The following is a 56908-nucleotide window of genomic DNA, read 5'->3' as shown; positions in this document are numbered from 1 at the left end:
AGAAGAACGGGTTCGCCACCCGCGAGCAGCTCAAGGGCGTGGGTGCCGGTACCTATGTCTCCCCGCAGGGCTGTGACCAGGACACCTCGAAGATGACCATCGCGGACAGCTACACGCTGCTGCGGGACATGGGCAGGATCTTCGACAAGGGCGACCAGGCCGAGAAACTGATCGCCGCGTCGGAGAAGAAGATCGCCGACGTCACCGCGAAGGTGAAGGGCGGGAAGCAGCCCAAGGTCCCCGAAGTCATGGTCCTCTTCTCCAACATGACCATGGGCGGCAACGACTTCAGCTCGGTCGTCGCCAAGGGCATCTACAACGACATCCTCGCCAAGGCGGGCGGCACCAACGCCTTCGAGTCGGCGTCCAAGACCTCCTTCGCCGATCTGAGCAAGGAGAAGGTGGCCGCCACCGACGTCGACGCGCTCGTCGTCATCGGCTACAACGACCCGAACCCGGCGGCCTACGCCAGGAAACTGCTGAAGGAGTTCCCCCAGTGGCCGGCCGCCAAGGACAACAAGTACGTGGCCCTGTCGGACTCGATGTACCTCGGCCCGAGCAACGACCTGGCCGTGGAGAAGATCGCCGGGATGCTGCACCCCGACAAGTTCTGAAGCCCGCCCCCGCGCCCGTCCCTGTGGCCGGCCGCCTGCGCATGTCGCTCGGGATCGTCGGACTGCTGGTCGTCCTCCTCGCCGTCATGGTGGTCGCGGTGAGCATCGGGGCGGTGAACATCCCCGTGGCCGACGTCTGGGCGGTCCTCCTGCACCACGTCACAGGGCGCGGGGCCACCGGCGACCCGGCGCTGGACCAGATCGTGTGGACCTTCAGGGCACCCCGCGTCGTCCTGGCCGCCCTGGTCGGCGCGGGCCTGGCCGTCGCGGGCGCGGTCCTGCAGACCCTGGTCTCCAACCCTCTCGCCGACCCGATCGTGCTGGGCTCCTCGTACGGGGCCTCCCTGGGCGCGGTCCTGGTCATCACGCTCGGCGGCGCCGCGCTCGGCGGTCTCGGCGGCCTCGGCGTGTCCGGCGCGGCGTTCGTCGGCGCCCTGGCCGCCGGGGCCCTGGTCTTCGCCCTCGGGCAGCGCCAGGGGCGACTGGCCCCCACCCGGCTCGTACTGGCCGGGGTCGCGGTCGGCTACGTCCTCCTGTCGATGACCAGCTTCGTCCAGCTGATGGCGACACCCACCGAACTGCGTACCGTGATGTTCTGGATGCTCGGCAGCGTCGCCGGCGCCCAGTGGGACCAACTGCCCACCGTCGCCGTGGTGGTCATCGGCAGCACCGTCCTGCTGACCTTCTTCGGGCGACGGCTCAACGCCCTGCTGGCCGGCGACGAGTCCGCCACCGCCCTCGGAGTGGACGTCAACCGGCTGCGCGCCGTCCTGCTCGTGATCAGCGCCCTGCTCACCGGCACCGTCATCGCCGTCGCGGGCGGTGTCGGCTTCGTCGGCCTGATGATCCCTCACCTGGTCCGCCTCACCACCGGCGCCGACCACCGCAGACTGCTGCCCCTGACCGCACTCCTCGGCGCCGTCTACCTCGTCGTGGTCGACCTGCTCTCCCGCACCCTCACCCGCCCCAACGAACTGCCCCTGGGCATCCTCACCGCCATGCTCGGCGCCCCCTTCTTCCTGTGGCTGCTGCGCCGGAACAAGGGCTTGGACACCGCATGAGACTGACCGTGGACCACCTCCACATCACCCTGGACCGCAGGCCGATCCTCCGGGACGTGAACCTGGAGGCCGCCGAGGGCGACATCGTCGGGCTCGTGGGCCCCAACGGCAGCGGCAAGTCCACCCTGCTGCGCTCGGTCTACCGCTCGCTGCGACCGGCCGACGGAGTGGTCAGGGTCGGCGGCGACGACGTGTGGGAGCTGTCCTCCCGTACGGCAGCGCGCCGCACGGCGGCCGTGCTCCAGGACGCCGGTACGGTGTCCGGCCTGACGGTGACCGAGATCGTCGCCCTGGGACGCACGCCCCACCACGGCCTGATGGACCGGGACGGCGCAGAGGACCACCGGGCCGTCGCCGAGGCCGTCGACCGCTGCGGCGTCGGACCCTTCGCGGACCGGGACTACGTCACTTTGTCGGGCGGCGAACGCCAGCGTGTCCTGCTGGCCCGCGCGCTGGCCCAGCAACCGCGGCTCCTGGTCCTGGACGAGCTCACCAACCACCTCGACATCCGCGCCCGGTTCGAGCTCCTGGACCTGATCCGCCGCACCGGGATCACCACCCTGGCGGCGCTGCACGACCTCGACCTGGCCGCACGGCTCTGCGACCACCTGGTCGTCCTCCACGAGGGCGCGGTGGTGGCGGCGGGCCCGGTCCTGAAGGTCCTGACACCGGACCTCCTGCGCGAGGTCTTCGGCGTACGGGCAGACACGGAGAGGCACGCGGACGGCGTCGTCCGCATCACGTACGCGGCCCAGCCGCTCGCACTCGAACGGGAGGCCCTCGAACGGGAGGCCGAGCCGGCTGACCGGTGACATGACGGATGTACCTCGCCCCGCGGCCGATGAGTGTGGGGGGTCCGCGGGGCGAGGAACTCGTGTGCCGGTCAGCAGCTGTAGTCGACCAGCTTGAACGAGGCGTAGTGGTCGGACGTGTAGTAGTCCTCCTGGTTCTCCTCGCCGGTGACGATGCGACGGGCACCGCGCGTGGACGAACCAGGCGTGATCACTGTGTACTCGTGGTAGTAGCCGGCGGACTGGCTCGCGAGGACGCCTTCCCGGTTCTGGAAGACGCTGCCGTCCTGTGAGTAGGGGTAGGGACCGCCCTGCTCGATCAGGTCCAGCGTGTCGTGTGCCTGGGATGGCAGGCCGCCGTAACAGATGTTGCCGACGGCCGCGGCGGACGTGTCCCCCGCGGTGGCGGTGGCGGTGCCGCCGCCGACGAGGAGTGCGGACAGGAGAGCGGCCGCGGCGCTGATACGAGTGATTCGTGGGGGGAATCTCATGCCCCCAATAATGACGCGCGTAGACGCTGGCATGTCAATGACAACCGCGAAGATTCTCACCGTCGGTCCGACGAGTTTTCGGGAAGTTAACCTCACGAGGCGGCGAACTGGTCGAGCAGCCCGTCCAGGGCGTTGTCGCCGAACATCAGCTCCAGGCTGCCGGCGGACTCGACGGCCGACGCCTCACTGCGGGGGAAGAGTTCCTGCTCGTACGCGGTGAGGGCCGACTCGGTGGCGCCGGGGTGGGCGGCGATCGCGCGGCCGAGCTCGGCCCCGTCGAACATGGCGAGGTTGGCGCCCTCGCCCGCGAAGGGGGACATCAGGTGCGCGGCGTCTCCCAGGAGGGTGACGCCGGCGCGGCGGTCCCAGCGATGGCCGACGGGCAGCGCGTGGATACGGCGAGGCACCGGGGGCTCGTCCGCGTCGGCGATCAGCGCACGCAGGTCTTCGTGCCAGCCGTCGAAGTGGGTGAGGATTTCCTTCTTCGCCGCCTCCGTGTCGGCGAAGTCGATGCTGTCGAGCAGGGTTTCGGCCGTTCTGAGCGCGGTGTAGACGTGCACGCTGCCGTCGGCCTCGCTGTGGGCGAGGAAGCCCTTGTGGTCGCCGAGGCAGATGAAGAACCCAGTGCCGATCAGCGCGGCGGCGGCCGGGTGGCGGGTGGCGGCCTCGTGCAGGTCGGTCTCGACGAAGGAGATCCCCGTGTAGGTGGGGAGTGCGTCGGAGACGAGCGGGCGGACGCGTGACCAGGCGCCGTCCGCGCCGACGAGCAGGTCGGTGGTGATCGTCGTGCCGTCCGCGAAGGCCACCTCGTGACGGCCGTGGTCCAGTGCCCGGGCGCCGGTGGCCCGCTTTCCCCAGCGGACGGTGTCCGCAGGAAGCGAGTCCAGCAACAGGTCGCGCAGTTGCCCGCGGTCCACTTCGGGGCGGCCGCCGGTGCCGTCGTCCTCCTCGGCCAGCCGTACCGTGCCCTGTGGGTCGACGAGACGCATCGCTTCGCCGCCGGGACGGATCAGCGTGCGGAACTCGTCGTACAGGCCGGCGGCGCGCAGTGCGGCCTGGCCGGAGTCCTCGTGGATGTCGAGCATGCCGCCCTGCGTACGGACCGTGGCCGAGGCCTCCAGATCGAAGACGACCGCCTCGATGCCGCCGACATGCAGAACCCGGGCCAGGGTGAGACCGCCGAGGCCGCCGCCGATGATCGCGATCGAGTGGTGTGGGACGGGCTGCGTGGTAGCGGATCGAGTGGTGACGGATCGAGTGGTGCCGGCGTCGGTCATGGCTGTTGTTGCTCCTTGTGCTGATCGAGGCGGGGGCCGGGTCAGTTGTCGCTGTGCGGCGCCGGCGCCGGCGCCGGTGTGGGGGTCTGGGAGATGCCGTTGACCAGCATCTGGAGGCACCAGGTCATGCGGTCCTCGGGCGAGCCGGACAGGAGGCTCTCCGCCAGTGCGTGCAGGCGGGGATGGGTTCGCGCGGGGACGTCGTGGACGGCGCGGGTCAGCGCGTCCCATTCGTCCGCGGCTTGTGCCGACTGCGAGCGGGTGGCCTGCTCGGCCGCGGTGGCGGTGGCGAACTGCAGCAGCACGTCCACACCCCAGGCGGCCTGCGTGAGTGGTACGCCGCCTTCGTCCAGCAGGGTCAGCAGCCGTTCAAGCAGCCGCAGGTAGTGCTTGCCGCTGGGGCGGGCGGTCAGGGCCGAACGCGCCAGCGCCGGATGCCTGAACAGCACGCCGGTGTACGAGGTGAGCACCGCCGCGAGCCTGTCGCGCCAGTCGCCTCCCTCGCCGGCGGGGTTCAGTTCGACCTCGCCGAGGAGTTCGTCCAGCACGGCGGCGTGCAGTTCGGCGGTGTTGGCCACGTACACGTACAGCGAGGCCGGGCCGGTGTCCAGCTCCTGCGCCAGGCGCCGCATGGTCACCTTCTCCAGCCCTTCGGCCCGCAGCAGGGAGACGGCGGTCGCGATGATCCCCGCGCGGGTCAGCGCGGGCTTGGCCGGACGTTCGCGTCGGCTGGTCGGTGTGGTCGGGCGATCTGTCACCCCATCAAGGTAACGAACATGTTCGTCGCAAACAAGTTCGCTACGAACATGTTCGTCCCATGGAAGCCTCATGCCTGAGTGCCTCGCGGGGGCACATGGATGAGCCGCGTACTAGGAAGGGTCCTGCGGGAGCCAGCCAGGGGCGTCCAGGCGTACCGGGTGAGCGCCGACCAGCGCCGCCAAGTGCGCCTCAAGACTCGCGAGTTCGGCGGTGCCGATCCGCTGCTCCCACTCGTTGCGCAACTCGTCGAAGATCGCCTCGCCCTGGCGCAGCAATTCGAAGCCGAGCGGGGTGACCTGGAGGCGTTTGCGGCGGGCGTCGAGGGGGTCCACATCGCGTGCCACGTAGCCGCGCTCCTGCAGTACCGCGATGGTCTTCGCCGCCGCCTGCTTGGAGACCGACAGGCGTCGGCCCAGTTCGGAAGCGTTGTCCGCGCCGGCGATGATGGCCTGCATGGCGAAGTCGTGGACGGGACGTACGTCCTCGTAGCCGCGACGGGCCAGTTCGGCGGTCGCGGCGTCCACCAGTGAGCGGAAGCCTCCGAGCAGGAGCAGGGCGAGATCAGCGCCGGATCGTGACATGGAAGAAGCCTAGGCCAGGGACTGCCCGGCGCGGGCGGACAGTGCGGCGGACCGCGTGGTGAGGTCGTGCGGTGAGGTGGTGCGGTGAGGTGGTGCGGTCAGGCCGTACGGGCGCGGAGGCGGCGCAGCATGCGGGGGTCCTCGAAGCCCACGGAGCGGGCGGCGGCGTCCAGCGTCGCGCCGTGACTGATGAGGTGCTGGGCGCGCTCAAGGCGGAGGGTCTGCTGATAGCGCAGAGGCGTGAGCCCGGTGGCGCGGCCGAAGAGCCGGGTGAGGGTGCGTTCGCTGACGCCGACGGCCGAGGCCAGGGCGGGGAGCGGGAGCGGCCGGTCGAAGCGGGCGTCGATGAGGTCCTGGGCCCGGTGCACGGTGTCGTCGAGATGGCTGCGGTGCCTGAGCATCGCGCTGGACTGGGATTCGTGGCCGTTGCGACGGGCGTACACGACCATGTCCCGGGCCACCTGGGCGGCGACGGCCGGGCCGTGCCGGGCCGCGACCAGGTGCAGGGCCAGATCGATGCCGCTGGCGATGCCGGCCGAGGTGATCACCCGGTCGTCGGCGGTGAACAGGACGTCCCGGACGACCGTCGCCAGGGGATGGCGCAGGGCCAGCTCGTCCTGCACGTCATGGTGGGTGGTGCAGTGGCGGCCGTCGAGCAGGCCGGCCCGGCCGAGCGCCTCCGCCCCGGCGCAGACGCTGGCCACCGTCCCGCCGCCGGCGTGGTGGTCCCGCAGAGCCCGCAGGGACGCGGCCCCGATCGAGGGGCTGTCGGCCAGCGTGCCGGCCCGCCAGCCGGGCACCACGATCAGGTCCTCGGGCCCGAGCTCGGGCCAGTCGAGCCCGGCGACCAGCGGCAGCCCCTGCGCGGTGGAGACCTGCGGCTGCTCCGCGACGTAGGACAGCCTGTACGGGTACCCGAAGTCGGCGGCCGTGGAGAAGACCTGCGCGGGGCCGGCCAGGTCCAGCAGATGGACCCCGGGCAGCAGGAAGAAGACGATGTGGCTCACGATCCGGTCATCATGCCTGATGTCCTGCCGCGGCCTCCAGCCGGTCGACCGTCGCGATGGTGGCGAAGCGTCCGGCCAGGGCGTACTCGGTGCGCCGGACGACCTCGTGGGCGGGCAGCGTACGAGGGTCGGCCAGCAGCTCGGCGACGCTCTGATCGGCGGGAGCGTCGCGGTGCGGGATGGGATTGGTCGCGGTCGCGTCGGTGACGAACGTGACCTGGTAGCCGAGGTCGCCGGCGACGCGGGTGGTGGTCTCCACGCACTGCTCGGTGCGGATGCCGCAGACGACGAGTTCGCGGACACCGTGTGCGGTGAGCAGCTGCTGCAGGTTGGTGGTGGTGAAGGCGTTGTGTGAGGTCTTGTGGATCAGCGGCTCACCCTCCGCCCGTTCCAGTTCAGCCATGAGGCGGACGTGGCCCAGGGCCGGGTCGAAGACATCGCCGCTGCCGGGCTCGCTGTGCAGTACCCACACCACGAGGTCCCCGGCCCGGCGCGCGAGCCGCACCAGCCGGTCCACCTGGTCGGCGATCTTGGGGTCGGAGATCGTCGCCCACAGCGGGTGGGCGCGGAAGGACTCCTGGACATCGATGACGATCAGTGCTCGGGTCATGTCCCGAGTCTGCGCGATACGAGCCGGGCGACGACATGCCGCATCGGGTCCGAGAGCGGACCGATCCGGTCATCGGCCGATGACTCGGCCACGGTCAGGCCTCGCACCCGTACTCCTGGTGGCGCGGCCGGCGAGGGCGCCGTACGTGGCCGAAGTGCCGCTGGACTGCGTACGCCTCTCCGTGCGACGTTCGCTCCCGTGGCGGAACCGGTTACCGGGGGGCTGGGGACATGCTGGTGACGGAGTTCAGTACCGGGGGCGTGGAAGCGCCGGAGCGCTTCGCGCTGTAGGAGGAGACCACGGCACAGTCACACATGCGCAACCGGCTGCGCAGCGACGAACAGGACCCTCGCGAGCTGCTGCCGGTGCCGGAGAAGGCCATGCGGCGACTGCTCGCCGTACCGATCGACGGGCGCATTGGCATGGGCGGGGTGTTCTGCCGTTGGCTGACCGATCTCGACGCGCGCGCCACCGAGTTCACCCCCGCGGACGTTCCCACCCTCGTCTCGGTCACCCTGGATCTGCTGGCCTCCGCGGTCACCCGCTGCCTGGAGGCCGAGACGGCGCTGAGCCCGGAGGTGCGCAGGAACGCGCTGCGGGCCCAGATCAACGCGTTCGTTGAGGACGGCACCTCGCCGGCCGCCTGGATACGCCATCGCCGTCTGGAACGCTGTCGACGCGACCTGGCCGACCCCCACCTGAACCGCCGACCGATCCAGGCCGTCGCCGCCCGCTGGGGATTCACCGACCCGACGCACTTCAGCCGCCTGTTCCGGACGGTGTACGGGATGCCGCCGCGCGACTTCAGAAGCCTGTCGTCCCAGGCGTGCGCGGATCGTCAACTCCCCTGCGCGGACTGACAAGGCCGGGCGCGGCCCTGCCCGGCATGCTGGGACCACACCCGTGGCCCACTCCGTCCGGGGGGATCGGAGGAGGGGAAGGACGGCCGCCGCCGTGGTCGGCGAAGGCGGCGGCCGTCAGCATGCGCGCACCGGATCCAGCCATCAGCCGCCGCGGTCCTCTCCCATCCGCCTTCGGCCTCGTACGAGCCGTACGCCCCACCAGGTGAGGCCGAAACCCGTTCTTGCCTCTTACCAGCCACGTTCTAGGATCTCGGACAGAGGAACCGGCTCCAACGCAGGCGACCGGTCGGCCCGGTCCGTGCGGGTCCCAGCATCAGGCCACCAGTATCAGGAGGCCTCCAGTCCCAGTTCCCAGTCCCCGGGCCCGGAGAGACCACCATGCCAACAGGGAAACCGGAGCCCGCATCACGCGATGTTCTGTGCGGGCCCCGGTCCCTCGTCCTCCCGGCCATTCGAGTTGGGGCGTACTCCCGCGCGCCCCAAGTGCCGCGAGGACGATCCCGCGCGAGGCCCTCGCGTCAGGGGACGACGCGAGGACCTCGCGCCGGCGGCCGCCGTCATCGCCGACAGAGGACGGCGGCCGCCCCACACCCCGCGTTCCCGGGTGCCTTCTTCGACTACCCGCGTTCTCAGCCGATGCACAGCCGCGTTTTGGGCACGGAGGCACTGGGGGCACCGGGGGCACCGGCGGAGTGGTCATCGAGGGCCAGGATGGTGGCGTACAGTAGAGACATCGCCGCGGGGTGGAGCAGCTCGGTAGCTCGCTGGGCTCATAACCCAGAGGTCGCAGGTTCAAATCCTGTCCCCGCTACTGATGGAAGAGGGCCCGGATCCATAGGATCCGGGCCCTCTCGCATGCCCTGCGGACGGCCGTGGCCAACTCCCCGGGCAGCTGTGCGGAACGAGGAAGCGGAGCGGGTTCATGGGTGAAGCGAGTCAGGCCGATGTCGTGCTGTCCGGATATGGCCCGGTCGGCCGAGCCTTCGTGGCACACCTGGCCCGGCAGGGAGACGAGCTCGCGCGCCGGCACGGAGTACGGCCGATGGTTCGGGCCGTCCGTGCGAGTTCCGGGCAGTGTCTGCTGGGCGGGGGCCAGCCTGTACCGCCGCGCTCGGAGTGGGGCCCGCCGGCCTCGTTGGGAGAGACGCTCGACCGGACCGGTGCCCGCGTGTTCGTCCAGGCGGTACCGTCCTCGCCCGGACTCCGGCAACAGGCCGCAGACGAGGCCGTCGAGGCACTGAGCCGAGGAGTTCACGTCGTCACGGCCACCAAGAGCCATGTGCTCGGCCACTGGCGAGAACTGGCCGAGGCTGCCCGGGCCGGCGGTGCCATGATCAGGATCTCCGGGGCGACGGGGGCCGCACTGCCGGCGGCGGACCTGTTGAGGACAGCGTTGCGCGGGATGGGCTGCGAGACGATTCGGGCCTGCCCGAACGGCACCGTCACCTTCGTCCTCGACCGCCTCGCGCAGGGCGACTCGTTGGGTGACGCGGTCCGTGAGGCACAGCGCCGGGGCATCGCGGAAACGGACCCCTCGGCCGACCTGTCCGGTGCGGACGCCGCCACGAAGGTGCGGCTGCTCGCCGCGCTGGCCTGGGGATGGGATCCGACGGCGGTACGTGTGCGGGCGCAGCCGGTGATCGAGGACACCGCCGGCAGAGCCCTGGCCGCGGTGTCCCGGGGCCGCCGGCTGCGGGCCGTCGCCGGCGCGTCCCTGGACCGGCCCCACCTCGTCGAGGTCCGGCTGGAGGAGACGGAGCCCGGCGACCCCCTCCACGCGCTCGACGGACCGGAGAAGGCTGTGGTGTTCGGCTGCCCGGACGCGGGTGACGTGGTGGTGAGCGGGGGACGTTCGAGTCCGCTGGGGGCGGCGCTCGCACTGGTGAAGGACACGATCGAGGTCACGGCTCCCCGTGTCGGATTCTTCTGACGGCTGACGGCTGACGGCTGACGGCTGACGGCTGACGGGTGTCGGGTGACGGCTGTCGGTGTCGGCACAGAGGACGGCGGCGGCCCCTGGCCGGAGTGTGTGTCAGGCGTCGTCCGGCGAAAGCGCGTACAGCCGGGGGAGGTTGACCACGATCGCCTCCTGGGTGCTGCGGGCGATGACGACCACCGCTTCGTCGGTGGGGTCCGGGTTCTCCTCGCGGTGCGGCACGAACGGCGGGACGAAGATGTAGTCGCCGGGGGAGGTACGCAGCCGTACCTCCTGCGGGCCCCCCTGCGGCTCTTCGCCCGAGTTGTCGTCGACGAAGACGAACTCGGGGTGCCCGCTCACCACATAGATCGCGGTCTCGGACTCGCCGTGGTGGTGGTCGGACGAGGCGGTCGAGGGGGCCACATGGGTCTGGCCCATCCACAGCTTCTCGGAGCCGACGGTCTTTCCGCTGACCGCCGCGAACCTGCGCATGCCACCGCTCTGCGCGGTGTCGCCGTCCAGCGAGTCGGCGCGGATGTGGTGCAGGCGGCTGCGCAGTGGTGTGACCGGGTGGTCCGGGGTGTCGGGGAGGTGAGGGTGGAATCCCTCACCGGGGGTCGTCAGCGGCTCGCTCATGGCGGCGACGCTAGAGCCGGTCCGAAAAGGATGTCAAGAGGTGTCCTTTGGCTTTCACCTGCGGCAACGTTCCCGCAATGTAGGAAACAAGCGGCCGAGGCCCCGCGCGCCGCCCACCTCTCAGGCATGATGTGCGCATGCATATTTCCGCGAAGGCGGACTACGCCATGAGGGCGCTGCTCGAACTCGCCCGCGAACCTTCCCGTCCGCTCACCTGTGAAGCCATCGCCTCCTCGCAGGAGATTCCGTTCCGGTTCCTGAAGTCCGTGGTGGGCGAGCTGCGCAGAGCGGGCCTGGTGCGCAGTCAGCGCGGCTGCGAGGGCGGTTACTGGCTCGGCAGACCCGCCGAGGACATCACCCTGCTGGACGTCACACGCGCCGTCGACGGCGAGTTGATCACTCTGCGCGGCGAGCCGCTGGCCGGACTCGACTACCCGGGCCCCGCGACAGGACTGCCCGACGTGTGGCGAGAGGTCGAGGCCGCCGCGGCGGCGGTCCTGGGCGGCGTGACGCTGACTTCGCTGCTGGGCAGGGGAGTTGTGGCGGGTGCGGCCCGGCGGGGCGCCGCGTGACGGGCGTGCCACAGCGGCCGCCGTGGGTCGAAGTGGTGGAGTACACCGACCCGTTGTGCCCCTGGGCCTGGGGATCGGAGCCCGTCTTCCGCAGGTTGCGGGCGGCGCTGGCAGGGCGGGTCCGCTGGCGGCGGGCGTACGCGATCCTCTTCGACCACGACGACGACCCGCCGCCCGACCCGGCCGCAGAGACCGCCTGGTACGCGCGTTACGTCGAGGAGATCAGCTCGCACACCCTGGCTCCCCGGGCCGTGCGGCTCAGCCGTATGCCGGCCAGTTCCTGGCCCTCCTCGCTCGTCGCCAAGGCCGCGGTGCCGCAGGGCGAAGAGGTGGCCGAGCGGGTGCTGCGGCGGCTGCGCGAGAGTGTCTTCGTGCTCGGCGAACCGGCGGACACCATCGAGTCGGCCTTGTCCGCCGTCCGGGGCGTGCCGGGCCTCGATCCGCGGCTGCTGGCGGTCGACGCCGCGTCCGAGGCGGTGCTGGAGCAGGTGCGCGTCGACCGCGTCGAGGCGCGCCGCCCGGTGGCCGAGGTGCTGTCCGTGCGGGGCGGGTCGCCGCATCCCGGCGCGGCCAAGGAGACCGCCGAGGGCGGACACCGGTACGCGCTGCCGACGCTGCTCGTCCGGGCCGCCGGGGAGTACCGCGTCGTACCGGGCCTGCGGCCCTTCGAGGAGTACGCCGCGGCCGTCGAGGAACTGGGTCCCGGGCTGTCGACGGTCCCCGACCTGCTCTCGCCGGCGGACGCGCTGGACCGCCATCGCAGCCTCACCGATCCGGAGCGGCTGCTGCTGACGGAGGGCCCGTGGCCGCCTCCGGGTGCCGTGCGGGTGGACACGGGCAACGGCCCGCTCTGGCTGCACCCGGAGGAAGCGGCGGTACACCCCGCGGTCGCCCGCTGAGCCACTTGCGGCTTCGACGGTTGCTGAGTTACTTCCGGCTTCGAAGGTTCCGACGGCTGCGGTCCTCGACTGGCAGCCGTCGGTGCGCCGCACGCCCGTTCGACGTCGTCCCGCCCAATGAGACACCAATTGGTGTCCATTGACAGTCGGTTGCGGAAGCCCCCAGGATGAGCACCATGCTCACGACGCACCCCGGTGTGGTGTGCCGCTACGTGGACCTGCGGCGCACCAGCAGCGCACTCTGTCGCTGACCCTTCGCCGCCCCCGGCCCGCAGACGCCTGACCGCTCCGTCCAGCACTGGTCTCCCAGTGTTCGACCGAGCCGTGCGCCTGCCCCCGCGCCTCCACTCCGTGCCCCGTCGCACGCCTTCCTCACCTCCTCACCTCCTGGCCCGCAACCCTCCGCGAGCCCGTCGACTCCTCCTGCCCTGAGTGCCGCGTGCCCCGAGTGCGCGCCGGCGCTTTCCCCGGCATGCCCGTCCGCGTCCGAGTCGACGCTCCGTAGGGGAGGGGGCCGGCCCTTTCGCACTCTGCTCCTTCCGCCCTGCTCTGTGCCCTGCTCCTTTCGCTCCGGCCCCGGCCGGGGCCCGCCACAGGAAGAACGAGATGCCCGCTCACCTCATCACCCGCCGCCCCGGACCGAACCGCCGTTCGTCCCAAGGGACAGGCCGCCTGCGGGCCGCAGCCCTCACCACCGCCTTCGTCGCCGTGCTCGCTCCCGTCCTGAGCGCCTGCGGCGGTGACTCGGCCGCCTCGGATGGCGGCTCCACGCTGAAGTGGACCTCCTCGTACTTCCCGACCCACTGGGATCCGGTCGTCGGGGGCAGCGGCGCGCAGTTCCGCGAACTCGCCCTCACCTACGCCTCGTTGACGCGAACCGACGAGAGCGGCAAGGCCGTGCCCGACCTCGCCAAGAGCTGGGAGTACAACGACAAGGGTGACGAGATCACCTTCCATCTGCGTTCCGGGCTGAAGTTCAGCGACGGTGAGCCGGTCGACGCCGCCGCGGTCAAGGCGGCCATCGAGCGGGCGCAGAAGCAGAAGAACTCGGCGCTCTTCGGTGACCTGACCTCCATCAAGTCGGTGGACGCCAACGGCCTGGACGCGGTCCTGCACCTCAGCCAGGTCGACTACCAGATACCCCAGCTGCTCGGTCAGCGCGTGCTCCAGGTCGCCAGCCCCAAGGCCGCGAAGAACCCCGAGAAGCTGGACCAGAACCCGGTCGGCGCGGGCCCGTTCGTCGTCACCCAGGTGATCCCGGGCACGAAGGCGCTCCTCAAGAAGAACCCGGACTACTGGGACGCGAAGAACATCCACATCGACAACGTCGAGCTGACCTCCGCCCCCGACGCCTCCACGGTCGTCTCCGGCCTGCAGACCGGCGTCTACAACTTCGCCGACCTGGACCCGAGTCAGGCGTCCGCCGCCAAGAAGGCCGGCCTGGACGTCTTCGTGCAGCCGGGCTTCAACGCCTCCAACATCAGCCTCAACGTCAACAAGGCGCCGTTCGACAACGACAAGGTCGTCGACGCCGTACGCCACGCGGTCAACCGCAAGGAGTTCGTCGACAAACTGACCTTCGGCTACGGCGAGGTGACCGACCAGCCGTTCCCGAAGGGATACGTGGCCTACGACCCGAAGTCGGAGGACGCCTACCCCTACGACCCGGCGAAGTCCAGGAAGCTCCTGGCCGACGCGGGCTACGAGCCGGGCGACATCAAGCTGAACCTGGTCATCCCGGCGGAGGACCCCCAGGCGGAGATCGTCCAGTCGCAGCTGGCGAAGGTCGGCATCAAGGTCACCATCAAGATCGACAAGAACTGGGCCACCCCCTTCTTCGCGAAGGACCTGACGTTGTCGCTGTACGGGACCACAGGGCGGGACTCGGCGGCGCAGACCCTCACCGCCCACTTCGGCCCCAACGGCCCGCTGAACCTGAGCACGCCCTACGAGCCGGACGGGTTCGAGGCCGCCATCGCCAAGGTGCGCCAGACCCCGCTGGACTCGCCGGACTACACCCAGGTGCTCCAGGGGGCGACCCGGGCGGGACTGAAGAGCAAGGCACTGGTCTTCACCTACTCCCAGCCGAACCTCATCGCCAAGAGCAAGTCGATCTCCGACCTGCCGAAGAACCCGGCCCACATCGACTGGACCGGCGTGACCATCAACGGCGGCAACTGACACCCGTCCACCACAGACCCACTACAGAGAGGGGCAACCCCATGACGACGACCGCGGTACAGGCCCCGCCTGCCCGCCGTCGCGGGGTCGTCGTGACCAGGGTGCGGCACACGCTCGGCCGCCTCCTGGTCACCCTGGCCCGGTCGGTCGCGATCTTCGTGCCCGTCTTCCTGGTCGCCACGTTCGTGACCTTCGCGCTGCGGTCGATGAGCGGACTCAGCCCGGCGCGCATCCAGCTGGGCGAGGAGGCGACCCCCGAGGCGATCCAGCGGGTCGAGGCCCAGTGGGGCCTGGACCGGCCCTTCCTGGTCCAGTACTGGGACTGGTTCACCGGCGTCCTGCACGGGCAGCTCGGCACCAGCTGGACCAACGGCGCCGACATCTCCACGCTCATCGGCCTGGGCCTGGGAGTGAGCCTGTCCGTCGCCACGTTCGCCCTCATCATCGGCATCGTCCTCGGCTTCGCACTGGGCGCGCTCGCGGCGCTGCGGCGCACCACCTGGATCGACCGCGCGATCACGGGCTTCGTCACCGTGATCTCGGTGATGCCCGCGTTCGTCGTCGGCATCGTGCTGGTCGCGGTCTTCGCCGTGGGACTCGATCTGTTCCCCTCCGCCGGCTACATCCCGGCGGAACAGGGGTTCGGTCCGTGGCTCGCGCACATCACGCTCCCGGCGATCGCGCTCAGCTTCGACGTCGTCGCGGACGTGGCCCGCCAGCTCCGCGGCAGCCTCGTCGCGGCCTTCCGGGAGAACTACGTGACAGGCGCGGTGGTACGCGGCCTGAGTCCTCGTCGGATCTTCTACGGCCATGTGCTCCGCAACGGCATCGGGCCGGCCCTGGCCACCCTGGGCCTGAAGTTCCCCGCCCTGGTCGGCGCCTCCGTCGTGACCGAGTGGATCTTCGGCCTGCAAGGGTTCGGCAGGTTCGCCAACGACTCCGCCCAGGCCGGCGACGTACCGGCCGTGCAGGGCGTCCTCGTGGTGTCGATCGTCCTCGTCGTCCTCTTCAACCTGATCGTCAACCTGGTGCTGGCACGTGTCACGCCGGCATCCCAACGGGGGGTATGACCATGGTGCGCCGCGTCCTCACCCTGACATCCGGCCGGATCGCCCTGGTGATCCTCACCGTGATCGCACTCCTTGCGGTCCTCGGTCCGCTGCTCGCCCCGCAGAACCCCCTGGCCACCAGCGACAACACACTCGCGGCGGCTTCGGGATCCCACTGGCTGGGCACCGACTACCTCGGCCGTGACGTGTTCAGCCGCCTCCTGGACGGCTCCCGCGTCAGCGTGCTCGGCTCCCTCGAAGTCGCCCTGATGGCACTGGTCGTCGGCGCGATCCCGGGCATCCTGTCGGTCTACCTCGGCCGGACCTTCGAATGGATCACCCTGCGTCTCGCCGACACGCTGGTCGCCCTGCCGTTCCTGCTGTTCGCGGTCGCCGTGATCGCGCTGCTCGGCAACGGCATCACCCAGGCCATGCTCGTCACGGGAGCCCTGGTCTCTCCGCTCTTCTACCGGGTCTCCCGCGCCGCGACCCTGGCCGTGGCCCGCTCCCCGTACGTGGAGGCCGCACTCGTCTCCGGCGCCTCGGTCGGCTGGGTCGTACGCCGCCACGTCTGGGTCAAGGTGCTCCCGCCGATCGCCGTCGCGCTCGCCCAGACCATCGGCGTCGGCTTCATCATCGTCTCCAGCCTGACGTTCCTCGGGATCGGCATCCAGCCCCCGGCGCCCACCTGGGGCGGCCTGCTCGCCTCCGACCTCGGCTACCTCAGCTACCAGCCGTGGGCGCCCCTCGCCCCCGCACTGCTGATCATGATCACCGTCTGGGCGAGCAACCTGCTCGCCGACGCGATCCGCGACGTCTCCGGCGAAGCGGGCCGAGCCTTCGTCAACAACCGCAAGGCCCGGGCCAACCGGCTCGATGGGCCCGAGCCCGTATCCACCGGAGGTGTGTGATGACGACGCTGTCCGAGAAGGCCGCTCCCGGCACCGCCCTGAAGCCCGCCCTGAAGACCGCGACACCACGCGAGCCCGTCGCGCCGGCCGCACCGGTGCTCACCGTGCGCGACGTGCGCATCAGCGACCGGGTCACCGACCGCGAGATCGTCCACGGCGTGAGTTTCGAGCTCACCCCCGGGAAAACCGTCGGTATCGTCGGCGAGTCGGGCAGCGGCAAGACCCTCACCTGCCGCGCCACGCTGGGCATCCTGCCCCCGCACTTCGAGGTCTCCGCCGGCTCGATCGAGATCGCGGGCACCGACATCGCGGACCTGACCCCTCAGCAGTGGACGGCGCTGCGCGGCGCCACGATCAGCGCGGTCTTCCAGGACCCGGCGTCCTACCTCAACCCGTCGATCCGGGTGGGCGCGCAGATCGCCGAGGTCATCCGGGTCAAGAAGGGCGTGAAGCGGCGCGAGGCACGCCACCGTGCCGTCGAACTGCTCCAGGCGGTGCAACTGCGCGATCCGGAGCTGGTCTACGGCCAGTACACGCACGAGCTGTCGGGCGGCATGCTCCAGCGCGTCCTGATCGCGGCCGCGATCGCCGCCGACCCGCGGATCCTCATCGCCGACGAGGCGACGACCGCGCTCGACGTCACGGTCCAGGCCGAGATCCTCGACCTGCTCGCCGAACTCCGCGAACACGCCGGCCTGGCCCTGGTGATCGTCTCCCACGACCTGGCCGTCGTCGCCCAGCTGTGCGACGAGGTCCTCGTCATGCGCGACGGCGAGGTGGTGGAACAGGGCACGACGCGCGAGGTGCTCCACCACCCGCGCCACGAGTACACCCGACTGCTCATCGCCGAGCACGAGAGCTACGGCCTGGACAGGTTCCTCACGCCGCAGGAGACATCGTGACCACCGAACACGCGCGGCAGCAGCCCGCCGCCACCCCGACGGACGAGAGCGCGGTCCTGGAGGTCACCGGCCTCGACGTGCACTACGGACCGCGCAGGCGCCGCCGCCGCGCCCTGCACGACGTCTCGCTGAGCGTCGCGCCCGGCGAGACCGTGGGCATCATCGGCGAGACGGGATCGGGCAAGTCCACCTTCGCCCGCACCGTTCTCGGCCTCGTGCGGCCCTCGGCGGGCCGGATCGTCATCGGCGGCGAGGACGTCGGCGCGTACGGCACCCGCCAGTGGCGCCGCCTGCGCCGCCGAGGCGTCGTCCAGTACGTTTTCCAGGACCCCCTGCGCAGCCTCGACCCCGACCTCACCGTCGAGGAGTCGCTGAGCGAGCCGCTGCTCATCCAGGGCGTCCCGCGTCAGGAGGCGGCCGACCGGGTCCGTACGTTCCTCGCCCGCGTGCAGCTCTCCGAGGACCTGCTCGACCGGCTGCCGGGCGAGCTGTCGGGTGGTCAGCGCCAGCGTGTCTCGGTGGCCCGGGCGCTGGTCACCGAGCCGAAGCTGGTCATCCTCGACGAGCCGGTCAGCGCGCTCGACTCCGCCAACCGCGTCCAGATCCTGCAGATCCTCAAGGACCTGCGTGCCGCGGGCACGGCCCTCGTCTTCATCTCCCACGACCTGGGGTCCGTCGCCGGGGTCGCCGACCGCATCGCGGTGCTCTACCAGGGCGAACTCGTCGAGGTCGGAGCCGCCCGCGACGTCATCACCGACCCCCGGCACGTCTACACCCGCCTGCTCGTCGGCTCCGCGCCCACGTTGCGGACGGCGTCGGCCGACAGGGCCGAACGCGACCGCCTGCGCGCGCTGCTGCACGCGTGAGCACGGCACCCGACTACCTGACCGACCGCCTGGCTTCTGAAACCCTCATTCCTGATCAGTCACTCCTGATCCCTCGAACCACCGAACCACCGAGAGGACTTCGTATGTCCCGCACGATCCACCTCGCACTGCACCCCTATGGTGTCGGCGGCCCCGGCCAGCACGGTCTCTGGAAGGACCCGCGGGTCGCGAAGAACGCCAGCATCGACATCAACTACTACATCGCGCAGGCCAAGGCGGCCGAACACGCCCTGTTCGACGCCCTGTTCGTGGTCGACAGCCAGTTCATCAACTCCACCTACCCGGCGCACTACCTCAACCGGCTCGAACCGCTGACCCTGCTGTCCGCGGTCGCCACCCACACCCGGCACATCGGCCTGGTCGGCACGGCCAGTTCGACGTACAACTCGCCGTTCAACCTCGCCCGCCGGTTCGCCTCCCTCGACCACATCAGCGGAGGCCGGGCCGGCTGGAACGTGGTGACCAGCTTCGACACCGGCACCTCCAGGAACTACGGGCTCGACGAACACCTCGACTACGCCACCCGCTACGGCAGGGCGCTGGAGTTCGTCGAGGTCGCCCGCGGCCTGTGGGACTCCTACGAGGACGACGCGTTCCCGGCCGACGTCGAGCGCGGCGTCTTCCTGGACCCCGCCAAGCTGCACGAACTGAACCACGAGGGCGAGCACTTCAAGATCGCCGGCCCGCTCAACCTCTCCCGCTCACCGCAGGGCCAGCCGGTGATCTTCCAGGCCGGGGTCTCCGAGGAGGGCCGCGATCTCGCCGCGCGGGTCGCCGAGGGCATCTACGCGCCGGGCGGCTCACTGCAGCAGGCGCAGGAGTACTACGCCGACATCAAGAAGCGCACCGCCTCGTACGGCCGCGACCCCGAGCACATCAAGATCTTCATCCATGGTGGCCCCGTCGTCGCCACCACCGACGAGGCGGCCAGGCGCCGGGAGCGGGAGATCTTCGAGGAGGACAACGACTTCGACGGCAACCTCGCGCTGCTGGGCCGTTCCTTCGGCGCGTACGACTTCAGCGGGCACGATCTGGACGCACCGTTCCCGGACGTGGCGCACCTCGCCGAGAAGGGAGGCCGTACCGGCGCGGCCAAGCTGATCGAACGGGCCAAGGCGGAGAAGTTGACCCTGCGTCAAGTGGCCGAGTCGGTCAGCGAGTTCCGCCGCTCCCCGTTCGTCGGGGCGCCGGTGACCGTCGCCGACACCATCGAGAAGTGGTTCGACGCCGGCACCCTCGACGGCATCAACCTCGCCTTCCGCAACAACGACGACCTGGAACTCTTCGTCGACGGCGTCGTGCCGATCCTCCAGAAGCGCGGCCTTTTCCGCACCGAGTACGCGGCCGACACCCTGCGCGGCAACCTCGGCCTGCCGGTCCCCGCCAACCGCAACACCCGCGAGCGCGGTGTCGTGGACCACTGAGGGCCGCCACATGAGCCAACTGCCGATGACGGAGCGCCCGTAACGACCTCGGCACCGCCCGACCCTTGAGAGGCGATCACCTCATGACCACCCGGACACCGCGCTTCAGACTCGGCTTCCTCACCCACGTCCAGGGACGAGGCGACGACCTGGCCCAGACCTACCGCAACGCACAGGAACTCTTCGTCGTCGCGGACGAACTCGGCTTCGACGTCGGCTGGGTCGCCCAGCATCATGTCTCCCTCAGCGGTGGCGGCCTCTCCTCACCCTGGACCTTCCTCGCCCACGCCGCCGCGCGGACCACCCGCATCCGGCTCGGCACGGCCATCACGGTCCTGCCGCTTGAGGACCCCGTCCGCCTCGCCGAGGACGTCGCCGTCGTCGACACACTCAGCGGCGGCCGTGTCGAGATCGGCGTCGGCAGCGGATACAGCGAAGTGGAGTACGCCGCGTTCGGCCAGGACCCCGCCCGCAAGCGCGAGTTGACCACCGAGAACCTCACCGTGCTGCGCCGCGCCCTGGCCAACGACGAGGTGCGTACACCCGGTTTCCGCATCCAGCCCACGGCCGGGGACTTCACCGACCGCGTCTGGCAGGGCGTCTTCAGCGAGCCCGGCGCACGGCACGCCGCGGCCGGCGGCTCGAACCTGCTGCTCAACCGTGCGGCGTACGGGTTCGACGCGCCCACCGACGAGATACAGCGGCCCTGGGCCGACGCGTTCCTCGGCGCGTGGGACCAGCCGCGCCGCCCACGGATCGGGCTGTCCCGGTTCCTGTTCCCGGCGAAGGACCGGCGCACGGCACTCCAACACATCGGCGACGACGTCCACCGGGCGGCCCTGCGCATGGCGCAGAGCGGCGCCTTCCCCAGGGGCCTGGCCCCGGACGAGGCGTTGCGCCGCTTCCACTGCTTCTACGGCTCGACCGAGGAGATCGTCGCGGAGCTCGGGCAGGAGAAGGTCCTGCCTCTGGCGACCGACCTGATCGCACAGTTCAACCCCGCGGTCCCCGACCACGACACCGCCGTACGAGCCCTCGAACTCATCGCCACCGAGGTGGCACCCGCCCTGGGCTGGCAGCCCGCGACCGACCCAGTACCCGCAGGAGTCTGAGATGACCGAGTACACCGACCACCACGCCCCCGCCGGCCTGCGCACCCGCGGCACCGTCATCGTGGTACCCGGCAGGGGGGAGACCCGGGAGACCTACACCCGCCTGGGCAGCCGACTGGCCGCCGACGCCTACCGCGTCCGCGTCATCGACGCCCCGGACTTCGACGCCGCCGACCTGGCCGATCAACTGGACGCCCTGGGCGTCGAATTGGCGGCGGCCGGTGAGGGGACGGCAGGTGAGGACGGTGTCGCTCGCCCGGTCGTGCTGCTCGGCGCGGACACCGGGGCCCTCGCGGTCGCCGCGCTCCTCGGCCGGGCGGACGCCCCCGCCGCCGGACGGCCCGACGCCGTCGTACTCGCCGGGCTTCCCGGCCACGCCACCACCGCGGCCGGCACCTGGGACGACGAACTCGACGTACGCACGTCCTGCCCCACCCACCGGGGCAGGCTCACCGACGACACCCGGGTACGGCGAGGCTCGCTCAACGAGGCGGTGCCGGACGCCCTCCTCTCGGCGGCCCACGACAGCGAGGCCGACGTCCCGGCGCTGATCCTCGTCGGCGACGCCGATCCTCTCGCGGACCACGACGCACTCGTCCGCACGGCCAAGTCCCTGCCCCGTGCCCGCCTGTCGGTCGTCCGGGGTGCCCACCACGACGTTCTGAACGACCTCCAGCACCGTTCGGTGGCGGCCGAGATCGTCACCTTCCTGGAGACGCTGCGCAACGACCTGGTGCCGCTGATCGCCGTGGAGACCAGCACCTGGTGAGCGACGCCGCCACCGGGCGGAACACCTCGGCCCACCTGCTCCGTCCGAACTCTGAATCCCACCGCCCACCGTCCGCCTCTCCCGAAAGGTCCCCTCATGGCCGCGATTCTGTCCGTCTCCGGTAGCCCTTCGGCCACCTCACGCACCGCGCGACTTCTGCGGCATCTGGACGACCGGCTCCGGGAACAGGGCCACGACGTCATCTCCCTCGATGTGCGCACCCTGCCCGCCGAGGCGTTGCTCGGTGCCGACTTCCGGCACCCGGCGGTCGTCGAGGCCACGGCACTGTTCGAGCAGGTGGACGGAGTGGTCATCGGTACTCCTGTCTACAAGGCTGCCTACTCGGGGCTGCTGAAGTCGCTGCTCGACCTGCTCCCGCAGTACGCGCTGACCGGCAAGACGGTGCTGCCGCTCGCCACCGGCGGCAGCACGGCCCACGTTCTGGCCATCGACTACGCACTGCGCCCGGTCCTGAGTTCCATGGGGGCCGCGCACATCGTCCAGGGCTGGTTCACGCTCGACAAGGACATCACCGCGGGGGACGACGGCACCCTGACCGTCGCGCCGGGCGCCGCGGAGGCACTGGCGCAGGTCACGGACCAGTTCTCCGCGGCACTGGGGGGCCGCACCACGGGCCGCACGACGGTGCTGGCGCCGGTCGGCTGAGATTCGAGCCCTGCGGATGATCCTTTTACGTTACCTTTGCCATTCGGGAACCTCTGTGGTCGCGGGAGCCGTTCATCCGGCGGACCGCGAAGAGGCGTGAGAAATGATCACGACCTGACAGGGAACAGCAGAAGCCGAGGTGGCAGTAGTGGCGATGTGGGACCGGCTCAAGGACCAGGCCAAGAATCTCCAGCAGTCCCAGAGCGGCAGGGGAGGGAGCGGGCAGGGACACGCCCCAGCGGGGCAGGGACATGCTCCCGGCGGGCAGGGGCAGCGCGGTGGCCACGCGCCCGGCTCGTCCTCCGGCGGCTCCAAGGCTCAGCTGGTCGGGCTGTTCAAGTCCCAGCTCGCGTCGGTCAAGACCGAGCTCAAGAGCGGCGCGTACCGGGACGCCAGCATGGCCATGTGCGCGCTGGTGGCCGCGGCCGACGGACAGGTCGAGCCGGCCGAGCGGCAGCGCGTGGAGGAGCTGATCGTCTCGAACGAGGTGCTGCAGAACTTCCCGGCGGAGCAGCTTCGCCAGCGCTTCAACCAACACGTGGACCGGCTCATCGCCAACTTCGAACACGGCAAGGCCGAAGCCCTGAAGGAGATCGCCAAGGCGGCCAAGAAGCCGGCGGAAGCCCGCGCGGTCGTCCAGACGGGCATGGTGGTCGCGGGCGCCGACGGACAGTTCGAGGCGTCCGAGCAGTACGCCATTCGTGAAGCCTGCACCGTTCTCGGCCTGTCGCCCACGGAGTTCGGTGTCTGACGTCGCCCGGACGTCGCCCAGGGAGTTCGGCGTCTGAACAGATGCCGTCACCGCCGCCGTCGGCTCCGCCGCCCCGCGGAGCCGACGGCCCCGCTGCCCCCGCGGAACCGGCGAGTCCGTGCCGCGTACCAGCAGCCACCTGCTCCGCGCCTCTGGTCCTCGCGGTGAACTGGCCGGTATACAAGTCCAGTCACCGTGCGCGGACGCCGTCGGCGGCCCGTCACGCCGTCCCGGACCCAGGGGGAACCTCGATGAACCGTCGCACCCACTACGGCACGACACCATCGAGGCGCCGCCGGGCGACCGCAGTGGCAGCGGCGGTGAGCGGCTGCGTCCTCGTCGTCGCGTCCGCGGCGCCCGTCGCGGCACACGGTGACGGCAACCCCGGCAAGCACGGCAACCACAGCGACCACGGAAAGCGCACGGACTACGTCGCGCTGGGCGACTCCTACACCTCGGGGCCGTTGATCCCGCGGCAGGTGGACGCGAACTGCGCCCGCTCCGACCACAACTACCCCTCACTCGTCGCGTCGGAGCGCGGAGCGGCCACGTTCAAGGACGTCAGCTGCGGCGGCGCCACGACCGAGAACATGTGGAAGGCCCAGGGGACCAACCCCCCACAGCTCAACGGCCTGCAACGCAGCACCGACCTGGTGACGGTCCAGATCGGCGGCAACGACATCGGGTTCAGCTCCATCATCGGCACCTGCGCCCAGCTGAGCGCGCAGGACCTTTCGGGGAACCCGTGTCAGCGCCACTACACGTCGTCCGGGGTCGATCAGCTGTCGCTGAAGATCCTCGACACCGCGCCCAAGATCGCCCGAGTGCTGCGGGCCGTGCACGCCAGGGCGCCGCACGCCCGGGTCATCGTCGTCGGCTACCCCGATCTCCTGCCGGACGACGGCAGCGGCTGCTACCCCTCGGTACCGTTCGCGGCGAAGGACTTTCCCTATCTGCGCGACACGGGCAAGCGCCTCAACCTGATGATGCGGGTGGTGGCGCGGTTGAACCGGGCCGAATACGTCGACACGTACGGGCCCACGATCGGGCACGACATGTGCAAGGCCCCGGCGGTCCGCTGGATCGAGCCGCTGCAACCGGCCTCACCGGCGGCCCCGGCCCACCCCAATGCCAAGGGCGAGGCGGTCATGGCGCGCGCCGTGCTCAAGCATCTGGGCAAGGGGCACGGCCACTGACGGACGTCCCACGTCCACCTTCACCTGCATCCCCCGGGAACGGAAGCCGGGAGGCCGACTCGCCGGGGGAAGTACGTCGGCTCGTCCCATCGAGGGATCAGCATGTGCGATGAGGGCACTCGGGGGCACAGGGGAGTGGGGAAACCCGACAGTACGCGGCCGGTGAAGGGATGGACATCGTGGTACGACCGAAGATCTTGGTGGTGGGAGCGGGCTTCGCGGGAGTGGAGTGCGTCCGCCGCCTGGAGCGCAAGCTGGGCCCCGACGAGGCCGACCTGGCGCTGGTGACACCGTTCTCCTACCAGCTCTACCTGCCGTTGCTGCCGCAGGTCGCCTCCGGGGTGCTCACCCCGCAGTCGATCGCCGTGTCGCTGCGCCGCAGCCGTAAGTACCGCACCCGCATCATTCCCGGCGGTGCCATCGGCGTGGATGTGAAGGCCAAGGTCTGCGTCGTCCGCAAGATCACGGGCGAGGTCGTGAACGAACGGTACGACCAGATCGTGCTGGCGCCGGGCAGCGTCACGCGCACCTTCGACATCCCGGGCCTCGCCGACAACGCCCGCGGCATGAAGACGCTCGCCGAGGCCGCGTACATCCGCGACCACGTGATCTCGCAGCTCGACATCGCCGACGCCAGTCAGGACGAGGCCGAGCGGGCGTCCCGGCTCCAGTTCGTGGTGGTCGGCGGAGGATACGCCGGTACCGAGACCGCCGCATGCCTGCAGCGCCTGACGCACAACGCCATCAAGCGCTACCCGAGGCTCGACCCGAAGCAGATCAAGTGGCACCTGATCGACATCGCACCGAAGCTGATGCCCGAACTGGGCGACAAGCTCGGCCGCAGCGCCCTGGACATCATGCGCAGGCGGGGCGTCGACGTCTCGCTGGGCGTGTCCATCGACAAGGCGGGCCCCGAGGAGGTCACCTTCACCGACGGGCGGGTCATCCCGACCCGTACGCTGATCTGGACCGCAGGGGTCGCGGCGAGCCCGCTCATCGCCACGCTGGGCGCCGAGACGGTCAAGGGGCGGCTCGCGGTCACCTCGGAGATGTGCCTGCCGGGACACGACGGGGTCTTCGCGCTCGGTGACGCCGCCGCCGTCCCGGACGAGGCCAAGGATGTGGAGGGCGCGGTCTGCCCGCCGACCGCCCAGCACGCGATGCGTCAGGGCAAGCACGTCGCCGACAACGTCATCGCCTCGCTGCGCGGGCAGCGGATGACGCCGTACATCCACAAGGACCTGGGACTTGTCGTCGACCTCGGCGGCCTCGACGCCGTGTCCAAGCCACTCGGTGTCGAACTGCGCGGTGTGCCCGCCCTGATCGCCGCCCGCGGCTACCACTGGTCGGCGCTGCGCACCAATGTGGCCAAGGCCCGCGTGGCGACCAACTGGGTGCTGAACAGCTTGGCCGGGGACGATTTCGTACGCACCGGGTTCCAGGCCCGTACGCCCGCGACGCTGCGGGACTTCGAGTACACGAACGCGTATCTGACCCCGGAGCAGATCCGAGAGCGCGTCGAAGCCGGCTGAGGAGAAGGGCGTGACGGGGGCCGGCGTGACGACGGGACCGACGGGACCGGCGGGGGCGGGGCCGCCGGGCGGTGAACTCGGCCTCGGCAGCGCGGCCCTGGCACCCGTTCCCCGCGAGAGCGACAAGGACGCCGTGGGTACCATCGCCGTGCGCGTCACCATCAGTGGCATCACCTTCCACTCTGGGGACCGTGGACACCGACCACTCGCACGACAGGAAAACGAGGGCCCGCGGCCCTCACCACACGATGGGGTAACCAGTGATTCTGAAAACCTTCGGCTGGTCGTTCGCGGTCACCGCGCTCGCCCTGGTCGCGGCGGTCTTCTACGAGGGGTGGACCGCCTTCGGGCTCGTGGCGATCCTCGCGATCCTCGAAATCTCCCTGTCGTTCGACAACGCTGTGGTCAACGCCGGAATCCTGAAGAAGATGAGTGCCTTCTGGCAGAAGATCTTCCTCACCGTCGGTGTCCTCATCGCCGTGTTCGGCATGCGACTGGTCTTCCCCGTGGTCATCGTGGCCGTCAGCGCGTCCATGGGCCCGATCGAGGCGGTCGACCTCGCCCTGACGGACAAGGACCGCTACCAGCAACTGGTGACCGACGCCCACCCGTCGATCGCCGCGTTCGGTGGCATATTCCTCATGATGATCTTCCTCGACTTCATCTTCGAGGACCGGGACATCAAGTGGCTCGGCTGGCTGGAGCGCCCGCTCGCCAAACTCGGCAAGGTCGACATGCTGTCGGTCTGTATCGCCCTGATCGTGCTGCTGCTCTCCTCCTTGACCTTCGCGGCCCACGCCCACCAGCACGGCGGTGTGCACGCCGACAAGGCGGAGACGGTCCTCCTCTCCGGCATCGCCGGTCTCGTCACCTACATGATCGTGGGCGGCCTCTCCGGCCACTTCGAGAACAGGATCGAGGAGGACGAGGAACGCGAGCACGAGGAGGAGGACGTGGCCCGGCGCAGCGGCAGGCCCCGTTCCGCGAAGGCCCTCGTCGGCAAGGCCGCGTTCTTCATGTTCCTCTACCTGGAGGTCCTGGACGCGTCCTTCTCCTTCGACGGCGTCATCGGCGCCTTCGCCGTCACCAACGACATCGTCGTGATGGCGCTGGGCCTGGGCACCGGCGCGATGTACGTCCGGTCGCTCACCGTGTACCTGGTCCGCCAGGGCACCCTCGACGACTACGTCTACCTGGAGCACGGCGCCCACTACGCGATCGGCGCCCTCTCCGTCATCCTCCTGGTCACCATCCAGTACGAGATCAACGAGGTGATCACCGGCCTCGTCGGAGTGGTCCTGATCGGCTGGTCCTTCTGGTCCTCCGTACGCCGCAACAGGGCACTGGCTGACGAATCGGTGCCCTCACTTTCGTCCTAGTACCAACTGGCTGGTGCCGTAGGCAGTCGCCTGCTCGTTGGCCGGTTTGCGGGGCCCGTTCGAGGTCAGTGCGGGCGGGGGGCGTACATGATCACGGCCATGCCGGCGAGGCAGACCAGGGCGCCGGCGACGTCGTAGCGGTCGGGGCGGTAGCCGTCGGCGACCATGCCCCAGGCGATCGATCCCGCGACGAAGATGCCGCCGTAGGCGGCGAGGATGCGGCCGAAGTCGTCGTCGGACTGGAAGGTGGCCACCACCCCGTACAGGCCGAGAGCGATGACGCCGGCGCCGATCCAGATCCAGCCCCTGTGCTCGCGGATGCCCTGCCACACCAGCCAGGCGCCGCCGATCTCGAAGAGAGCGGCGGCGACGAACAGGGCAAGGGAACGAGCGACGGTCATGGTCACCGACCCTACCCGCGGCGCACGTCCATGATCTTCAACGGGCGGTGGCCGGCCCGGCAGAGGAAGCGAGGAAGCGAGGAAGTACGGCGTGTGCGTCGTCTCAGCCCAGCGCCGCGGCCCGGTAGGGGCGGAAGAACGCGCGCAGTTCCTCCGCGTACAGCTCGGGCTCCTCGAACGGCGCGAAGTGTCCGCCCCGCGCCGGCTCGTTCACGTAGACGACATTCGCCGTGCGCTCCAGCCAGGCCCGGGGCGGGCGGACGATGTCGCCGTGGAAGAGCGAGAAACCGGACGGCACCTCGACCCGCCGGCTGAGCTGCTCGGGTGAGGTCGCGGCGTTCGCGTGATACATGCGCATCGACGAACCGATCGTCTCCGTGAGCCAGTAGAGCGTGACGTTAGTGAGGATCTCGTCCTTCGTGAAGCTCCGTTCGATGTCGCCGTCGCAGTCGCTCCACGCCCGGAGCTTCTCGACGATCCACGCGGCGAGCCCGGCCGGCGAGTCGGTGAGCCCGGCGGCGGCGGTCTGCGGCTTCGTGCGGTGGACGGCGCCGTAGGCGCCCTCGCTCGCCCCCCAGGCCGCGCTGGCCTCGAACCAGGCGCGCTCCTCGGGTGTGAGCTCGGCCGGGTCGCCGGTGAAGAAGGGCAGTCCTCCGTCCATGCGGTGGACGCCCACGACCCGGTCCGGGTGGTCGAGCGCGAGGTAGCGGCTCACATGGCTGCCGATGTCCCCGCCCGCGGCGCCGAACCGCGCGTAGCCGAGCACGTCCATGAGCTCGGCCCACAGTCCCGCGACGGCGATCGAGTTGAGCGGCGGGCCGCTGGGGCGGTCGGAGTACCCGTAGCCCGGCATGTCCGGCACGACCACGTCGAACGCGTCGGCGGGATCGGCGCCGTGCGCACCGGGATCGGTCAGGAGCGGGACGACCTTCGAGTAACGCCAGAACGAGTCCGGCCAGCCGTGACTGAGGACCAGCGGCAGTACGGGACCGGTCGGCGCGACGGCCCGCGCGTGCACGAAGTGGATCCCCAGGCCGCCGAGCCGGACGCGGAAGCGGGGCAGCCGGCTCAACGCGGCTTCCTGCGCGGGCCAGTCGAAGGTGTCCGCCCAGTGGGCGACGAGTGCGCGAAGGTAGCCGACGTCGGTTCCGAGCGACCACCCGGCGTCCTCGGGAGCGTCCGGCCAGCGCGTCGCCCGCAGTCGCGCGCGGAGGTCCTCCAGCGCCGCGGGCTCGGTCCGTGGGGCGAAAGCTTCCGGCTGAGGCGCTGTGTCCGACATGACGCGCATGCTACGCCGTCATGATCGGCCGGCGACAAGGGACGGTGGCCGGTGCCGCGATCACCCATTGACGGATGAGGACGGCCCTACGTACCGTTGCATGTGGCATCGAGTGTCAGCGTCAAGCCCTGGCTTGCTGACCGGCAACCCTCGCACGCGGTGGGGTGCTCCAGGTGAAGGCCCGGCAGAGTCGCTGGCTCCGCAAGTGCGTGACCCCGTGAGCGGGGTCTGACGATCTGGAGGACTGTGGTGCGGCACAACGTCGACCTGAACGCCTCGATCGCGACCGCGCCCGCGTTCTTCCGGTTCTCCCGCCGGCGTCACATCGACCTGCAGCGCATCACCAGCTGCCTGTGTCACAGCTGACCGCGTCCCACCCGCTGCCTGTCCGTCCGTCTGCCTGACCACCTGACCCACCTCTGCCGCCTGCCCCGGTTCACGCGGCAGCGCTCTGTGGACTGTGAGGGGCCGTGTCAGGGTCTGCCGGCCTCCACGGCACTGTCACGCCACCGTCGGCGTCCCTTTCTGCCTGAATCCGCCTGAATCCGACTGAACCCAGTTGCCCCGGACGGGGTCGACACCACTCGTGGTCCGCTGCGTACGCAGCGGCGTGGGCGTGGTGTTTTTCGAGTAGGAGAAACGATTCCGTGAAACCGTATCCGGATACCGGAGCCACCCGGTGGACCACGCCCGCCGCACTTGTCACGGCCGCCGTACTGGCACTGAGCGCCTGCTCGTCGAGCGGCGGGAACAGCTCCGGCTCGGGCGGTGCGGGCCCGGCCAGGGCCGGTGGCACGCTGACGTTCGCGGTGGGGTCCGACGCCGGCTGCGTCGATCCGCAGCAGGTGGGCAGCAACGACACGATCTACTCGCTCCGTCAGGTCGTGGACTCGCTCACCGACCAGGACCCCAGAACCGGCAAGAACGTGCCGTGGCTGGCGAAGAGCTGGGACATCAACGCGGACGCCACGACGTTCACGTTCCACCTGCGCTCGGGTGTCACCTTCAGCGACGGGTCGCCGCTGACCGCACAGGTGGTCAAGGACAACTTCGACGCGGTGCCGGACCTCGGCGCCCTGGGCACGCTGGCACAGGGCTACTTGAGCGGCCTGCAGAACACCGCAGTCGTCGACCCGCAAACGGTGCGTGTGAAGTTCAAGGAGCCCAACGCGCAGTTCCTGCAAGCCACTTCGACGCACTCGCTGGGTATCGAGTCGTCGGCTAGCGTGAAGAAGAGCCCGCAGGAGAAGTGCAGCAAGGGGGTGATCGGGTCCGGGCCGTTCGTGCTGAAGAGCTACGTGCAGAACCGGTCGGTCAACCTGGCCAAACGCACCAAGTACGCCTGGGGCTCCTCGCTGTGGACCAAGAAGGGCGAGGCGTACCTGGACAAGCTGGTGTTCAAGGTGGTGCCCGAGGCCGGGGTGCGCACCGGCAGCCTCCAGTCCGGGCAGGTGGACGCGATCGGCAGCGTCGGCAAGGCCGACGAGACGGCGCTCAAGCGCGGCCAGGTGGACCTGAAGGCGCGGGCCAATCCCGGTGCGGTGTTCAACCTGGGGCTGAACAACTCCCGGCCGCTGCTGAAGGACCCGAAGGTGCGGCAGGCGATCCTGTTCGCCATCGACCGGCAGCAGATCGTCGACGCCGTGTTCCCGACCGGCACCAAGCCGGCGACCAGCATTCTGGCGCACACCACACCGGACTACGCGGACCTGGGCGCGGACCTCGCATTCGACGAGGCGAAGGCCAAGTCGCTGCTGACGTCGGCCGGTTGGAAGGCGGGCGGCGACGGCATCCGGTCGAAGAACGGCGCCACGTTGCGCCTGACCGTCACGTGGTTCGCCAACGCGGCCACGAACCAGCCGGCACTGGAACTGATCCAGCAGCAGCTCAAGGCGGTCGGTGTCGACGTGGTGCTCAAGGAGCAGCAGATATCCCAGTTGGCACCGACACTGCAGGCCGGTGACTTCGACGCGGCATGGGGCAACATCACCCGCGCCGACCCCGACATCCTGCGCAGCCAGTACTCCACCCAACTGGCCAACTTCTACCGTCTGCCGACGAGCGGCCTGGACTCGGCGCTGACCGAGCAGACGGCGACCACCGACTCGGACAAGCGGCGACAACTGGTCGAGCGAGCACAGAAGTTGATCGTGCGGAACGCCTACACCGTTCCCGTCGTGGAACTGCAGACCCAGCTGGGAGTGGCGAAGAAGGTGCACGACCTCGACTTCGACGCCTCCAGCCGGATCCAACTGCACGACACCTGGATCGGCTAGGCCGTCATGTCCGAACCGTTTCCGCCGGGTGAGGACTTCGCCCCGGCCGCCGACCGCCGTCGACCGCCGCAGGAGGTGAGCAGATCATGCGTGGCTATGTGATCAAGCGCCTTGCGCAGGCGCTCGGGGTGTTGTGGGCGGCGTACACGGTGTCGTTCCTCGTACTGGACTACCTGCCCGGCGATCCGGTCTCCGCGATGGCCGGCGCCGGCGCGGACTCGGGCCAGGTCGATCCGGCGCAGATCGCCGAACTCCGGCACCAGTACGGCTTCGACAAACCCGTACTGGTGCAGTACGCCGAGCACCTCGGCAAGGCGGTGCGCGGGGACTTCGGCGACTCGGTCTCCACCGGCCGGCCGGTGACCTCGACACTGACCGAGGCCCTGCCGCAGACCCTGCAACTGACCGGAGCCGCGCTGCTGCTGGCGGTGGTCCTGGGAGGCGGCCTGGCCGTGTCGGCGACCTACACCACGCGGCGGTGGCTGCGGCAACTGCTGCTGTCGCTGCCGCCCCTGGGGGTGTCGGTACCGACGTTCTGGGTCGGACTGGTACTCGTCGAGCTGTTCTCCTTCCGGGCACGGTGGTTCCCCGCGTTCGGCAACGACGGGCTGAGAGGTCTGGTGCTGCCCGCGGTGACCCTGGCGATCCCGACCGGGGCGCTGGTCGCCCAGGTGCTGGCCAAGAGCCTGCTCACGGCGCTGGATCAGGCCTATGTGGAGACGGCCCGGGCCAAGGGCGCGGACAGGGTGCGGATACACCTGCGGCACGCCCTGCGCAACGCGGCACTGCCGGCGCTGACGATCGTCGGGCTGCTGGCCGGGCAGCTCATCGCCGGTTCGGTGGTCGTCGAGACGGTGTTCTCCCGCGACGGCCTGGGCCGGGTGACGGCCGCCGCGGTCACGGCCCAGGACATTCCGCTCGTCCAGGGGGTGGTGGTGTTCGGTGCGCTGATCTTCGTGGTGGCCAACCTGCTCGTCGATCTCGTATATCCGCTGCTGGACCCGCGGATCGTGGTGGCCTCGGCCAGGAAGGCGCGTGCCGTATGAGCCAGACCGTTGTCGACGATGCCGCGGACGGCGCCGGGCTCGGCCTGGTGCGACCGGTCGACCCGAAGGGCGACTTGGGTGCCGACCCGGGTACTGAACCGGGTACCGAATCCGGTGTCGCACCGGGCATGGACCCGGCGCGCCGGTCCGGGCCGAGACGCGGCGTGCGCTTCCTCCTGCTGCGACCCGGCCTGCTGGTGTCGGGCCTTGTCGTGGTCCTGGTGGTGCTGGCCTCGTTCTGGCCGGGCCTGTTCACCTCGCAGGACCCCCTGCGTGGGGTGCCGTCGCAGAACTTCCGGGGCCCGAGCTGCGCGCACTGGTTCGGTACCGACGAACTGGGACGTGACGTGTTCTCCCGGGTGGTGCACGGCGCGCAACTGTCGCTGAAGGCGACACTGATCGCGGTGGGCGTCGCCTTCCTGATCGGCGGTCTGCTCGGTCTGGTAGCCGGGTTCGTGGGCGGCTGGGTGGAGGACGTGGTGATGCGCTTCGTCGACGTGCTGCTGTCCATTCCCGCGCTGTTCCTGTCCCTGGCCCTGGTCACCGCGCTGGGATACGGGACGGTGAAGGTCGCGGTCGCGGTCGGCATCGCGAGCGTCGCCGGCTTCGCACGGGTGATGCGCGCGGAGGTGCTGCGGGTGCGGCAGGCGGTCTTCGTCGAGGCGTCACGCTCGTGCGGGGCCCGCTGGTACTCGGTGCTCGGCAGGCATGTGCTGCCCAACGCGATGGGCCCGGTGATCGTGCTGGCCACCCTGGAGTTCGGCACCGCCGTCCTGGCCGTCTCGTCGCTGAGCTTCCTCGGATACGGAGCGCCGCCACCGGCGCCGGAATGGGGCACGTTGATCTCCGACGGACGCAACTACCTGGGCAACGCCTGGTGGCTCACCACGCTGCCCGGCCTGGTCATCGCCGCGACCGTGCTGGCCACCAACCGCATCGCGCGAGCGCTGGACGGCGAATGGTCACGGCAGCGATGACCGGCCCGCTGACGAACGAGCCCGGTACGGATGAAGCAGTGACGAACCGAGCCGCTGTGAAGCCGGCCACCGCCGGAGACCTGAGCGGAGGGGGCTCGGGCTCGCTGCTGAAGGTGCGGGGCCTTTCGGTGTCGTACCGCACCCGCGGTGGCATCGTGCGGGCCGTGCGGGGCGTGGACCTCGACGTGCGGCGGGGCGAGGTGACCGCGGTCGTCGGCGAGTCCGGCTCCGGCAAGAGCACGACCGCGCACGCCGTCATCCGGCTGCTGGCGGCGAACGGCGGCATCGACGCCGGCACCGTCCGCTTCGGCCGGCACGACCTCACCTCGCTGACCGAGCGGGAACTGCGCACGGTGCGTGGCGCGGGGATCGGCCTGGTGCCCCAGGACCCGTCGGTGTCGCTCAACCCCGTCAAACGCATCGGTGAGCAGGTCGCCGAGGTGCTCCGCATCCATCGGCTGGCGACACGACGTTCCGCGCCGCTGGACGCCATCGCCGTCCTCGACCAGGCCGGACTGCCCGACGCGGCCACCCGCGCCCGGCAGTACCCGCACGAACTCTCCGGCGGCATGCGGCAACGAGCCCTGATCGCCATCGCCATCGCCGCGAAGCCCGAACTGATCATCGCCGACGAGCCGACCAGCGCGCTGGACGTCACCGTGCAACGGGTCATCCTCGACCACCTGCAGCACCTCGTCGAAGAGGCCGGCACCTCGGTGCTGCTGGTGACCCACGACCTCGGCGTCGCCGCCGACCGGGCCGACCGGATCGTGGTCATGTCACAGGGCAGGGTCGTCGAGACCGGCCCGACCCGCGACATCCTGGAGAACCCGCAGCACGAATACACCCGGCGGCTCCTGGCCGGCGCTCCCAGCCTGACCACGGCACGCTTCCGAGCCCGGGTCGCCTCCCCGCCCGTCGCCGAGACGCCGGCAGCTGACGCGCGGGCAGCCGGCACGCGGGCAGTCGACGAGCAGGCAGCCGACGCGCGGGTGGTCGGGGAGGCGGCGGCGCCCCTGGTCGAACTCCGGGGCGTGGTGAAGGAGTTCCGGCTGCCACGCACCGCGGGTGCGGCCCGTACCCTGCGCGCTGTCGACGACGTCAGCCTCACGGTCCACCGCGGCCGGACCCTGGCCCTGGTCGGCGAATCCGGCTCCGGGAAGTCCACGACCGCCCGCCTGGCACTGCGCCTGACCGACCCCACCGCCGGACACATCCTCTTCGACGGCGCCGACGTCACCACCGCCCGCGGGACACAGGCCAGACAGCTGCGCCGCCGGGCCCAGCTCATCTACCAGAACCCGTATGCCTCGCTGGACCCGCGCTTCTCCATCGGTGAGGTGATCAGCGAGCCGCTGCGCGCCTTCAAGGTCGGCGACCGCGCCTCCCGGCTGGTCCGGGCCCGGGACCTGCTCGGCCGGGTGGCGCTGCCCGCCTCGGTGCTGGACCGCCGCCCCGCCGAACTGTCCGGAGGACAGCGGCAGCGGGTCGCGATCGCCCGCGCCCTCGCACTCTCGCCCGACCTGGTGGTCTGCGACGAACCGGTCTCCGCCCTCGACGTCTCCGTCCAGGGCCAGGTCCTCGAACTGCTCGCCGAACTCCAGGCCGACACCGGAGTGGCGTACCTGTTCATCTCGCACGACCTGGCCGTCGTACGCCAGATCGCGCACCGGGTCGCTGTGATGAAGGCCGGCCGCATCGTCGAAACAGGTACCGCCGAGGACCTGTTCACCCGCCCCGGCCACGACTACACCCGTGAACTGCTGGCGGCGATACCCGGTGGCCGTCACAGGGACGTACGCAAGGACCTCACAAGCCCGCCCACCAACCAACCCGGCAACTAACCCGCCCATCCAGGCCCACCGAGCTCATGACGAGGAGCACACATGACAGTCCAGGACATCCCGGCAGACCTCCAGGCCTTCACCCACGACTGGCAGGAGTGGCACAGCGGGCAGGAGGCCCGTATCGGCGACCCGCACGGCTTCCTGGCCATCACCGATCTGCACTGGCTCAGTGACAGGCCAGAGCGTTTCCCGGACGCGCCGGGCGTCTGGTCGACCGACGCCGACGGGATCACCGTGGTCCTGGACGACGGTGAGGAACTGATCGTCGACGGAACCGCCGTACGGGGCGAGCATCGTTTCGGGGTGCTGCCGGAGCGCGCCAGTGTCAGCGCGGTCTCGGGCGACGCCGTGATCGAGGTGGCCAAGCGTGGCGGGCACGACATCGTCCGCCCGCGGCACCCGGACAACCCGCTGCGCACCGCCTTCACCGGGACACCCGCCTACACCCCGCACCCGCGCTGGGCCGTGACCGGCCGCTACGTGGCCTTCGACGAGCCCCGCCCCACGACCGTGGGCGCCGCGGTGGAGGGGCTGGAGCACGTGTACGACGCGCCGGGCCGGATCGAGTTCGAGCTGGACGGACAGGCACTGGCACTGACCGCGTTTCCCGGGCACGGTCCAGGCGGTCTGATCGTGCTGTTCACCGACGCGACCTCCGGGGTCACCACCTACGCGGCCAACCGGGTCCTCTCGCTGAACCCGCCGGCCCCGGACGGCACGATCGAGCTGGACTTCAACCGGGCGGCGAACCTGCCGTGCGCCTACACCGACCTGGCCACCTGCCCGCTGCCGCCGACGGAGAACCGGCTGCCGCTGCCGGTCGAGGCCGGCGAGAAGATCCCCTACGAGCGCGGTGGGCCCAGCGCGTCATGAGCAGCCCTGTCATCGACTCGCCGGCCGTCCTGTGAGTGTGTCGGAGCAGGGGCCGTCCGCACCTCGCCCGCGGTCACCTTGCCCGCGGTCAGTCGGCGGTCGGTGCCGCGGATGTCAGCCGTGCCGCCGACGGTAGTGGTGCGTGTCGGGGGCAGTTCTCGAATGCCTGGATCACAAACCCCGCGAAGCGTCGCGAGGCCATGACCTGGGTGGTCACCGATGTGGTGTGGATCCCCTTGTTGGCCATCAGCATGAGGACGAGGTCGTCCAGGACGAAGTCGGGGCGCAGGCGCCCGGTCTCCTTGGCCCGCCGGGCCAGCTCGGCGACCGCCTTGAGTGTGTACTCGCGGCCCGCGCTGACATCCGTGGCCCCCGGGAAGGTCGCCATGAAGGCTTCGGTGAAGCCCCGGTCGCGGGCGTGCAGCTCACAGACCCTCTCGATGACCAGGCAGAAGCCACGCCAGGGATCGGGATGGGCGCTCCCCTCGTCGACGATGGCACGACACGCGCGTATCTGATCGGCGAAGGCCGCGGTGACCAGCTCCTGCTTGGTCGGGAAGCGGCGGTACAAGGTGGCGGGCCCGACTCCGGCGCGCCGGGCGATCTCCCGCATCGGTACGTCCAGGCCGTCCGCGGCGAACAGCGCTCGGGCCGCGTCGAGGATGCGTTCGCGGTTGTCCAGGGCGTCGGAACGCAGGGTGTGAGGCAAATGGTCGGTCACGCTCTCACTTTACTCAACCGGACGCAGGCGTCCGTTACGGTCCGGGACGTAAGGGCTCGCGCCCCGAGAACCCCGAGAACGTGGAGACGACTGTGAAGGCGATTGTGATTCAGGCGTACGGAGGTCCTGAGGGTCTGGCGGTCGTCGACCTGCCGGCACCGGCACCCGCTGCCGGACAGGTGCTGATCGCCGTGGAGGCGGTGGGTGTCGGTGGTGTCGACATCCTGCTCCGAAGCGGCGCCCTGGCGGCCTACGGTTACCAGGAAGGGCTCGTCCCGGGCAGCGAGGTGGCGGGCACGGTCACCGCGGTCGGCGACGGGGTCGACACCTCGTGGATCGGCCGACGGGTATGGGCATTCACCGGCACGGGCGGCGGCTACGTCGAAGAGGCCGTGGCCAGGGTCGAGGACATCTCCCCCCTCCCCGCCGACCTGTCCGCCGTCGACGCGGTCACCCTCGGCAGCTCCGGAATCGTGGCCCACTACGGGCTCGCCCACGCCCACTTCGCCCCTGGCGAGACGGTCCTGGTACGGGGTGCGGCCGGCAGCATCGGCATCATGACGGTCCAGCTGGCGGCCCGGGGCGGTGCCGCCGCGGTGGCCGTCACGACGTCGTCCGCCGACCGCGGCGAGCGCCTGCGGAAGCTGGGGGCGACCCATGTGCTGGACCGCTCGGGCAAGGGCGGCCAGGACGCTCCCACGGGTTACGACGTCGTCATCGACATCGTCGCGGGTGACGGCATGCCGTCGTTCTTGGACAGGCTCGCCCCGAACGGCCGCATGGTCACCGTCGGCGCCGTCGCGGGCCAACCGCCGGCAGACTTCGGCATGAAGCTGATGGCCTCGTTCCAGAAGTCGCTGTCCTTCGCCGTCTTCAGCGCGGCCTCCGTCTCCGAAGCCGACCGAGGCGCCGTGCGGAGCGAACAGTTCGCTGCCGCGACCCGTGGTGAACTCACGTCGGTGGTGCATGAGTTGCTGCCACTGGACCAGGCCGTGCCGGCACACCGGAAGATGGACGCCGGCGAGGTCTTCGGCAGGATCGTGCTGACACCGTAGCCCCGGAGCTTGCCGGGGAAGGGATTGCTGGGCGGGACTGAAGGGGCCACTCCGAGGTGCCTGTCCAGCCGTCTTTGCTATAGCACGCATCAAGGTCTTCGGTGGAGAAGGAAGGCTTTCGCCCGCCGAAGGGCCGGCTGCCTGGCTGGTCCGTCAGCTCGGGAAGCGCGTCGCGATCCGCGAGACGTTCGAGACGTGACTGTGCGACCTCATCAGCTCTTCGGCCCGCTCTCCGTTGCCGGCCGCGATGGCCTCGTAGATGACGCGATGTTGCCTGTACCGCTCGTCGACGACCTTGGAGCGTTCGCCACGCACCTCCGACAGGAGGAAGTCGCGCCGCTCCTGTGAACCGAAGGCGTCGACGGTGCGCAACATCTGGACCAGAGTCGCGTTGCCGCTGGCCTCGTCCACGAGTGTGTGGAAGTGACGCATGAGCCCCTGGATCCGGAGCACCAGGTCTCGCTCGGTGTCCGTGCCCGAGGTCTCGTCGCGCAGCCGGCCGCGCAACTCGTCCGCCTCGTCCAGGCAGTCGGACATCTCGCGACGCTGGGCCGCCGTGGACTTCTCCGCGGCCAACCGGGCGGCGAGGGCTCGGAGCGCGTCCTCCATCATGGTGAACTCGCGCAGCTCCTCCTTGCCGAACTGTGCGATACGGACCGACCTGGGCCCCGTCCGCTCCACCAGCCGGTCCTGCTCCAGGCGTCGCAGTGCCTCACGAACCGGCGTCGCGCTGATGCTGAGAGACTCGGCCAGGCCCCGCTCCGTGACCTTCTCCCCACGCTTCAGGGCACCGGTGATGATGGCCTCGCGGATGGCGGCGTACGCCTGATCGCCGAGAGTGACCGGTGACGAGAGCTGGGGGAGCAAAGCCATGAGGACATGGTATTTGCTACAGCATGGTTGTCAACCTGTCGCAGTGGACGCGCCCCCGGCGGACTTGAGGACTTGACGCAAGGACCGTCAAGAAACCCTCAAGTTCACCGTGGGGCGACCGTCAAGTCCGCCGAGCAGCATCAGCACCTCAAGCAACTACCGATGAGGGATGCGGACATGGCTAGGCTCTTGTACCGGCTGGGTGCTTTCGGCGCTCGACGGTGGCGAACGATGTTGGTCGGATGGCTGCTGGCGCTCGGCGCGGTGATCGGCCTCGGGTTCTCGTTCGCCGGCTCCTTCGAGGACAGCAGCTCCATTCCCGGGTCACCGGCGCAGACGGCGCTGACCAAGATGGACCGTCACTTCCCCTCCCCGGACGTCCAGTCCGCGGACATCGTGTTCCAGGCACCCGCCGGCCGCAAGGTGACCGACGCCGACCTGCGGAAGTCGCTGGCAGCCACCCTGAAGGCCACCGGCGACGTACGCGGGGTGGCCGAGGTCAGCGACCCGGTCGAGAGCGACACCGTCTCCGAGGACGGACGTACCGCGGTCGCGCAGGTCGGTTTCACCACCAAGAAGGACGAGGACGTACCCGCCGGCACGCTCGACGCGGTGAAGGCCGTGGGGAGCCAGGCCGAACAGGCGGGGCTCAAGGCCGTCTACGGCGGTGACGCCTACGCCCCCTCGACCTCTCCCTTCGGACCGCCCGAGATGGTCGGCCTGGGCGTGGCCCTGGTCATTCTCGTCATCACGTTCGGTTCGCTCCTGGCCGCCGGACTGCCGTTGCTCACCGCGATCCTCGGCGTCGTCGGCACCATGGCGGCCATGATGGGCGCGGCCAATGTGCTCGGAGTGACCGACAGCGCGCCCACCCTGGCGATCATGCTGGGGCTCGCCGTCGGTATCGACTACGCCCTCTTCATCGTCTCGCGTCACCGGTCCCAACTCGCCGCGGGTATGCCCGTCGCGGAGTCCATCGCCAAGGCCAACGCGACCGCGGGCAGCGCCGTTGTCTTCGCCGGCGCCACCGTGGTCATCGCGCTCGCCGGTCTGTCGGTGGCCGGCGTCCCGATGCTGACGTCCATGGGACTCGCGTCGGCGGGAGCCGTCGCCGCCGCTGTCGTGCTGGCGCTTGGCCTGCTGCCGGCCTTGCTGGGCCTGGCCGGTGGCAGGCTCACCCCCAAGGCCAAGGCTCCTCGGCAGCGCAGGGCGGTGCCCAGTGGCCAGGTGCCCATGGGGGAGCGCTGGGTCGAGAGTGTCCTGCGCAGGCCCGTACGGGCGCTGATCGTCGGAACCGTGGCCCTCGTCGCCCTCGCTCTGCCGGCTCTGCAGCTCAAGCTCGCGGTCACCGACGAAGGCAACAGCCCGACCACCACGTCGAGCCGTCAGGCCTACGACATGGTCAGTGACGCCTTCGGCCCCGGGGCGAACGGTCCCCTCGTCATCCTCGTCGAGGACGACGACCCGACCGCCGTCCAGTCGACAGCCACCGCCGTCGAGGACAAGTTGCGCGACGTCAAGGGCATCGCCGACATCAGCGGCGTCGACGTGGCCGAGGACAAGGCAGCCGCACGCATTCAGATCACCCCTGACACCGGGCCGCGGACCCAGGAGACCAGCGCTCTGGTCTCCCACCTGCGCACCGAGATGCGGCCCCTCGCCACGTCCAGCGGCAGCTACGTCGCCGTCACCGGCCTGACCGCCGTCAGCATCGATGTCTCCGACAAGCTCAGCGGCGCACTGGTGCCCTTCGCGATCGTCGTGGTCGGCCTCTCCGTACTCCTTCTGATGATCGCGTTCCGGTCCCTCGCCATCCCCGTCAAGGCCACCATCGGATTCCTGCTGTCCGTCGGCGCCGCGTTCGGAGCCACCGTCGCGGTCTTCCAGTGGGGTTGGCTCGCCGGCCTGCTGGGAGTGGCGAGCACGGGCCCGGTGGCCAGTTTCATGCCCATCATCGTCATGGCCGTACTCTTCGGACTCGCCATGGACTACGAGGTGTTCCTCGTCTCGGCCATGCGGGAGGACTACGTCCGCCACCGCAACGCCCGCGCCGCCATACTCACCGGGGCGCGCAACGCCGCCCGGGTGGTCACCTCCGCCGCCCTCATCATGATCTCGGTATTCGTCAGCTTCCTGTTCTCGCACGACGCCGATATCATGCCGATCGCTTTCGCCCTGGCCTTCGGAGTCATGGTGGACGCCTTCCTGGTCCGCATGACGCTCGTGCCGGCGGTACTGGCTCTCCTCGGTGACCGGGCCTGGTGGCTGCCCCGGCGCCTGGACCGCCTCCTGCCCCACCTCGACGTCGAGGGCGAGAACGTGCACGCGCCCGACGCGGCCTCCGATGTCCCCAGCAGGCAAAACGCCTCAGTCGGCCTGTGATGCAATGAACTGCCGAACTGATACCGGGACATACCTCGCCTCCGCCGCCGTGCAGGCGGAAGCGGTGGACGTCGGGCAGCCCGTCCCGCCCGTCCCGCCCGTACAAGGAGCACGTATGAACGCCATCGACGCACCGGGAACCACGGACCGTGTGCTTGTCATCGATGACGACCCCGGTATCAGGCGCCTGCTGATCTCGGCCCTCGGATTCGCCGGGTTCGAGGTCGACGTGGCGGGCGACCTGACCGAAGCCCTTGAGCAGGTCGCCCGCCGGCCCCCGGACGTCATCGTGCTCGACGTCATGCTCCCGGGCGCCGACGGCTTCGAGATCCTCCAACTGCTGCGCGACCGCGCCATCGACGTGCCGGTCCTCTTCCTCACCGCACGGGACGCGATCGAGGACCGCGTACGGGGACTGCGCCTGGGCGGCGACGACTACGTCACCAAACCCTTCAGCGTCGTCGAGGTCGGCGCCCGCCTCCAGGCCCTCCTCCGGCGCGCCCGCAGCGGCGCTCCGGCCGCCGAGGAGACACCGCTGCGCTGCGCGGACCTCGTGATGGACGACCCCCGTCACGAGGTCCGCCGCGCGGGCCGGCTCCTCGAACTCTCGCCCACCGAATACCGCCTGCTGCACTACCTGTTGAGCCACCAGGGCCAGGTGCTCTCCCGCGCACAGATCCTCGAAGCCGTCTGGAGTTACGACTTCGGCGGAGACACCGTCGTCGTCGAGCGCTTCGTCTCCAACCTCCGCCGCAAGGTCGACCAGGGCAACACGCCGCTGCTGCACACGGTCCGGGGCGTCGGCTACACCCTCCGGGAGCAGGCCCACCGGTGAAGCTCCGTGGCCTCCGTGGCCTCCGCCGTACGTGGTCCTTCTCCAGTGTCCGCCTGCGGCTGCTCGTCGGCCTGGCCGCCCTGCTCGTGTGCGGTCTGACGGCCAGTGCCGTCATCAGTGCCTTCCTCCTGGAGGACTTCCTGGACAGGCGTTACGAGAACACTCTCGAAACCAGTGCCGACCGGTTCAAGGAGGTCATCGAGCGAGGGCCACAGACCGCCGACGCCGATCAACTCGGCACACTCCTCGGACCTCCGCTGGGCCTCGTCGTCGTGGGCGAGGACAACAAGGTCCTGCTGAGTACCGGTTCGGCGTCCGTCGCGGCCGGAGCGGTCACCGAACTCAGCTCGACCGTGCCGGCCGGCACCATCGTCAGGTATGACGGGCACGACGAGCAGCCCGGTCTCGCGGCGATCCGTGTTCCCAGCCCTGGGCTCACGGTCGACCGCGGACCCGGCCAGGGTGTCCTGGCACCCGCCGCGCTCGTCCTCACCATCGACACCTCCGTCGACGACATCACCATCAGCGCACTCATCAAACGCCAGGTCGCCCTGGTCGGCGGCGCACTGCTCCTCCTGCTGGGACTCGCCGTCCTCGTCCTGCGCCTCGGGCTGCGGCCGCTGGCCCGCATGGCCCGTACCGCCGACGCCATCGCCGAGGGCCACCTCACGGAGCGACTGCCGACCACCCGCAACGGCAGCGAAGCCGGCCGGCTCGCCGAAGCCGTCAACCGGGCCTTCGACGCCCAGGCCCGCGCGGAGGCCACCGTGCGCTCACTGGCGGCCGACACCTCCCACGAGCTGCGCACCCCGCTGTCCACGATCTCCGGCTGGCTCGACCTGCACCGTCAGGGCGGCATCTCGGGGCCGGCCCTGGAAACAGCGCTTGAGCACATCGAGAACGAAGTGGGCCGGATGCGCCTGCTCGTCGAAGACCTCGCCCTGCTGGCACGCCTGGACGCCGGCCGGCCCGTCGAGCAGCAGGACGTCGACCTCACCGGGCTGGCCGCCGACGTCGTCGAGGACGCCCAGATCATCTATCCCCGACGCGGCATCACCATGTCACCCGCACCGTCCGCCCCCGTCGTCGGCGACGCCCACCGCCTGCAACAGGTCGTACGCAACCTCGTGGGCAACGCCGTCCAGCACACGCCCGCCCGGACCGCCGTACGGGTCGACATCGTCCGGGACCGTGACGCCGTACACCTGCGTGTCGTCGACAACGGCCCCGGCATCTCCCCGCAGGACCTGCCACGGGTCTTCGAGCGCTTCTGGCGCGCCGAGGCCAGCCGCAGCCGCGCCTACGGCGGTTCGGGTCTCGGCCTGGCCATCGTGGAAGCGATCGTGCACGCGCACCACGGCCAGGTCCATGTGCGGTCGGAAGTGGGCGTCGGCACCACTGTCACCATCCGGCTGCCGCATGCTCCCCGCGAGAGCTGACCCGTCCGACGACCCACGCCCCGTCGCCGCGCGCACCGTCGCCTGAAGCCCGCCGCGGTTTTGGCTCGGCGCAACTGGTTGACAATCCTGCTGTAGCAAATACCATCTTTGTCATAGGGGCCGGAATGCAGCGCTCGTCACCTGCCGCAGTCACCCGGAGGCAGAGCGGCGTAAGGCGGCCGAGGGGCACTTGCCATGCCGCTCACCCGCCCAGAGTCAATGCAGTCCGGTCAGGGGTCGACCCCCATCGAGGACCGCGTACTCGCAGCCGGACGCCCTCAGCATGTCGCCCGCGCGACGCACTGATCCGGCCGCATCCCACGGAGAAGTTGGCCGATTCCCTACAGCATCAGTGCTATAGCAAATAGTGGAGGATCAATGATGATCTCGCTCTCCAGAGCTTGCGCCTTGGCGGCTGCCTGCGCGGTCGTTCTGACCGCGTGCGGAGGCTCCGCGGACACCAACGGGTCGGCGACACCGACGTCCTCGGTCGATGTGGGCAAGGCGGCGCCCGTCACGCCGCTCGACGCGGCGACGATCGCCAAGGCCAAGAAGCAGGGATCGGTCCTCCTCTACACCAACGCGGACGCCGATCAGATGGCGCCGCTCACCAAGGCCTTCGAGGCGAAGTACGCCGGCATCAAGGTGCGCGTGCTGAACATGAACGACACCCAGACCTTCCAGCGCTACGCCACGGAATCCGCCACGGGCGTGCGCACCGCGGACGTCGTCATGGCCACGGACGCGGTCGAGGTACTGAAATTCGTCGGCAAGGGCAATGTCCTCGACTACACCGACCCGAACCTCAAGCACCTCCCCGACTACGCACGGCTCGCCCCCGGCGTGGTCGCCATGTCGGAGGATCCGCTCGTCGCCGTCTACAACACCGCGCTCATTCCCAAGGACAAGCAGCCCAAGGACCTCACGTCCCTCGCCGAGCTGTCCAAGTCCATCAAAGGGAAAGTCGGAGCCACCGACATCAGCAATTCCCAGTCCTTCGGCGCCGTCAGCAACTACACCGCCGAACACGGCGAAGCCGGGTGGAAGAACATCGAAGCCCTGGGCCCGAACACCGGTGTCGAGTCGGGCAACGGCAACCTGATGCAGAAGCTGGCCCAAGGGCAGTACCAGGCCACGTATTTCGTGTCCGGTTCGGTCCGAGCGCTGATCGAAGGTGAGGAGGCAGGGAAGATCCTCAACTACACGTACCTGACGGACGGAACGCCGCTGCTTCCGAGGGGTGTCGCCGTCACCAAGAAGGCGAGTTCGCCCGACGCGGGGAAGGTCTTCGTGAACTTCCTGCTGTCGGTCGAAGGACAGGAAGCCGCCTGCAAGGGCGGATTCACTCCGTATCGCGAGGGAGTCAAGTGTGCCTACGGGGTGCCGGCCATCGAAGAGGTCGTCGGCGCCGACAACATGATGCTCGGCGGTTATCCCAAGGACATCGTCAAGGACAAGCCGGCGATCATCGATCGCTGGAAGAAGGCGTACGACCGATGAGCACCACCCAACTGCGGCCGCCACCGGGCCGTACCCCTCCACCACCGGGACAGCCACCCCGCCGGCGGTGGCTGACGACCAACGCGAGTCACTACGTCCTGTGGGCCCTCGCGCTGCTGGTCATCGTCGGATCGGTGGTCCCGGTCGTGGCCGCCTCGGTGTGGTCGACCCCCCTGTACGAATCGGGCGGGCAGCTGACCTGGGACAACTTCGACGCACTGCTCACCGACCGCAGTTGGTGGACCGCGGTCACCAACTCGGTACTGTTCGCCGCCCTCAACACCGTCGGATCGATTCTGATCGGTGTGGGATGTGCGGTGTTCCTCACCCGCACCGACATTCCCGGGCGCCGTGTCCTGACGACGTTCCTGCTCGTGCCGATCGCCCTGCCCGGCCTGGTACTCATCATCGGCTGGGCCGCCATGTGGACCCCGGCCGGCTTCGCGTCCTCATGGCTGGAGACCAACACCTTCCTGAGCATGCCGGTCAACCTCTACAGCATCCCCGGCATGGCCATGGTCGCCATGAGCGTGGCCTCACCCACGGTCTTCCTGCTGTGCCGCGGCACGCTGCTGTCGATCGACCCCTCCCTGGAGGACGCCGCCCGTACGTCGGGGGCCCGCCCGCTGCGCAGTCTGCTCTCCGTCAGCCTGCCTCTGATGCGTCCCGCGATCACGAATGCGGCGTTGCTGGTCTTCGCCCTCTCGATGGAAGTCCTCGGGCTGCCACTCGTCCTGGGGTTCTCCAGCAAGATCAGCCTGATCTCCACGTATCTCTACGACCACTGGGTCAACGACGCGCAGCAGGGCCTGGTGTCCGCCGGCGCGGTGTTCCTGCTCGTCACCGTGTCCGGACTCCTCGTACTGCGCAACCGGCTCGTGGGGGACACCGCCCGCTTCACCACGACCACCGGGAAACCCACCGGCGTCCGCGTGCTCAAGCTGGGGCCCGCGCGCTGGTTCATCGCCGCCGCGATCACGTTCTTCCTGCTCGTCTTCGTGGTCGTACCACTGGCGGGCGTGTTCCTCGCGGCGTTCACCTCCATCCTGTCGCCCTTCATCTCACCGTGGAGCGTGCTGACACTCAGCAACTTCTCCGCCGTGTTCGAGAACCCGCTCTACACCAACTCGATCATCAACAGCCTCCTCATCGCCGCCGTCGGCGGGGCTCTGACGACCCTTGCCATCGCGGTGCTGTCGGTGATCGCACATCGCTCCCGTTTCCGCTTCCGCGGCTCCCTGCAACAGGGCATGCTGTGGCCGCGGATGATGCCGGCGCTCGTCACCGGCATGGCGTTCTTCTGGAGCTTCGCTCTCCTGGACAGGTCCGGAGCCATCCGCGCCAGCCTGTGGGGCATCGGCATCGCGTTCGCCGTCCGAAGTCTCGCTCTCGGCTACAGCGCCTTCTACCCGGCGCTCGCCGGTATCGGCGCCGACCTGGACAACGCCGCCCGCACCTCGGGCGCCACGTGGTGGACGGCCATGCGCACCGTCGTCCTCCGTCTCGTCGCTCCCGCCATGGGCGCCTCGTTCGTGCTGCTTTTCGTCGCCATGCTCAACGACGCCGAACCGGCGGTGTTCCTCGTCACCGACGAGACTCCCGTACTCGGCCTCACCATGCTGCAACTCGCAGCGACAAGCATCGGCGGGACCGTCGCCGCGTTGGGAGTCATCCAGATGGTCATCACCTTGGTTGTCCTTGGCGCGGGCCGCGCCCTGCTGGGGGTGCGTCCTCGTGCCTAGTCTCCACCTGAACGGGATCACCAAGAAGTTCAGCCGACACACCGCTCTGCACGAGGTGTCACTGACCGTCGAGGACGGTGAGATCTTCACCCTGCTGGGACCCAGCGGCTGCGGAAAGTCCACCACCCTCTGGTCGATCGCCGGCCTGCATCAGCCCGACTCCGGCAGCATCGCGTTCGGTGACCGCGTCGTCTTCGACCACAAACGCGTCAACGTCGAACCGGAGCACCGCAATTGCGGAGTGGTGTTCCAGTCCTACGCCATCTGGCCGCACATGTCGGTCGCGCAGAACGTCGGCTACCCCCTCAAGCTCCGTAAGACCCCCAAGGCACAACGCGACAGCCGCGTCCGGGAAGTCCTGGAACTCGTCGAACTGGGCCGCCACGCCGGCCGTTATCCCCACGAGCTGTCCGGCGGACAGCAGCAACGAGTCGCGCTTGCGCGGGCGCTCGCGCATCCGCCCGACATGCTGCTCCTGGACGAGCCGTTCTCGAACCTCGACGCCAAGCTGCGCGACCGGTCCCGGCAGTGGCTCAAGACGCTCCAGTCCCAAGTCGGCGTCACCACGGTCTTCGTGACGCACGACCAGGACGAGGCCCTGTCGGTGAGCGACCGCGTCGCCGTCATGGACCAGGGGAGGGTACGCCAGGTCGGCACCCCCACCGAGATCTACGAACACCCGGCCGACCTGTTCGTCGCCGACTTCGTCGGAACCGCGAACATCCTGCCCGCCACCGTCGTCGAGGCCGACGGAAGCCATGCGGTGATACGCGTCGAGGGCGTCGGCGAGCCGCTCAAGGTGCCGCACACCGACAAGCGGCTCGGCCCGGTGCGGATCTGCGTACGGCCCGAGAACATCGACATCCACCGCGGCGGCGGTGACGTGAGCCGGCTCGGCGACACACTCACCGCCAAGGTCGACAACCAGGCCTACCTCGGTGACCACTACCGCTACACCATCCGCATCGGCGGCACCCCGGTCATCGTGACCACCACGCGCCCGACCGCCGCCGGCGAGCTCACCGTCAGCCTTCCGCCGGAAGACATCCGCATCTTCCACGAGGAAGCCGATAGCCACGAGGAGAACCACCATGCCCCCGTCCACTGAAGCCGTCGCACGGGTCGGAGTCCTGGCGCCGTCCGGCATGCTCGGCGCCGGCTTCGACCCGGAGACCATCGAGCGCGGCCTGGCACTCGACCCGGACGTCATCGCCATCGACGGCGGCTCCACCGACTCCGGCCCCCACTACCTCGGCGCCGCTGTCGCGAAGACCACCGCCGCCGCGGTCCGCCGTGACCTGCGCATCCTCATCAAGGCAGCCGCCACCGCGGACATCCCCCTGATCGTCGGCTCCTGCGGCACCAGCGGCACCGATTCGGGCGTCGACTGGGTCGCCGGAATCGCGGAACAGATCATGGCCGAGGAAGGCCTCGACCTGAAGATCGCCCGGATCTACAGCGAACAGGAAGCCGCGTTCCTCAAGGAAGAACTCGACGCGGGCCGGGTGCACCCGCTGGCCCCGCACGGCCCCCTGCAGCCCGAAACGCTGGAAAGCTGCACGCACATCGTCGGCATGATGGGCCACGAGCCCTTCGTCGAAGCCATCCGGGCAGGCGCCCAGGTCATCCTCGCGGGGCGGGCCACCGACACCGCACTCGCCGCCGCGGTACCCATGATGCTCGGCATGCCGGGCGGACCCGCCTGGCACGCCGCCAAGGTCGTCGAATGCGGCGGACAGTGCACCACCGACCCGCGGGCCGGCGGCGTCTTCGCCACCATCGACCACAACGGCTTCGTCATCGAACCCCTCGCCGCGGCCAACGCCTGCACGCCCCTCTCGGTCGCGGCACACATGCTGTACGAGACGGCCAACCCCTACCGCATGCGGGAACCCGCGGGCACGCTGGACGTCTCCGACGCCACCTACACCGCACTCGACGAACGCCGGGTACGCGTCGAGGGATCGCGCTTCGAACCCGCCGAACAGCACACCATCAAACTCGAAGGCGCCCAGGTCACCGGCTACGAGACCGTCTCGTTCACCGGCATCCGCGACCCGTACATCACCGCCAACATCGACCGCTGGGCCGCCCTGCTGCGCCTCATCGTCACCGACCGCGTCGGTCAGACCCTCGGACTGACCGACGACGAGTACGGCCTGGACATCCGCCTCTACGGACACAACGCCATCCTGGAGGACATCGACCCCGACTCCACCCCGCCCCGGGAGGTCGGCGTCATGCTCGTCGTCAACGCACCCTCACAGGCCACCGCGACCGCCATCGCCAAGGTCGCCAACCCGCTCATGCTGCATCTCCCGCTGCCGGAGATGGAGTACCTGCCCAGCTTCGCCTTCGCGACCTCACCGGCGGAGACACCCCGCGGGGCGGCCTACGAGTTCGTCCTGAACCACGTCGTCGATGTCGACTCGGCCACCAGCATGTTCCGTACCGAATACTCCCGCGAGGTCTCCCGTGCCTGAGCACTCCAACCACCCGCCCACGCTCGGCGACTACGCGATCGAGGTCCGCTCCAAGAACGCAGGACCCTTCTGGGTCACCATGGAGACGTTCATGAAGGACAGTGCCGCCTACGCCATCGCGGCCGACGAGTCCTTCCTCAACGAGGCAGTCGTCGCCGACCTGTATCGAGTGGATGCCGCGCAGGTCCAGATCTTCCGCATTCCCGCACTGAACGTCGTGAAGATCTCCTTCCCGCGCCCCGTGACGCAGGCCAGTCTCCGCGACCGGGACATCCACGCCGGCCAGCACCACGTTCCGCTCGCCGCCCTGCGGGTGCCTGAGCCCGCCACCGCCGAACCGGTCGAACGCGACAACTGAGCCTCGCGCTCGCCTCATTCCCCTGAGTGGAGGAGAAGATCATGACGCAGGAATCGATCCGGAGCAGCGATCCCTCGACCGCCCCCTTGACCGCCCCCCTGGCCGACCCGCTGAGTTGGCAGGACCTCGTGCCCATTCCGGAAGAGAAGCTGATTTTCCGGCTCCCCACCGAGTTCAGTGATCCGGCCGTCGAACGGCGTCACCGCAAGGAGCGGCTGGCCGGCGCACTGCGCATCTTCGGCCGGTTCGGATTCGAGGAAGGCGTCGCCGGCCACATCACCGCGCGCGATCCGGAATTCCCCGATCACTTCTGGGTCAACCCGTTCGGCGTGTCCTTCAAGCAGGTCAGGGTCAGCGACCTGCTGCTCGTCAACCACTCGGGGGACGTCGTCCAGGGACGGCACCGGGTGAACCGGGCGGCCTTCGCCATCCACGCGGCGGTGCACGCGGCCCGGCCCGACGCGATCGGCGCCGCCCACAGCCACTCGGTGTACGGCAAGGCCCTGTCGGCGACAGGCCAGCAGCTTGAGCCGCTCACCCAGGACGCCTGTGCGTTCTACGAGGACCACGGCTGCTACGAGGACTACTCGGGCGTGGCCAACGACCCGGAAGAGGGCCGGCGTATCGCCGAGGCGCTCGGCGGATACAAGGCGGTCATCCTGCGGAACCATGGGCTGCTCACCGCGGCGGGCTCCGTCGACGCAGCCGCGTACTGGTTCATCACCATGGAACGATCGGCTCAGGCCCAGCTCGCCGCCAAGGCGGCGGGACCCACGATCCAGATCCCGCACGAAGAGGCGAAGTTCACCTACGGGCAGGTCGGCTTCGACCTGGCGGGCTGGTTCCAGTTCCAGCCGCTCTTCGACCAGATCTCACGTACGGACCCGGATCTCTTCGAGTAGAGCTTGCTGACGGTCCGGGCGATGCCGGGTGGGAAGGGCTGAGACCCTTCCCACCCATTCCACCCTTCCCACCCTTCCCGCTCGGCCCCGACGGGCGTCGTCGGCGGTTACTTGACGGTGACGCTGACGGCGAACCGGGCCCGCCCCTCCAGCGCGGCCACGAGCTCGGCGGCGCCCGCCAGACCCGCTGCCCGGCGGGCCTGCGCGGTCTGGCCCGCGAGGTGCGAGTAGACGGTGATTCCCTCGACGCCTCGCAGCGGACTCTCCGCGGGGAGGGGTTCCTGCGGCACCACGTCGAGCGCCGCGCCCGCGATGGTGCCCCTGCGGACCGCGTCTGCGAGCGCCTCCTCGTCGACGACGGCCCCGCGCGCGGTGTTGATGAGCACGGCCGTCGCCTTCATCCCCGCGAAGGCGGAAGCGCCGAACAGCGCCCGGGTCCTGTCGGTCAGCGCCGTGTGGATCGACACGTAGTCGGACACGGCCAGCAGTTCGGCGAAGGGCACGAACCGGACCGCGGGGTCGTCGCGCAGCCCCTCCGGGACACCGGTGGTGCACACCACCTCCATCCCGAACGCCCGGGCCAGCGGTACGACGGCGCGAGCGGCAGCACCGTAGCCGACCAGGCCGAGGGTCGCGCCGCGCAGCTCGTGACCGTCCTCGCGCGGCCACCTCCCGGCGAACACGCCCGTGGCGCTCTCGACGAGGCGACGAGCCGAAGCGAGCAGCAGGCCCAGCGTGTACTCGGCCACGGCGTTCGCGTTGATGCCGGGCAGGTTGCTCACGCTGATGCCGAGCCGGTTCGCGGCCTCGATGTCGACGGAGTCGTATCCGACACCGGTACGTACCACCACGCGCAGCCGCGGAACGCGGGCGAGGACGTGGGCGGTCAGGGGCTCGTTCGCGACGAGCGCCGCGTCGATCCCGGCGAGCGCGGACACGAGTTCCTCCGGATCGCGTCGTCCGACCAGCGGGGCGTGGCGCGTGTCGAGACCGGCGGCCCGGAAGTACTCGTCGACCTCGTCGCCGGGGCGCAGGTAGTCAGTGGTGATCAGGACGCGCGGCACGTTCTTCCTCTTCTTTCTGCCTCTTCTTTTGTCTTCTTTCATCTCCGGAGCGGATCCGCCGGTCACGAGGCCACCCGTCCTCGGGACCGGTCCGTGCGGCCGATCTGCCGGGCGACGGCCGATCCCAGCGCCGTTGTCGTCCCGCTGCCGCCGAGGTCGGGGGTGACGACGTCCGGCTGCTGCTCCAGGACCGACTCGATGGCGGCGACGGTGTCCGCCGCGGCCGCGGCCTCGCCCAGATGCTCCAGCATCATCGCGCCGCTCCAGATCTGCCCGACCGGGTTGGCGATGCCACGCCCCGCGATGTCCGGGGCCGACCCGTGGACGGGCTCGAACAGGCTCGGATGGGTCCGTTCCGGGTTGATGTTCGCACTCGGAGCTATCCCGATCGTGCCGGTGCAGGCCGGACCCAGGTCGGAGAGGATGTCGCCGAACAGGTTGCTCGCGACAACGACGTCGTACCGGTCGGGCCGCAGCACGAATTTGGCCGCCAGGATGTCGATGTGGTCCTTGTCGGCGGTCACCTGCGGATAGCGCAGCGCCATCTCGCTCGCCCGCTCGTCCCAGTACGGCATGGATATCGAGATCCCGTTGCTCTTGGTCGCCCAGGTCAGGTGTCTGCGCGGTCGTGCGGCGGCGAGTTCGAAGGCGTAGCGCAGCACCCGGTCGACGCCGATCCGGGTCATCACGGTCTCCTGCAGTACGGTCTCGCGCTCGGTGCCCTCGAAGATCCGCCCGCCGATGCTGGAGTACTCGCCCTCGGTGTTCTCGCGTACCACGTAGAAGTCGATGTCTCCCGGCCCGTGGTCGCGCAGGGGACCGCGCACTCCCCGCAGCAGGCGCACCGGCCGCAGGTTGACGTACTGGTCGAACCCGCGCCGCAGTTGCAGAAGGCTGCCCCACAGCGACACATGGTCGGGAACGACCTCGGGCCACCCGACCGCGCCGAAGAAGATCGCGTCGAAGCCGCCCATCACCTCGCGCCAGTCCTTCGGCATCATCTCCCCGTGGCGCACCCAGTAGTCCGCGCTGGCGAAGTCGAACTCCTCCACGTCCAGTACGAAGTCGTACGCGTCGGCCGCCGCGCGCAGGCACCGCAGCCCTTCGGGTACGACTTCCCGGCCTATGCCGTCCCCGGGCACGGCGGCGATGCGGTAACGCTGTGGCACGACTGCGGCTCCTCGCTCGACTCGCCGAGTACGCCGGTCCGGCCGGCTCAGCGACTCTCCACTCTGGGCCTCGGCTCGGGCGGCCACAACAGGCCCCCGGGAAACCTATGCTTTCCGTGGCAGAAAGACTTGCCGGACCGGAGGCCCGTATGAAGATGTCCGTCGACGACCTGAAGTTCTTCCAGGTCGTGGCAGCCAGCGAAACGCTCACGGCCGCGTCACGCCAACTCGGCTGGTCGCTTCCCGTGGTCAGCAAGCGGCTGAGCGCACTTGAGGGGCGCCTCGACGTGCGACTCGTCCAGCGGGGCACCCGCAGGCTGGTGCTGACCTCGGAGGGCTCCTTGTACGCGAGCGGGCTCGACTCGATCCTCGACCGGCTCCGCGAGTTGGAGGAGCTGGTGACGGACCGCTCCGGGGAACTGCGTGGTTCCCTGGTCGTCCAGGCCACTCTCGGCCTCGGCCGTGCCCATGTGGCTCCGCTGCTGGCGGAGTTCGCCGCGTCGCATCCCCAGCTACAGGTGCAGCTGCACACCTCGGCGCTGCCTCTGCGGCCGCACCGGCGGACGTTCGACGTGGCCGTTCACGTGGGAAGTCCGCCGGACTCCTCGCTGCGGATGCGCCGGCTCGCGGAGAACCGTCGGGTGCCGTGCGCGGCGCCCTCGTACCTGGAGCGGCACGGCGCGCCCACGCGCGTCGAGGATCTCGCGCGGCACGACTGCATCGTGCTGCGCGAGAACGAGGCGGACTACGCGCTCTGGCGATTCGGTGACCTCAGCGATCCGCGCCACGTCCGGGTGCGCGGCCCCCTGTCGAGCAACGACGGGGATGTCGTGACCCAATGGGCCCTGGAGGGCCGGGGCGTGATCATGCGTTCCGAATGGCACGTCCGCCCGCATGTCGAGCGCGGGGAGCTGGTCCGGGTGCTCCCGCACATCCCGACGCCCGCGGCCGACATCTATGCCTTGCTGGAGGACGACGGACACGTTCCCCGGCGCGTGACCGAGCTGATCGAGCACCTCGCGGCCCGTATGCCGGGTCGGTTGGGACGGTCGGCCTGAGGCGTCGGTTTCCTTACGGGAAAGCTTTGGTTGCGTATTAGCGGCGTTCGCCTGGGCCACGTCGCGTCCGCCCGCGTCGTGCGGCCCACACCATGCGCTCGGTCCGTACGGTCAGGTCGTCGCGGCGCAGAATGCTGTGGGCGCTGTCGGTGTCGAGCAACCGGTCGAGAGCGGCCAGGTCCTCGGCCGTCAGTGGCGTGGCGGTCGCGGCGACGCCGCCACGCATGCGGCGCAGGCTGCCGAGTGCGTAGCGGCCGACCGCGTCGGTGCGGGACGGGCCGAGGTTCACGGTGATGGTGCGTTCGCTCTCGACGGTGAAGCCGGCGGCGGTCAGCTCGGGTCCCCAGTCGGCGCCACGGTGGGGCAGCCGCTCGGCGTGGTGGTGGTCGAGTGCGGCGTGACAGCGTTCCTCCAGGCCGGGCCGGTCGGCCGGCGCGTCCTCCGGCAGGAAACGCGGGAAGCCCGCCAGTTCGACGAGGGCGAGGAGACCGCCCGGTGCGAGCGTGTCGTGGATCCGGCGCAGGGTGCGGTCGGGGTCGGCCATGTGGTGCAGGGAGGCCGACGCCCATACGAGTTCGGGTGTGCCGAGTTCGGGCCAGGCCGTGTCGAGGTCGGCCCGGACGGTGTGCACCCGGTCGGCGAGCCCTTCCGCCTCGGCCTTGTCGAGCAGGCGGCGCAGGTGACCGGTCGAGGCGTCCACGGCGGTCACCCGGGCCTGCGGGAAGTGCTTGAGCAGGGTGAGAGTGCCGGCTCCGGTCCCGCAGCCCAGATCCACGACGTGCCGAACTGTGGTCCTGACGGGCAGCCATGCGGCGATGGCGGAGTTGTGCTCGGCGAGGACCTCGGCGTCCAGGTCGAGGAGTTCCGCCTGACCGTCGGCGTCGTGCTCCTGCCCGTGCGCGGTGTGCGGGGATACGTGTGTCATGGCGTCCACGCTAAGAGGATCACCGGGTCGTGGCGTGGTCGCTTTCGTACGACGCAAGACGACGGCTGCCGGGAGTGCCGCACGGGCAAGTCGATGCTGTCGCGCTGCGCTCGCCTCACGGCGAGGTGCGGCCGGCGACCCCCGCGCCCTCGTTGCGTTGGTGCCCGCGGCGGGCGTCGCGGTCGAAGATGCCCAGGATCTCGCACGGGCCGCCCTCGGCGCCGATGGCATGCGGAAGCATGGTGGGGAACTCCGCGGCCTGGTTGGTCTCCACCCGAAGACGCCGGTTGCCCAGCAGCAGGACCGCGGTGCCGGAGAGCACGACGAGCCATTCACGGCCGGGATGGGCGCGCATGCGTGAAGGACTGTCGGGCGGGGGATCGGTCATGCGCTGACGCATGACCGTCATGCCCGGGTCCGCCCGCAGGGGCCACCGCATCAACTGGTGGGCGGTGTCGATCATCGGGCTGGTGATGACGTCGTCCGTCGCTGTCTCGACGAGCTGATCGAGTGACGTGTCCAGCGCGCGGGCGAGGGTGACGAGCTGGTCCAGTGCCAGGCGGCGCTGACCGGTCTCGATCCGGCTGAGTGTGGAGGGGCTGAGCCGGGCCCGGGCGGCCAGCTCGTCGAGGGACCAGCCCTGGGCCACCCGCAGCGCACGGATCCGCTTGCGTACCAGGCTGTCCAGCTCACCGTCGTCTTGCGTCATGGGCAAGAGTGTATGCCCACGACGCAAAGCGTGCTTAGTGTGGGACGCCGAAGCACCAGCTCAGAGGCCTGGTGCGGATGCGCTGCGCCACGACGTCATTGTGCACGCCGCGCGACGGCCCCGCCCGTTCGTCCGTTGCCCAGGCCGAATTCTCTTCCGTGCCAACCGAAAGGTCCCCATGAGTACGAACCGGCCGAGCGTCCCGCACCCGAACGGGGAGGACCGAAGCATCCAGGACCCGCGACGGCGCCGCGCGATCCTGATCGCGGTCTGTATTGCTCTCATGGCCGTCATCGCTTCGGTGTCCGGGCTGAACGTCGCCCAGCCGGAGATGGCCCTCGCGTTCGACGCCTCGCAGAGCACGGTCCTGTGGATCATCAACATCTACACCATCACCCTGGCCGCGCTGCTCCTGCCGCTCGGCGCGATCGGTGACCGCCTGGGCCGCAAACCGGTGCTGATCGCCGGCCTGACCGTCTTCGGCGGAGCCAGTGCGGTCGCCGGCCTCGCCACGTCGACCGAAGTCATGCTCGCGGCCCGCTTCCTGAGCGGTGCGGGCGCGGCGATGATCATGCCGGTCACCCTCGCCGTCATCACCTCGTCCTTCCCGGCGGAGGAGCGCTCCCGGGCCATCGGTGTGTGGACGGGTGTCGCCGGTGGCGGTGGTGTGCTGGGTATGTTCCTGTCGGCCGCCCTGGTCGACGTGGCGACCTGGAGGTGGCTCTTCGTACTGCCCGTCGTGCTCGTCCTCGTGGCCATCGCCATGACGCTTCGCTCCGTACCCGACTCGCGGGACGAGGCCCGGCACCCGTTCGACACGGTCGGCTCACTGACCTCCGTCGTCGCCGTGGTCGGGCTCATCTTCGTCCTCCAAGAGGGTCCCGAGCGAGGCTGGACCGCGCCCCTGACGCTGCTGAGTCTCTTCGTCGGTGTCGCCGCCGCCGTCGGTTTCGTCGCCTGGGAACTGCGTCGGGATGCTCCGCTCCTCGATGTCCGCCTGTTCCGCGAGCGAGGTCTGGCAAGCGGCTCCGTGGCGCTCCTCGTGGTCTTCGGTGTGCTGGCGGGAATCTTCGTGGTTCTCTTTCCGTACTTCCAGGCGGTGCTCGGCTGGTCCGGGCTTCGCTCCACCCTGGCGCTCATGCCCATGGCGCTGCTGATGATGGTGGCCTCCGGGCTCGCCCCACGCGTGGCCGAACGCGTCGGGAGCCGGCCGACCATGGCGGCCGGAATCCTGCTGGGCGCCGCGGGCCTGGCCGTCATGGCCACATTCGTCTCCGTCGACGGCGGCTACCTCTCGGTGCTTCCCGGCATGCTCGCCATGGGATTCGGCATAGGTCTGACGATGACACCGTCCACCGAGGCCATCACCGGTGCCCTGCCCCGCGAGCGGCAAGGCGTCGCGTCCGCACTCAACGATGTCACCAGGGAGTTCGGCACCGCGCTGGGTGTTGCGATGCTCGGGGCGCTCGTGTCCGCCGGCTACCGCAGCGCCATCGACTCCCGGCTCGACGCCGTTCCGCGGGACGCCGCCGACAACGCCCGCGAAGGCGTCGCGAACGCCGTCGCGGCCGCCGACACCGCGGGTCCGCACGGGCAGGAGCTGATCCGAGCCGCCCAGGAGTCGTTCGTCGAGGGCTGGCAGCAGGCCATGTGGGCCGGAACCGTTGTCATGGTTCTCCTGTTCGTCCACATCCTCGTGCGAGGTCCGAAGGGCCCGGCACCCATACCGGCGAGCGAAGCGGAAGCGGTCGACACCACCGCCCCGTGACGCCTGTTCCGGTGCGGGAGTGCCTGAACGGGTACTCGGCTGACGGACACGTAGGAGGGGGGCGGGACACATACGAAGGGGCATGCGAGATGCACATTGATCTGACCGGGCGCACCGCGTTGGTCACCGGCTCCACCCAGGGCATCGGGGAGGCGATCGCCGCCGGTCTCGCCGGCGCCGGCGCCCGCGTCGCCGTCAACGGCCGTGACGCACGGCGGGCCGAGGAGAGCGCCGCTCGACTGGCCGAGCGGGTTCCCGGCTCCGATGTGCTGCCCGTGGCGGCGGACGTGAGCACCGAAGAAGGAGCGTCGCGGGTGGTGGACGCGCTGCCGCGGGTGGACATCCTCGTCAACAACCTCGGGATCTTCGGGTCCGCGGACCCGCTGGA

The 56908-nt window shown here is 69.9% G+C and carries 54 protein-coding genes, 1 tRNA gene and 1 riboswitch (1 of these 56 cut by a window edge); of the genes, 40 read left to right on the top strand and 15 right to left on the bottom strand.

Going from position 1 to position 56908, the window contains the following annotated elements:
• The 3 genes in view from AOK01_RS12225 to AOK01_RS12215 are tightly spaced (at most 41 nt apart) and all read left to right on the top strand, a layout consistent with a single transcriptional unit that may run on beyond the window.
• A protein-coding gene (locus AOK01_RS12225) for an ABC transporter substrate-binding protein (RefSeq protein WP_055510994.1) crosses the window boundary here: on the top strand, positions 1 to 614 show its 3' portion. It extends 433 nt beyond the left edge of the window; the window shows 614 of its 1047 coding nt (coding positions 434-1047); its start codon lies off the left edge, out of view; the stop codon is at positions 612 to 614.
• A 41-nt stretch (positions 615 to 655) separates the two neighbouring features.
• Positions 656 to 1675, top strand: coding sequence for a FecCD family ABC transporter permease (locus AOK01_RS12220; RefSeq protein WP_483855243.1), 1020 nt, complete (start codon positions 656 to 658; stop codon positions 1673 to 1675).
• On the top strand, positions 1672 to 2487 hold the full coding sequence (locus AOK01_RS12215) for an ABC transporter ATP-binding protein (protein ID WP_055510993.1): 816 nt from the start codon (positions 1672 to 1674) through the stop codon (positions 2485 to 2487). The genes AOK01_RS12220 and AOK01_RS12215 overlap by 4 nt, the downstream gene beginning before the upstream one ends.
• Before the next feature lie 71 nt (positions 2488 to 2558).
• On the opposite strand, the gene AOK01_RS12210 is transcribed toward AOK01_RS12215, so the two are convergent.
• The 6 genes from AOK01_RS12210 to AOK01_RS12185 all read right to left on the bottom strand — a co-directional run bounded on the left by AOK01_RS12210 (position 2559) and on the right by AOK01_RS12185 (position 7191).
• Positions 2559 to 2957: a guanyl-specific ribonuclease gene (locus tag AOK01_RS12210; RefSeq protein ID WP_055510992.1), complete on the bottom strand. Its 399-nt coding sequence runs from the start codon at positions 2955 to 2957 to the stop codon at positions 2559 to 2561.
• Positions 2958 to 3049: 92 nt separating this feature from the next.
• Positions 3050 to 4234, bottom strand: a complete 1185-nt coding sequence (locus AOK01_RS12205; protein WP_055510991.1) for an FAD-dependent oxidoreductase — start codon at positions 4232 to 4234, stop codon at positions 3050 to 3052.
• A gap of 41 nt (positions 4235 to 4275) precedes the next feature.
• Entirely contained in the window at positions 4276 to 4992 is a 717-nt protein-coding gene (locus AOK01_RS12200; RefSeq protein ID WP_055510990.1) for a TetR/AcrR family transcriptional regulator, read from the bottom strand.
• 111 nt (positions 4993 to 5103) lie between these two features.
• Positions 5104 to 5574, bottom strand: a complete 471-nt coding sequence (locus AOK01_RS12195) for a MarR family winged helix-turn-helix transcriptional regulator (RefSeq protein WP_055510989.1) — start codon at positions 5572 to 5574, stop codon at positions 5104 to 5106.
• Positions 5575 to 5672: 98 nt separating this feature from the next.
• Positions 5673 to 6581, bottom strand: a complete 909-nt coding sequence (locus AOK01_RS12190; protein WP_055510988.1) for a GlxA family transcriptional regulator — start codon at positions 6579 to 6581, stop codon at positions 5673 to 5675.
• A 10-nt stretch (positions 6582 to 6591) separates the two neighbouring features.
• A complete protein-coding gene (locus AOK01_RS12185) occupies positions 6592 to 7191 on the bottom strand; it encodes an isochorismatase family protein (protein ID WP_055510987.1) in 600 nt (199 codons plus the stop codon).
• 314 nt (positions 7192 to 7505) lie between these two features.
• Between AOK01_RS12185 and AOK01_RS12180 the strand changes: the two genes are divergently transcribed.
• From AOK01_RS12180 to AOK01_RS12170, 3 genes are all read left to right on the top strand, one after another.
• Positions 7506 to 8051 (top strand): helix-turn-helix domain-containing protein, encoded by a 546-nt coding sequence (locus AOK01_RS12180; RefSeq protein WP_055510986.1) that lies wholly within the window; start codon positions 7506 to 7508, stop codon positions 8049 to 8051.
• A 740-nt stretch (positions 8052 to 8791) separates the two neighbouring features.
• A tRNA-Met gene (locus AOK01_RS12175) sits at positions 8792 to 8865 on the top strand.
• A 111-nt stretch (positions 8866 to 8976) separates the two neighbouring features.
• Positions 8977 to 9984 (top strand): homoserine dehydrogenase, encoded by a 1008-nt coding sequence (locus tag AOK01_RS12170; protein WP_055510985.1) that lies wholly within the window; start codon positions 8977 to 8979, stop codon positions 9982 to 9984.
• 102 nt (positions 9985 to 10086) lie between these two features.
• Here the strand turns inward: AOK01_RS12170 and AOK01_RS12165 are convergent, their stop codons facing one another.
• Positions 10087 to 10608, bottom strand: coding sequence for a cupin domain-containing protein (locus AOK01_RS12165; RefSeq protein ID WP_055510984.1), 522 nt, complete (start codon positions 10606 to 10608; stop codon positions 10087 to 10089).
• A 137-nt stretch (positions 10609 to 10745) separates the two neighbouring features.
• On the opposite strand from AOK01_RS12165, the gene AOK01_RS12160 reads away from it, so the two are divergent.
• The 15 genes from AOK01_RS12160 to AOK01_RS12090 all read left to right on the top strand — a co-directional run bounded on the left by AOK01_RS12160 (position 10746) and on the right by AOK01_RS12090 (position 26838).
• Entirely contained in the window at positions 10746 to 11180 is a 435-nt protein-coding gene (locus AOK01_RS12160) for an RrF2 family transcriptional regulator (protein WP_055510983.1), read from the top strand.
• Positions 11177 to 12079: a DsbA family oxidoreductase gene (locus AOK01_RS12155; protein WP_055510982.1), complete on the top strand. Its 903-nt coding sequence runs from the start codon at positions 11177 to 11179 to the stop codon at positions 12077 to 12079. The genes AOK01_RS12160 and AOK01_RS12155 overlap by 4 nt, the downstream gene beginning before the upstream one ends.
• Before the next feature lie 606 nt (positions 12080 to 12685).
• Positions 12686 to 14260 carry an ABC transporter substrate-binding protein gene (locus AOK01_RS12150; protein WP_079103360.1) on the top strand — a complete coding sequence of 525 codons (1575 nt, stop codon included), beginning with the start codon at positions 12686 to 12688 and terminating at the stop codon, positions 14258 to 14260.
• Positions 14261 to 14301: 41 nt separating this feature from the next.
• The gene (locus tag AOK01_RS12145) at positions 14302 to 15330 is read left to right on the top strand and encodes an ABC transporter permease (RefSeq protein WP_055510981.1); all 1029 of its coding nucleotides are present in this window, start codon (positions 14302 to 14304) and stop codon (positions 15328 to 15330) included.
• A 2-nt stretch (positions 15331 to 15332) separates the two neighbouring features.
• A complete protein-coding gene (locus AOK01_RS12140; RefSeq protein WP_055510980.1) occupies positions 15333 to 16220 on the top strand; it encodes an ABC transporter permease in 888 nt (295 codons plus the stop codon).
• On the top strand, positions 16220 to 17122 hold the full coding sequence (locus AOK01_RS12135; protein WP_055510979.1) for an ABC transporter ATP-binding protein: 903 nt from the start codon (positions 16220 to 16222) through the stop codon (positions 17120 to 17122). The genes AOK01_RS12140 and AOK01_RS12135 overlap by 1 nt, the downstream gene beginning before the upstream one ends.
• On the top strand, positions 17119 to 17988 hold the full coding sequence (locus AOK01_RS12130; RefSeq protein WP_055510978.1) for an ABC transporter ATP-binding protein: 870 nt from the start codon (positions 17119 to 17121) through the stop codon (positions 17986 to 17988). The genes AOK01_RS12135 and AOK01_RS12130 overlap by 4 nt, the downstream gene beginning before the upstream one ends.
• Before the next feature lie 104 nt (positions 17989 to 18092).
• Positions 18093 to 19433, top strand: a complete 1341-nt coding sequence (locus AOK01_RS12125; protein WP_055510977.1) for an LLM class flavin-dependent oxidoreductase — start codon at positions 18093 to 18095, stop codon at positions 19431 to 19433.
• A gap of 83 nt (positions 19434 to 19516) precedes the next feature.
• On the top strand, positions 19517 to 20545 hold the full coding sequence (locus AOK01_RS12120; RefSeq protein ID WP_055510976.1) for an LLM class flavin-dependent oxidoreductase: 1029 nt from the start codon (positions 19517 to 19519) through the stop codon (positions 20543 to 20545).
• Position 20546: 1 nt separating this feature from the next.
• On the top strand, positions 20547 to 21314 hold the full coding sequence (locus tag AOK01_RS12115) for an alpha/beta hydrolase (protein ID WP_055510975.1): 768 nt from the start codon (positions 20547 to 20549) through the stop codon (positions 21312 to 21314).
• Positions 21315 to 21410: 96 nt separating this feature from the next.
• Entirely contained in the window at positions 21411 to 21980 is a 570-nt protein-coding gene (gene ssuE / locus AOK01_RS12110) for an NADPH-dependent FMN reductase (RefSeq protein ID WP_055510974.1), read from the top strand.
• A gap of 148 nt (positions 21981 to 22128) precedes the next feature.
• On the top strand, positions 22129 to 22731 hold the full coding sequence (locus tag AOK01_RS12105) for a tellurite resistance TerB family protein (RefSeq protein WP_055510973.1): 603 nt from the start codon (positions 22129 to 22131) through the stop codon (positions 22729 to 22731).
• Positions 22732 to 22982: 251 nt separating this feature from the next.
• Positions 22983 to 23927, top strand: coding sequence for an SGNH/GDSL hydrolase family protein (locus AOK01_RS12100; RefSeq protein ID WP_055510972.1), 945 nt, complete (start codon positions 22983 to 22985; stop codon positions 23925 to 23927).
• Between the two features lie 170 nt (positions 23928 to 24097).
• Positions 24098 to 25459: an NAD(P)/FAD-dependent oxidoreductase gene (locus tag AOK01_RS12095; RefSeq protein ID WP_055510971.1), complete on the top strand. Its 1362-nt coding sequence runs from the start codon at positions 24098 to 24100 to the stop codon at positions 25457 to 25459.
• Positions 25460 to 25719: 260 nt separating this feature from the next.
• Positions 25720 to 26838 carry a DUF475 domain-containing protein gene (locus AOK01_RS12090; RefSeq protein ID WP_055510970.1) on the top strand — a complete coding sequence of 373 codons (1119 nt, stop codon included), beginning with the start codon at positions 25720 to 25722 and terminating at the stop codon, positions 26836 to 26838.
• Between the two features lie 65 nt (positions 26839 to 26903).
• Here the strand turns inward: AOK01_RS12090 and AOK01_RS12085 are convergent, their stop codons facing one another.
• Together AOK01_RS12085 and AOK01_RS12080 are read right to left on the bottom strand one after the other, a co-directional pair.
• Positions 26904 to 27239, bottom strand: a complete 336-nt coding sequence (locus AOK01_RS12085) for a YnfA family protein (protein WP_055510969.1) — start codon at positions 27237 to 27239, stop codon at positions 26904 to 26906.
• 103 nt (positions 27240 to 27342) lie between these two features.
• Complete coding sequence (locus AOK01_RS12080) at positions 27343 to 28518, bottom strand: epoxide hydrolase family protein (protein WP_055511002.1); 1176 nt, start codon at positions 28516 to 28518, stop codon at positions 27343 to 27345.
• Positions 28519 to 28622: 104 nt separating this feature from the next.
• Positions 28623 to 28732, top strand: a riboswitch (SAM riboswitch).
• A gap of 35 nt (positions 28733 to 28767) precedes the next feature.
• On the opposite strand from AOK01_RS12080, the gene AOK01_RS46305 reads away from it, so the two are divergent.
• The 6 genes from AOK01_RS46305 (at position 28768) to AOK01_RS12055 (ending at position 35537) form a co-directional block, all read left to right on the top strand.
• Positions 28768 to 28884: a putative leader peptide gene (locus AOK01_RS46305; protein WP_342671038.1), complete on the top strand. Its 117-nt coding sequence runs from the start codon at positions 28768 to 28770 to the stop codon at positions 28882 to 28884.
• Positions 28885 to 29165: 281 nt separating this feature from the next.
• Positions 29166 to 30794 carry an ABC transporter substrate-binding protein gene (locus AOK01_RS12075; protein ID WP_055510968.1) on the top strand — a complete coding sequence of 543 codons (1629 nt, stop codon included), beginning with the start codon at positions 29166 to 29168 and terminating at the stop codon, positions 30792 to 30794.
• 86 nt (positions 30795 to 30880) lie between these two features.
• On the top strand, positions 30881 to 31840 hold the full coding sequence (locus AOK01_RS12070; protein ID WP_055510967.1) for an ABC transporter permease: 960 nt from the start codon (positions 30881 to 30883) through the stop codon (positions 31838 to 31840).
• Positions 31837 to 32817 carry an ABC transporter permease gene (locus AOK01_RS12065; RefSeq protein WP_055510966.1) on the top strand — a complete coding sequence of 327 codons (981 nt, stop codon included), beginning with the start codon at positions 31837 to 31839 and terminating at the stop codon, positions 32815 to 32817. Before AOK01_RS12070 ends, AOK01_RS12065 begins: the two co-directional genes overlap by 4 nt.
• On the top strand, positions 32799 to 34661 hold the full coding sequence (locus AOK01_RS12060) for a dipeptide ABC transporter ATP-binding protein (protein WP_079103359.1): 1863 nt from the start codon (positions 32799 to 32801) through the stop codon (positions 34659 to 34661). Before AOK01_RS12065 ends, AOK01_RS12060 begins: the two co-directional genes overlap by 19 nt.
• 42 nt (positions 34662 to 34703) lie before the next feature.
• A complete protein-coding gene (locus AOK01_RS12055; RefSeq protein WP_055510965.1) occupies positions 34704 to 35537 on the top strand; it encodes a DUF1684 domain-containing protein in 834 nt (277 codons plus the stop codon).
• Positions 35538 to 35625: 88 nt separating this feature from the next.
• Here AOK01_RS12055 and AOK01_RS12050 read toward each other — a convergent pair whose 3' ends face one another.
• Positions 35626 to 36258: a TetR/AcrR family transcriptional regulator gene (locus AOK01_RS12050; protein ID WP_055510964.1), complete on the bottom strand. Its 633-nt coding sequence runs from the start codon at positions 36256 to 36258 to the stop codon at positions 35626 to 35628.
• 92 nt (positions 36259 to 36350) lie between these two features.
• On the opposite strand from AOK01_RS12050, the gene AOK01_RS12045 reads away from it, so the two are divergent.
• Entirely contained in the window at positions 36351 to 37313 is a 963-nt protein-coding gene (locus AOK01_RS12045) for a zinc-binding dehydrogenase (RefSeq protein WP_055510963.1), read from the top strand.
• A 153-nt stretch (positions 37314 to 37466) separates the two neighbouring features.
• Here AOK01_RS12045 and AOK01_RS12040 read toward each other — a convergent pair whose 3' ends face one another.
• Positions 37467 to 38186 (bottom strand): GntR family transcriptional regulator, encoded by a 720-nt coding sequence (locus AOK01_RS12040; RefSeq protein ID WP_055510962.1) that lies wholly within the window; start codon positions 38184 to 38186, stop codon positions 37467 to 37469.
• A gap of 231 nt (positions 38187 to 38417) precedes the next feature.
• Between AOK01_RS12040 and AOK01_RS12035 the strand changes: the two genes are divergently transcribed.
• The 9 genes from AOK01_RS12035 to AOK01_RS11995 all read left to right on the top strand — a co-directional run bounded on the left by AOK01_RS12035 (position 38418) and on the right by AOK01_RS11995 (position 49827).
• Positions 38418 to 40568 (top strand): MMPL family transporter, encoded by a 2151-nt coding sequence (locus AOK01_RS12035; RefSeq protein WP_079103358.1) that lies wholly within the window; start codon positions 38418 to 38420, stop codon positions 40566 to 40568.
• Between the two features lie 115 nt (positions 40569 to 40683).
• Positions 40684 to 41403, top strand: a complete 720-nt coding sequence (locus AOK01_RS12030; protein ID WP_055510960.1) for a response regulator transcription factor — start codon at positions 40684 to 40686, stop codon at positions 41401 to 41403.
• Positions 41400 to 42842 (top strand): sensor histidine kinase, encoded by a 1443-nt coding sequence (locus AOK01_RS12025; protein WP_055510959.1) that lies wholly within the window; start codon positions 41400 to 41402, stop codon positions 42840 to 42842. Before AOK01_RS12030 ends, AOK01_RS12025 begins: the two co-directional genes overlap by 4 nt.
• Positions 42843 to 43220: 378 nt before the next feature.
• Positions 43221 to 44342 carry an ABC transporter substrate-binding protein gene (locus AOK01_RS12020; protein WP_079103357.1) on the top strand — a complete coding sequence of 374 codons (1122 nt, stop codon included), beginning with the start codon at positions 43221 to 43223 and terminating at the stop codon, positions 44340 to 44342.
• A complete protein-coding gene (locus AOK01_RS12015; RefSeq protein WP_055510957.1) occupies positions 44339 to 46084 on the top strand; it encodes an ABC transporter permease in 1746 nt (581 codons plus the stop codon). Before AOK01_RS12020 ends, AOK01_RS12015 begins: the two co-directional genes overlap by 4 nt.
• Complete coding sequence (locus tag AOK01_RS12010; RefSeq protein ID WP_055511000.1) at positions 46077 to 47192, top strand: ABC transporter ATP-binding protein; 1116 nt, start codon at positions 46077 to 46079, stop codon at positions 47190 to 47192. Before AOK01_RS12015 ends, AOK01_RS12010 begins: the two co-directional genes overlap by 8 nt.
• Positions 47176 to 48567, top strand: a complete 1392-nt coding sequence (locus AOK01_RS12005; RefSeq protein ID WP_055510956.1) for an acyclic terpene utilization AtuA family protein — start codon at positions 47176 to 47178, stop codon at positions 48565 to 48567. Before AOK01_RS12010 ends, AOK01_RS12005 begins: the two co-directional genes overlap by 17 nt.
• Positions 48560 to 48925, top strand: coding sequence for a DUF4387 domain-containing protein (locus AOK01_RS12000; RefSeq protein WP_055510955.1), 366 nt, complete (start codon positions 48560 to 48562; stop codon positions 48923 to 48925). The genes AOK01_RS12005 and AOK01_RS12000 overlap by 8 nt, the downstream gene beginning before the upstream one ends.
• A 41-nt stretch (positions 48926 to 48966) precedes the next feature.
• Positions 48967 to 49827, top strand: coding sequence for a class II aldolase/adducin family protein (locus tag AOK01_RS11995; RefSeq protein WP_079103362.1), 861 nt, complete (start codon positions 48967 to 48969; stop codon positions 49825 to 49827).
• Positions 49828 to 49934: 107 nt separating this feature from the next.
• Here the strand turns inward: AOK01_RS11995 and AOK01_RS11990 are convergent, their stop codons facing one another.
• Together AOK01_RS11990 and AOK01_RS11985 are read right to left on the bottom strand one after the other, a co-directional pair.
• Entirely contained in the window at positions 49935 to 50891 is a 957-nt protein-coding gene (locus AOK01_RS11990; RefSeq protein ID WP_055510954.1) for an NAD(P)-dependent oxidoreductase, read from the bottom strand.
• A gap of 62 nt (positions 50892 to 50953) precedes the next feature.
• Entirely contained in the window at positions 50954 to 52060 is a 1107-nt protein-coding gene (locus AOK01_RS11985; RefSeq protein ID WP_055510953.1) for a tartrate dehydrogenase, read from the bottom strand.
• Positions 52061 to 52176: 116 nt separating this feature from the next.
• Here AOK01_RS11985 and AOK01_RS11980 point away from each other — a divergent pair, with 116 nt between their 5' ends.
• Entirely contained in the window at positions 52177 to 53118 is a 942-nt protein-coding gene (locus AOK01_RS11980) for a LysR family transcriptional regulator (protein ID WP_245702216.1), read from the top strand.
• 37 nt (positions 53119 to 53155) lie between these two features.
• On the opposite strand, the gene AOK01_RS11975 is transcribed toward AOK01_RS11980, so the two are convergent.
• Together AOK01_RS11975 and AOK01_RS11970 are read right to left on the bottom strand one after the other, a co-directional pair.
• The gene (locus AOK01_RS11975; protein ID WP_055510952.1) at positions 53156 to 54043 is read right to left on the bottom strand and encodes a class I SAM-dependent methyltransferase; all 888 of its coding nucleotides are present in this window, start codon (positions 54041 to 54043) and stop codon (positions 53156 to 53158) included.
• 115 nt (positions 54044 to 54158) lie between these two features.
• Positions 54159 to 54752, bottom strand: coding sequence for a helix-turn-helix domain-containing protein (locus AOK01_RS11970; protein ID WP_055510951.1), 594 nt, complete (start codon positions 54750 to 54752; stop codon positions 54159 to 54161).
• A 178-nt stretch (positions 54753 to 54930) separates the two neighbouring features.
• Here AOK01_RS11970 and AOK01_RS11965 point away from each other — a divergent pair, with 178 nt between their 5' ends.
• Both AOK01_RS11965 and AOK01_RS11960 read left to right on the top strand, forming a co-directional pair.
• Entirely contained in the window at positions 54931 to 56520 is a 1590-nt protein-coding gene (locus AOK01_RS11965; protein WP_055510950.1) for an MFS transporter, read from the top strand.
• Positions 56521 to 56609: 89 nt separating this feature from the next.
• Positions 56610 to 56908 (top strand): SDR family NAD(P)-dependent oxidoreductase (locus AOK01_RS11960; RefSeq protein WP_157871273.1); only part of this gene is annotated, 299 nt, incomplete at its 3' end.

Origin of the sequence: Streptomyces aurantiacus (assembly GCF_001418335.1) — a bacterium.
Taxonomy (GTDB): domain Bacteria; phylum Actinomycetota; class Actinomycetes; order Streptomycetales; family Streptomycetaceae; genus Streptomyces; species Streptomyces aurantiacus.
This window is presented reverse-complemented; position numbering and strand designations above follow the sequence as displayed.

Excerpts from the sequence above, each read along its gene's own strand:
- AOK01_RS12055 (WP_055510965.1), top strand. The coding sequence starts at position 34,704 with ATGACAGTCCAGGACATCCCGGCAGACCTCCAGGCCTTCACCCACGAC.
- AOK01_RS11965 (WP_055510950.1), top strand. The coding sequence starts at position 54,931 with ATGAGTACGAACCGGCCGAGCGTCCCGCACCCGAACGGGGAGGACCGA.
- AOK01_RS12035 (WP_079103358.1), top strand. The coding sequence starts at position 38,418 with ATGTTGGTCGGATGGCTGCTGGCGCTCGGCGCGGTGATCGGCCTCGGG.
- AOK01_RS12210 (WP_055510992.1), bottom strand. The coding sequence starts at position 2,957 with ATGAGATTCCCCCCACGAATCACTCGTATCAGCGCCGCGGCCGCTCTC.
- AOK01_RS12160 (WP_055510983.1), top strand. The coding sequence starts at position 10,746 with ATGCATATTTCCGCGAAGGCGGACTACGCCATGAGGGCGCTGCTCGAA.
- AOK01_RS11975 (WP_055510952.1), bottom strand. The coding sequence starts at position 54,043 with ATGACACACGTATCCCCGCACACCGCGCACGGGCAGGAGCACGACGCC.
- AOK01_RS12135 (WP_055510979.1), top strand. The coding sequence starts at position 16,220 with ATGACGACGCTGTCCGAGAAGGCCGCTCCCGGCACCGCCCTGAAGCCC.
- AOK01_RS12205 (WP_055510991.1), bottom strand. The coding sequence starts at position 4,234 with ATGACCGACGCCGGCACCACTCGATCCGTCACCACTCGATCCGCTACC.
- AOK01_RS12120 (WP_055510976.1), top strand. The coding sequence starts at position 19,517 with ATGACCACCCGGACACCGCGCTTCAGACTCGGCTTCCTCACCCACGTC.
- AOK01_RS11995 (WP_079103362.1), top strand. The coding sequence starts at position 48,967 with ATGACGCAGGAATCGATCCGGAGCAGCGATCCCTCGACCGCCCCCTTG.
- ssuE (WP_055510974.1), top strand. The coding sequence starts at position 21,411 with ATGGCCGCGATTCTGTCCGTCTCCGGTAGCCCTTCGGCCACCTCACGC.
- AOK01_RS12115 (WP_055510975.1), top strand. The coding sequence starts at position 20,547 with ATGACCGAGTACACCGACCACCACGCCCCCGCCGGCCTGCGCACCCGC.
- AOK01_RS12165 (WP_055510984.1), bottom strand. The coding sequence starts at position 10,608 with ATGAGCGAGCCGCTGACGACCCCCGGTGAGGGATTCCACCCTCACCTC.
- AOK01_RS12040 (WP_055510962.1), bottom strand. The coding sequence starts at position 38,186 with ATGGCTTTGCTCCCCCAGCTCTCGTCACCGGTCACTCTCGGCGATCAG.
- AOK01_RS12085 (WP_055510969.1), bottom strand. The coding sequence starts at position 27,239 with ATGACCGTCGCTCGTTCCCTTGCCCTGTTCGTCGCCGCCGCTCTCTTC.
- AOK01_RS12140 (WP_055510980.1), top strand. The coding sequence starts at position 15,333 with ATGGTGCGCCGCGTCCTCACCCTGACATCCGGCCGGATCGCCCTGGTG.
- AOK01_RS12195 (WP_055510989.1), bottom strand. The coding sequence starts at position 5,574 with ATGTCACGATCCGGCGCTGATCTCGCCCTGCTCCTGCTCGGAGGCTTC.
- AOK01_RS12100 (WP_055510972.1), top strand. The coding sequence starts at position 22,983 with ATGAACCGTCGCACCCACTACGGCACGACACCATCGAGGCGCCGCCGG.
- AOK01_RS12020 (WP_079103357.1), top strand. The coding sequence starts at position 43,221 with ATGATGATCTCGCTCTCCAGAGCTTGCGCCTTGGCGGCTGCCTGCGCG.
- AOK01_RS12005 (WP_055510956.1), top strand. The coding sequence starts at position 47,176 with ATGCCCCCGTCCACTGAAGCCGTCGCACGGGTCGGAGTCCTGGCGCCG.
- AOK01_RS12125 (WP_055510977.1), top strand. The coding sequence starts at position 18,093 with ATGTCCCGCACGATCCACCTCGCACTGCACCCCTATGGTGTCGGCGGC.
- AOK01_RS12180 (WP_055510986.1), top strand. The coding sequence starts at position 7,506 with ATGCGCAACCGGCTGCGCAGCGACGAACAGGACCCTCGCGAGCTGCTG.
- AOK01_RS12080 (WP_055511002.1), bottom strand. The coding sequence starts at position 28,518 with ATGTCGGACACAGCGCCTCAGCCGGAAGCTTTCGCCCCACGGACCGAG.
- AOK01_RS12095 (WP_055510971.1), top strand. The coding sequence starts at position 24,098 with ATGGACATCGTGGTACGACCGAAGATCTTGGTGGTGGGAGCGGGCTTC.
- AOK01_RS12215 (WP_055510993.1), top strand. The coding sequence starts at position 1,672 with ATGAGACTGACCGTGGACCACCTCCACATCACCCTGGACCGCAGGCCG.
- AOK01_RS11970 (WP_055510951.1), bottom strand. The coding sequence starts at position 54,752 with ATGACGCAAGACGACGGTGAGCTGGACAGCCTGGTACGCAAGCGGATC.
- AOK01_RS12030 (WP_055510960.1), top strand. The coding sequence starts at position 40,684 with ATGAACGCCATCGACGCACCGGGAACCACGGACCGTGTGCTTGTCATC.
- AOK01_RS12150 (WP_079103360.1), top strand. The coding sequence starts at position 12,686 with ATGCCCGCTCACCTCATCACCCGCCGCCCCGGACCGAACCGCCGTTCG.
- AOK01_RS12065 (WP_055510966.1), top strand. The coding sequence starts at position 31,837 with ATGAGCCAGACCGTTGTCGACGATGCCGCGGACGGCGCCGGGCTCGGC.
- AOK01_RS12015 (WP_055510957.1), top strand. The coding sequence starts at position 44,339 with ATGAGCACCACCCAACTGCGGCCGCCACCGGGCCGTACCCCTCCACCA.
- AOK01_RS12060 (WP_079103359.1), top strand. The coding sequence starts at position 32,799 with ATGGTCACGGCAGCGATGACCGGCCCGCTGACGAACGAGCCCGGTACG.
- AOK01_RS12145 (WP_055510981.1), top strand. The coding sequence starts at position 14,302 with ATGACGACGACCGCGGTACAGGCCCCGCCTGCCCGCCGTCGCGGGGTC.
- AOK01_RS12070 (WP_055510967.1), top strand. The coding sequence starts at position 30,881 with ATGCGTGGCTATGTGATCAAGCGCCTTGCGCAGGCGCTCGGGGTGTTG.
- AOK01_RS12185 (WP_055510987.1), bottom strand. The coding sequence starts at position 7,191 with ATGACCCGAGCACTGATCGTCATCGATGTCCAGGAGTCCTTCCGCGCC.
- AOK01_RS12220 (WP_483855243.1), top strand. The coding sequence starts at position 656 with ATGTCGCTCGGGATCGTCGGACTGCTGGTCGTCCTCCTCGCCGTCATG.
- AOK01_RS12170 (WP_055510985.1), top strand. The coding sequence starts at position 8,977 with ATGGGTGAAGCGAGTCAGGCCGATGTCGTGCTGTCCGGATATGGCCCG.